Raw genomic sequence first — 55,393 nt, forward strand, 5'->3', positions numbered from 1 at the left:
CCAGCAGGAGAACACCGGAGTCCTGCACTTCGCCGGCAGCGACTACGCGAACATCTGGGCCGGTTTCATCGACGGCGCCATCGAAAGCGGCACCCGAGTGGCCCGCGAGGTCCATCTGGACCTCCATCAGGACCTCCAGCGGCCCTCCGGCGGCTGATCGCGTCCAGGCCAGGAGGTCGACAACCCCCGTGAAGGCCGACCGCCACGACCACCGCGCCGCCACCGCCCCGTCCGCCCCGTCGGCCCTGTCCCGGTGAACCGCTCCGCGACAATGGAACGGCAATGGTGTGCGGCGGAGTACGCCGCGGACGCTGGAGGAATCCTGTGCCGCTGAGCTCGAAACCCCTTCGTAAGCTGGGCTTCCTGACCATTGGGCTGTTCGACGCGGCCGACCCCCGGCGGGGCCATGAGTCGACACTCGAGATCATCGAACTGGGTGAACGGCTGGGTTTCGACAGCGCATGGGTGCGCCACCGCCATCTGCAATACGGCATCTCGTCTCCCGTGGCCGTTCTGGCGGCGGTCTCGCAGCGCACCAGCCGCATCGAACTGGGCACGGCCGTCATCCCCATGGGATGGGAGAACCCGCTGCGGCTGGCCGAGGACCTGGCGACGGTCGACATCCTGTCCGGGGGCCGTCTCAACCCGGGCGTCAGCGCCGGTCCGCCACACCACTACGATCGGGTCAAGCGGGCGCTCCACCCGGACACCGCCGACGCGGAGGACTTCGGGCACGAGCGTGTGCGACGGCTGCTGGACTGCGTACGCGGCGAACGGGTCACCGACTTCAGCGGTGTCGAGGGCTTCGAGGTGTTCTCCGACCGCGTCCAGCCGCACGCCCCGGGGCTCGGCCGCCGCATGTGGTACGGCGGTGGCAGCCTGCGGTCGGCCCAGTGGGCCGGTGAGCACGGAATGAACCTGCTCACCAGCAGCGTGGTGAAGGCGGAGGAGTCCGAGGACTTCGCCGAGGTCCAGCTCTCGCACATCCGGACCTTCCGCGCCCACCACCCCGACGGCGACCGAGCCCGTGTCTCCCAGGGGCTCGTCGTCATCCCCACCGACACCGCCTCACCCGAGCAGCGCGCGAAGTACGAGCGGTACGCCCGGCAGCGGCTGCCGCGCACCGCCACGCCCCAGGGCCCGGCGCGCATGATGTTCGCGCCCGATCTCGTCGGCACCTCCGGGGACATCGCCGAACGGCTCACCTCGCACGCCGCGTTCCGGGAGGTCGAGGAGGTGGCGTTCGCGCTGCCCTTCACCTTCGACCACGAGGACTACGTACAGATCCTCACCGACATCGCCACCAGGCTCGCCCCGGCGCTGGGCTGGCGACCGGCCGCCCCGTAGGGCTTCACGAAGGCTTCGCGGGCTTCGTCGGCTTCGGCTCGTGCCCGTGTCCTTGCCCGTGTCCATGCGTGTGCGAGTGCCCGTGTCCGTGTCCGTGCGTGTGCCCGTGTGCGTGGCCGTGCCCGGTTCCCTCGGGCGGCGCGGGCAGCGCGTCCCCGGCGCGCAGCGGGGCCGCCTCGTATCTGCCCTCGTGGGCGACGATCGGCCGCCGGTCGCCCGCGAGTTCGGGGTACCTCTCCTCCAGCTTCTGCCGGGACTCGGCGGTGCGCCGCATGGCGGTGACGTACTCGCGGTCGCCCCGGTAGGTCCCCTTCCAGGTCTGTGGCATCCGCTCCGGCGGCGGTGGCACGGCGGCGGTGCCGCCGAGGGCGAAGCTGCTGGGGATCTTGCGGGTCGCGGTCCCGCAGTCCGGGCAACTCGGCAGCGGGGCCGTGAACGACTGGATCACCTCGAAGCGGTGCCCGGTCTCACAGGCGAGTTCGTAGATGGCCATCGGTCCTCCTCACCAGAGCGACAGCGAGCGGTCGAAGATCCCGGCGAGGTCGTCCTCGGTGACCTCGCGCGGGGCGGTGGCCAGCAGCCGCTGCTGCTTCATGGCGCCGTCCACCAGGGCGGGGATGTCGCCCTTGTCGTAGCCGACACCGCCGATGCCGTCGGGCATCCCGATGTCGCGCATCAACCGCTGGATCGCGGTGGGCAGGTACTCGGCCGCGTCGGCGGGGCGTTCCATCCCCGGGGCGAGCAGCTCCGCGGCCCGCAGATGCCGTTCCGGCTGGGCGCTGAAGGTGAAGCGGAACGCCTCAGGCGCGGTGAGCGAGACGGCCATCCCGTGCGGCACCATCGGCTCGTCCGCGGGGTAGCCGACGGGGTGGAAGTCCTTCACCCGCCCGGCGATCGGGTAGGCGTTGGCGTGCGGGATGTGCACACCCGCGTTGCCGAAGCCGAGACCGGCGAAGGTGGCCGCCAGGGCCATGTCGGAGCGCGCCCCGGGGTCGTCGCCGTCGCGGACCGCGGTACGGAAGGACCGCGCCAGCAGGTGCAGCGCCCGTTCCGACCACGCGTCGGAGATGGGATTGGCGCCGCAGTACGGCACCCGCTGCTCGGGGTGTTTGCGCGGATAGGTGTCGTACGGGCGGGCCGTGTAGCTCTCCAGCGCGTGGCACAGGATGTCCATGCCGCTGGCGGCGGTCACCCCGGCGGGCAGGGTGAGGGTCAGGTCGGGGTCGATGACCGCGAGCGTGGGCCGCAGCCGGGCGTGGCTGATGCCGGTCTTCACCTTCAGCTCCAGCACGTCGAGCACGCAGATGGTGGTGGACTCGGAGCCGGTTCCGGTGGTGGTGGGGACCGCGACCAGCGGTTTGAGCGGGTTCTCGGGCACCAGCGCCCGGCCCACCGGCGCGTTGATGTAGTCCATCAGCGTGCCGGGGTTGGTGCTGAGCAGGTTGACGGCCTTGGCGGTGTCGATGCTGGAGCCGCCGCCCACCGCGACGAAGGCGTCCCACGGGCCCGACGCCCGCGCGTGGTCGACCGCCTCTCGCAGGCTGACGTCGGTGGGTTCCACGTGTACGCCGACGAACACATGGGCCTCGATGCCGAACGCGGTCATCCGTTCGGCGATGCGGTGTGGCGCGCCGGTGGCGGCCACCCCGGCGTCGGTGATCACGAGGACCCGGCGGACCCCGTGCTGGGAGAGGTCGAAGCCGATCTCGTCGGATGCCCCCGGCCCGAATTTCAGCGCCGGGGCGCCGTAGGTGAACACGGACTCGGGTCGGGCCGGAACGGTGCTGCTCATACGCGTCCCTCCTGGGGATCGGGGTAGGTCCCGGCGGCGCGGCGAGCCGGGCTCGGAGCGCCGGCCGGGTCCGGACGATCAAGCGTAGAAGCCATCGGGGGCGAGCCGCATCGAGCGCAACTGCTCGGCGTCGTGGCCGAAGACGACGGTGGCGTCCGACCGCTCGGCGATGCCGCGGATCTTCTCCACCGAGGCGTACCAGGCGGTCAGGTCGTTGACGATGGCGGCGGGGGTGGCCGGCGGACCGTAGGAGTCACCCATGTAGACGGCGTCCGAGGTGAACAGCATCGTCCCGGTCTCCGGCAGGTCCACCTTCATCGACATGGTGCCGGGGGTGTGCCCGGGGGCCTCGATGAGGGTGACACCGGGCAGGATCTCGGTGTCACCGCTGACGGTGTCGAAGTCGGCCGCCGCGTAGTCCGTCTTGAGGTGGGCACCGTTGAAGGCGCCGTCGAAGCCGAAGGCGAATTCCTTCTCCTTCTCATGGCACACCAGCCGGGCGCCGGTGCCGGTGAACATGCCGATGTTCCCGGCGTGGTCGAAGTGCAGATGGGACAGGACCAGATAGTCGATGTCCTGAGGCTGGACACCGAGTTGGCCGAGCCGCGCGTCGAGGTACTCCTCGTCGCTCACCTGGTCGTAGGGGAAGTACTCCTGGAGGCCGGTCGGGGCCCAGCGGGTCTCCCAGTCGCGGGGACAGCTGGTGTCCCACAGCAGCGTCCCCTCGGGGGTCTCCACCAGTACGCAGTGGGTGGTGCAGGAGTACCACTCCGGGGGCCGCTCGTGATCGGTGCGCGTGCGCATCGTACGGCCCGCCTTGAGCAGCAGCCACGTCAGATCGCAGCTCATCGCTCCGCAGCTCAGGACGTGGACCTTGTTCGCGGTCTTCGCGGTCATGGAGCTTCACCTCCGGTCGGGACGGCCGCCGCCCGAGGGCCGGGCGGCGGTCATGGATGAAATGGATGCAGGGGTTCAGTGGGACGTCGTGTGATCGGGCAGGAGGTCACACCCCCGGGATTCGTGGACGACGAGCGCGCACACCAGCCCGGTGAGTGCCGCGCCCGCCCAGATGGCGGCGATCGGCCACGAGGCGCCGTCCGCCGCGCTGACCAGGGCGCCCGCCACGAGCGGCACGAACCCCGCCACTACACCGCCGAGTTGGTAGCCGATCGAGGTACCCGTGTAGCGGACGTCCGCGGGGAACAGCTCCGCGTACATCGCCGCCGTGGGCGCGTACATCCCCGCGTGTGCCGCGGCGAGCGCGAGCAGCATGGCCAGCCAGGTGAGCCCGGTCTGCCCGGTGGCCAGCAGCCAGAAGAACGGGAAGGCGAGCACGGCCGCGAAACCGGCGGCGCCGACGAACACGGGGCGCCGGCCCCAGCGGTCCGACAGCGCGCCGAAACCGGGCACCGCCAGCCCCTCGGCCACCGCCGCGATGAGCATCCCGGTCAGCAGCACACCCCGCGACAGATCGAGATGGGAGGAGCCGTAGGACAGCACGAAGACCGAGACGATGTAGAAGGGGACACCGGCCGAGATGTACATGCCGACCGTGAGGGCGATCGCCTTCCAGTGGTGGCGGAACGCCTCCATGGCCGGCATCTTGCGCGCCTGCCCCGACGCCTTCACCCGGGCGAACGTCTGAGTTTCGGTGATGCGCGAGCGGAGGAAGAGACCGACCGCGATCAGTACGACGCTGAGCAGGAACGGGATGCGCCAGCCCCAGGCGAGGAGGTCGTCGTCGGGCAGCGTGGAGACCGCGGCGAACACGGTCGACGACAGCACCAGCCCCAGCGGCACCCCCATCTGCGGCAGGCTCCCGTAGAACCCCCGCCGGTCGCGTGGCGAGGACTCCACGACCATCGTCACCGCGCCGCCCCACTCGCCACCGACGGCGAAGCCCTGGAGGAAGCGCAGCGTGACCAGCAGGACGGGCGCCCAGAGGCCGATGGTCCGGTAGCCCGGCAGCAGGCCGACGACGACGGTCGCCGCGCCCATCAGGAACAGCGTGAGCATGAGGGCGTTTTTGCGCCCCACGCGGTCCCCGAAGTGACCGAAGATCACTCCGCCGAGCGGGCGGGCGACGAAGCCGACCGCGAAGGTGCCGAACGCGGCCAGGGTGCCGGCCGTCGGTGAGAAGTCGGGGAAGAACTCCGTGCCGAAGACCAGCGCCGCGGCGAGGCCGTAGATGTAGAAGTCGTACCACTCGATGGTGGTGCCGATCATTCCGGCCAGCGCCGTTCTGCGGATGGCCGCCTGGGATGGCTGGTGGTGTCCTCCGGCTCTGGCGTCGGGCGTCGCGTCGGTGACGGGGGTATGGCTCATGAGGGTGCGCTGCTCTCGTCTTGGGGAGTCGGGTGAACCCATCGACGGGGTCAGAGGGTTGGCACCAGGCCGCCGTCACACCGGAGGGCGGTGCCCGTGATGTACGCGGCCGGGGTGCTGCACAGAAACGCGGCGGCGGCGCCGAACTCATCGGGTTCGCCGTAGCGCCCGGCCGGGATGGTGGCCCTGGACGCGGCCTCGATCTCGTCCAGCGGTCGGCCGGTGCGCTGGGCGGCGGCCTCGTCGATCTGCCGGGCGCGCGGGGTGGCGATGCGCCCCGGCAGCAGGGAGTTGACCGTCACGCCCTGTGCGGCCACCTCGGCGGCGAGGGTTTTGAGGTACCCGGCGAGCGCCGCCCGCCCGAGGTTGGACAGCGAGAGGTTCGGCAGGGGCGCCTGCACACTCGTCGAGCTGATGCTCAGGATGCGGCCCCAGCCCTTCTCGACCATGGGCGGCAGGGTGCCCCGCACCAGGATCTCCTGGGGGGTGACCAGTGTGGCGATGGCCTGCGCGACCCCGGCGGTGTCGGTGGCGCGGGCCGGTCCCGGGGCGGGGCCCGGCCCGTTCAGTACGAGGATGTCGAGATCGCCGACGGCCTCGCGGGCGGCCGCGAGGAGCCGCTCGGCGCCGCCGTCCGCGACCAGGTCACAGCCCACGCCGACCGCGCCCGGGAGCTCGTCCGCCACCTCCTTGGCGCGCTCGGCCGACCGGCCGGTGACCACGACGTTGACCCCTTCCTCCGCCAGGGCCCGGGCGGTCGCCCGGCCGAGACCGGACGTGGATGCGCAGATGAGAGCGGTTTTGCCTGCCAGACCGAGTCGCATGGCACCTTTCCTTTTCGGCTTGTGCCGTCTGAAATCTAAGACGCTGTCTTATATGCAAACCAGATGGTGCCCACGGGGGAGTGATGCGTCAAGGCTTGACGCACGCCGAAGTCGAGAGTCAGACTCCGATTTCTCGGACAGCGTCCAATATCTCGTCACTGGTCGAACGGCCATTGACACCCGCACATCGAGAGGCAAGACCGTGACCGTCACCCAGCCCCCAGTGCCGTCCGCAGCCCAGAAGCGGCCTCGCGCGGCGCGGCAGCGACCCCGGTGGTCCGAGCTCCGCGAGGTTCTGCAAGTACGCCGGCCGACCCTCAACCCGGTCGAGCGGCGGCTCGGGGCCGCGCTGAGCATCCGCGATCTCCGCAAGGTGGCGGTGCGTACGACACCGCGCGCGGTCTTCGACTACGTGGACGGCGCGGCCGACGCGGAGCTGACCGCGCGGCGGAACAGGGCGGCCTTCGCGGCGGTCGAACTCGTGCCGGAGTATCTGTCGCCGGTCGACCATCCGGACCTGTCCACGAAGGTGTTCGACCGGGAGATCGCGATGCCGCTGATCTTCGCGCCGACCGGATACACCCGGATGATGCACCACGAGGGCGAGGCGGCGGTCGCGCGCGTGGCCGCCCGCCACGGCCTGCCGTACACGCTGTCCACCGTGGGCACCTCGACCGTCGAGGACGTCGCCGCGGCGGCACCCGGCGGCGAGCACTGGTTCCAGCTCTATCTGACCCGCGATGAGCGCCTCAACGCGGAACTCCTCGACCGTGCGCTCGCGGCCGGATTCACCACCGTGGTCCTCACCGTGGACACACCCGTGGCGGGCCGCCACCCCAAGGACATGCGCAACGGCCTCACCATCCCGCCGTCGCTCACCCTGCGCACGCTGTTCGACATGGCCCGCTACCCGTTCTGGGTGCTCAACAAGCTGACCACCGCCCCGATCGCGTTCGCGTCGCTGCGCAGCATGACCGGCGAGACGGATGTGATCGACGCCGTACGGGTGGCCGACGTCGTCTTCGAACCGACGCTGAACTACGACCATCTGGCGTGGCTGCGCGCCAACTGGCCGCACCGGCTGCTGGTCAAGGGAATCCTCAGCCCGCGCGGCGCACGCCGTGCCGTCGAGACGGGCGCGGACGGTGTGGTCGTGTCCAACCACGGCGGACGGCAGCTCGACCGCACCCCGGCCACCCTCACGGTGCTGCCCGGGATACGCGAGGAGCTCGGCCCCGACGCCACGGTGATCCTCGACAGCGGCGTCACCCATGGCCAGGACATCCTCGCCGCGCGTGCGCTCGGGGCGGACGCGGTCATGATCGGCCGTGCGTATCTGTACGGCCTGATGGCCGGTGGTGAGCGGGGCGTGGAGCGCGCCGTCACGATCCTGCGCGAGGAGTACTCACGCAGCCTCCAGCTGCTCGGGCTGAAGGCGAGCGACGCCATCGAGCGGCATCACGTACGGACGCCGTGAGCGGCCGTACGCCGTGAGGGTTCCGGGAACGGGAGGGGGCCGGAGGCGGGCCCTCTCCCGTTCCCGGGCTCGGGAGACCTGGGCCGGTCCCGGGCTCAGGAGACCCGCTGGGGAACGCCCAGCGGGTTCGCGTCGCGCAGTGCGGGCGGCAGCAGGTGCTGCGGCACGCCCTGATACGCGACCGGCCGCAGGAACCGGTGGATGGCCTCCGTCCCCACCGAGGTCGTGGCCGGTGCCGTGGTGGCCGGGTAGGGGCCGCCGTGCTGCTGGGCGTAGGTGACCGACACGCCCGTGGGCCACTGGTTCCACAGCACACGTCCGGCCTTGGCGGCCAGCAGCCTGATCAGCTCCGCGGCGATGGTGTCGTCGTCCTCGCCCTGGACGGACGCGGTGAGCTGACCGTCGATGGCCTTCGCCACCTCGAGCAGTTCGCTCTCCTCCGGGTACTCCACGACCAGCGCGGTCGGCCCGAACACCTCCCGGATGAGCGCCTCCGGGTCGCGCAGCAGCTCGGCCGAGGTCGTGCACAGCACCGTCGGGGACGGGTCGGCGCCGTCGTCGCCACTCACCACGACGCGCACCCCGGCCGTGTCGCGCAACGCCCGCAGCGCACTCGCGTAGGAGGTCCGGATGCGCTCGTTGAGCAAGGTGAGCGGCGTGCCCGGGACCGCGCCTGGCACCTCGTCCACCAGCTTGGCCGAGGCCGGGACCAGCAGGATGCCGGGCTTGGTGCAGAACTGCCCGGCGCCGAGGGTGAACGACCCGACGAACTCCGAGACGATCGCCGCGCCGCGCCGCTCGGCGGCGGCCTCCGTCACGAACACCGGGTTGACGCTGCCGAGTTCACCGAAGAACGGGATGGGCTCCGGACGGCCGCCCGCGAGGTCGAAGAGCGCCCGGCCCGCCTCGGTCGATCCGGTGAACGCGCCCGCCCTCACCCGCGGATCCACGATCGCGGCCCGGCCCGCCTCCGTCCCGAAGATCACGTCGAAGAGCCCCTCGGGCGCGCCGGTGGACCGTAGCGCCTGGTGCACCACCTCCGCCGTGGCGGCCGAGAGCCGGGGGTGGCCGGAGTGGGCCTTGACCACGACCGGGCAGCCCGCCGCGAGCGCCGAGGCGGTGTCCCCGCCCGCCACGCTGAACGCGAACGGGAAGTTGCTCGCGGAGAAGACGAGGACCGGGCCGAGCGGTTCGAGCACCCGGCGCAGATCGGGCCGCGGACCCATCGGCCAGGCGGGGTCGGCACGGTCGATCGTCGCCCCGAGGTACTCGCCCCGCGTCACCGTCTCGGCGAAGAGCCGGAGCTGGAACACCGTACGGACCATCTCGTTGCGCAGCCGGGTCTCCCCGAGGGACGTCTCCTCGTCCGCGATGGCCACGAGCTTCGGCGCGGCCTCCTCGAGCGCGGACGCGATGGCCTCGAGATACGGGGCGCGGTCGGCCGGCTTGAGGCGGCTCCACCGCTCGAACGCGCCCGTGGCGGCATCGAGCTTCCGCGCCAGCGCCTGCGCGTTTGTCGCATCGGTCATCAGACGTGCTCCCTTATGATGTCTTAAATATGAGACGCAATCTCACTCTCAAGACACGCTCGCATGCGTCGGCGCCTCCGTCAATGTGCTTGACGGCCGTCGAGACGGGCTCACATACTCAACCCGTAAGACAACGTCTGAAGTTTCGAACACGGTGGACAGAGTGAGGCGTGGCTCCATGAAGGCAGCAGTACTGCACCGACCCGGTGCGCCGTTGACCGTCGAGGACGTCGAACTCGACGCCCCCGGACCGGGCGAGGTCACCCTTCGCGTGCTCGCCGCCGGGGTGTGCCACAGCGATCTGCACTACATGAACGGCGACCTCAACGTCCGCCTGCCCGCGGTGCTCGGGCACGAGGGGACGGGCGTCGTGGAACAGGTGGGGGAGGGGGTCACCCGGGTCCGCCCCGGCGACACCGTCATCACGTTGTGGCGCCCGCGGTGCGGCGACTGCGAGTTCTGCACCACCGGCCGCCCCGCCCTGTGCTCGCTCGGCCGGGTGCAGGCGGCCTCCGGCGGTCTGCTCGACGGGACGTCACGGCTGAATCTGAACGGCGAGAAGCTGCACCACCTCATGGGGGTCTCCTGCTTCGCCGAGCAGTGCGTCGTCTCCGAGCGGTCGGTCCTCACGATCGATCCGGACGTTCCGCCGGAGATCGCGGCGATCACCGGATGTGCCGTGGTGACCGGGGCCGGTGCCGCGCTGAACGTCATGAGGGACGCCACCGGAGAGGGCGTCGTGGTCATCGGCGCCGGTGGTGTCGGGCTGAGCGCGGTGATGGGGCTGCGCCTCGTCGGCGCCGATCCGATCGTCGCCGTCGACACGGTGGACGCCAAGCTGGAGAAGGCACGTGAGCTGGGCGCCACCCATGCGGTCAACGCCCGCACCCACAGCCTCGTCGATGAGCTCACCAGGATCTCGCCACGTCCGATGGCCTGGTCGCTGGACGCGGTCGGCGCGCCCCAGACCCTGGCCCAGGCGGTCGAGGTCGTGGGCACCGGCGGGACCGCCGTCGCCGTCGGCCTCGGCAAGGTGGGCGCCACCGCGGCCGTACCCGTCAACCCGCTGGTGCAGCAGGAGAAGCGGCTGGTCGGCAGTCTCTACGGCTCGGCCAACACACCGGTCGACATCCCCAAGCTGGTCGAGCTGTTCAAGAGCGGCCGGCTCCCGCTCGACAAGCTGCTCGGCAAACGGTACGAGTTGTCGGAGGTCAACGAGGCGTACGCGGCGCTGGCGCAGGGGGCCACCGGCCGTGCGGTGATCGTCCCCGGTCCTGAGCTGTGAGCGCGGATCGGCTCATGAACGGACCCGGTGGCATGAACGGACCCGGTGGTAGGGGAGAACGATGAACAAGGAACTGGTCGCGGAACTGGGCCGAAGGCTGTGGCAGGCGGGCGACTCGGCAACCGCGGTCGACCCGGCCCTGGCCGATCGGCTCGATGGCCTCGAGATGGCCTACGCCGTCCAGCGCGCCACCCATGACCTGGCGATCGAGGCCGGTGAGCGGGCGATCGGCTACAAGGTCGGCCTCACGGCACGGCCCGCGCGGGAGACCTTCGGCGCCGATGAGCCCGCCGCCGGCCACCTGCTCGCGAGCAGGCTGCTCGAGGACGGCGAGCCCCTCGCCACAGCCGGTCTGTTCGCCCCGCTGGCGGAAGTGGAGGTCGCGTTCACCCTCGGCGAGGCGCTGCCCGGCCCGAGGGTGACCGCTCGGGACGTCCGCGCCGCCACCGCCGCCGTGGCACCGGCCTTCGAGATCGTGGACAGCCGTTGGCGCGGCGGTGCCCGCACGCTCCCCATGCTGGTCGCCGACAACACCAACGCCGCTCGCGCGATGGTGGGGCCCTCGGTCGCGCCCGGGTCCGTGGAGCTGTCGAAGATCGCCGCCACGCTGACGATCGGCTCCCGTACGGTGCCGGGGAGCGCGGCCGCCGTCATGGGCGACCCCGCCGAGGCGGTGGCCTGGCTCGCCCGGCATCTGCTGCGCGGTGGAAGGCGACTGGAGGCCGGGGACGTCGTCCTGAGCGGCACTCTGTGCGCCCCGACGGCGATCAGCGCGGGCGACCGCCTGGTGGCCGACCTCGGTGAGCTGGGCCGGATCGCCCTCGACGTCACCTGAACGCGAGGGGCTGGGGCCAGGACGTGGGTGGCCCCAGCCCCTGGGTCCGGGGCGTCAGCGCATCACCCGGTCCGCGGGGAGGACGCGGGGCGTCTCGGCCAGCAGGGCGCGCAGCCGGTCCGCGGACAGCGGGGCGCCAGGGTCCGCGGGCGGCCGGGTCTGGAACGGGCGGCCGGACCTGATCTCCTCGGCCATCTTGGCCATGGCGGCCCTCAGCCCTTCGGTGTCGGCGAAGTAGGGCACCACATAGGCGGCGGTCTCCGGCTCGAAGCGCCAGCTCTCGGCCAGGGGGCCCGCGTCGACGGTGTCGAAGCCCAGCCGGTCGATCAGGGCGGCGGCGCTCGCCTTCGCCTCCGGGTCGTCACCGGCGATCGGCAGGGCGCTGCGGTCGGCGGCGTCCGTGGGACGGGCGAGCGCCGGGATGTGGCCGTCGTTGATGTTGTTGAACGCCTTGATGAGCTTCGCGCCGACAAGGTGCCGTTGAACGAGTTCGCTCGTGGTGATCTTGCCCGAGTCGAGCTCCGCGAAGTCCCCGTCGCGGAACGGGTAGTAGTTGATCGTGTCGAGCACGACCTTGCCCGCCAACGCGGCGGCCGGGAGCTGGCGGTAGGGCGCCAGCGGGATGCTCACCACCACCCAGTCGCCCGCCCGGGCCGCCTCCTCGGGCGTCGCGGCCCGGGCGCGCTCCCCGAGTTCGGCGACCGTGTCGGCCAGGGTCTCGGGCCCGCGGGAATTGGACAGGACGACGTCGATGCCCGCCGCGATCGCGCGCCGGGCCAGTTTCGTGCCGATGTTGCCGCTGCCGATGAAGCCGAGCGTTGCCATGGAAGAGGTCTCCTCATCTGACGGACCTGTGGTCCGCGGGCGCTTCAGCCCGCACCACCGAACCGGAGCGGGTGCTCCTTTTGAAGGTAACACAACCGGAGCGCTTGCTCCGCAACATCCGGAGCAAGCGCTCCGTAAAGCCGCCTGTACGCTGAATGCCGTGACCAGCGCCGACCAGTCCACGCCCACGCGGCCCCCCGCCCGGCGCGCCCGCCGTGCGGACGCCGAGCGCAACCGCGCCGCGATCATCGAGGCGGCCGGTGTGGTCTTCGCCGAGCAGGGCTGCGCCGTCGACGTCCGCGAGATCGCCCGGCGCAGCGGCGTCGGCATGGGCACGCTCTACCGCCACTTCCCGACCAAGGACGATCTGCTCGCCACCGTCATGGAGCGGGAGTTCACCTCCTGGCTCACCGCCGCCCATGAGGCGGCGGCCGCGACCGAGGACCCCTGGGAGGCCCTGACCGGCTTCTTCGAGCAGACCCTCACCAACCAGGCGCACAACCGCGCCCTGGTCGAGACCTACACCGCCACCGGCGCCCCCGCGCGCGAGTGCGCCCGGCACCGTGACGCCTTCATCGACGAACTGCGCATCCGCTGCGTGGACGCCGGACTTCTGCGCCACGGGGTCACCACCGCCGACCTCGTCCTGCTCAGCACCTCCCTGAGCCAGGCCGTCCAGGCCGCCGACGACGGCCACCCCGGCCAGTGGCGACGCCTCCTGCGCATCTCCCTCGACGGCCTCGGCAGCCGCAACACCGAACCGCTGCCCGAACCGGGACCGCGCGCGGATCCCTCCGTGAACGACTGACCCGCCGACCGGAGACCGGGCCCGCGGCGTCTGATATTTTGGACATTGTCCGCGGAAACGTGTTCCGCTGAAACGTGTGCTGGGAGGCCATCGTGGCGCGTCTCACCGCTCCGGCCCTTCGCCGGGGCCTGGACATCCTGGAACTGCTCATCGACCAGGATGAGGGGCTACGGGTTCCGGAGATCACCCAACACCTCGGCCTGCCCCGTGCCACCACGCACGAACTCGTCAACACACTGGCCGACCGCGGCTATGTGACGATCTCCAAGGAGACCGGACGCGTCGTGATGGGGCTCAGCGCCCTGCGTCTCGGTGCCGGCTACGAGCGCGGGCTCGACCTCGCCACCGTGGGCCGGGAGTGCGCCGGCGAGGTGGCGCGGGCATGCGGCGAAACGGTCCAGGTCGTCGTGCGCGACGGCGCTTTCGCGGTGTTCATCGTGCGGATCGACAGCAAGTACTCGGTCCGGCTGGTGTCCCAGGTGGGAAGCCGCCTGCCCGCCTCCTGCACCGCGGGCGGAAAGGCCCTGCTGAGCGCGCTCCCGGCCCGGGAGCTCGATGAGCTGTTCCCGAACGACAAGTCGCTGAAGCAGATGACCTCCCACAGCATCTCCACCCGCAAGCGGCTGCTGTCCGAAGTCCAGACGGCCCGCGAGCGAGGCTGGACCGAGGAGTTCTGCGAGTCCAACGACCACGCCGCCTGCGTCGCCGCCCCCGTGTACGACCGCCTGGGCAACTGCGTGGCGGCCATGAGCATCTCGGTACCCACCCCGCGCTGGGGCGACACGGAGAAGGAACGCTACGTCGAGCTGGTCCTGGGCGGCGCGAAGGCGATGGCGCGACGGCTGGGAGCGAGCGTGCCGTCGTAACCACGCACCAGCACGCCTGCCCAGTGGAACCCTGGAGCCTGTTCCACGACCTCGTGGAGGCCGAGCCGGGGCGGGGGCCGGGGTCATGTCCGGGGCCGGGTCCGGACCTGGCGGCCGATGAGCCCCGTCGCGGCGGGGCGTCCTCCCGTCGTACGGGCCCGTCCCGGGACGGGTCCCGGAGGAGGGCGCGGACCCTGGTGGGCGTGCGTGTCCGCGCGCGTGTCGAGAACCGCCCGAACCGAGGAGACCGCCGATGCCCCTCTCCGCCAGCCTCGCGCGCGGAGTCGCGCCCAGCACCCCCGGCATGCTGCACGCGCGCACCGTGACCGGCGACCTCGCCGCACCACCCCGGCCGGGGCTGACGGTCCGCTTCGGGCGGGGCGAGAAGCCGGACGTGGATCTGGGCGTCGGCGTGGACGACCTCCGGGTGAGCCGGCGCCACGGCGAGCTGACGTACCGCCAGGGGCAGTGGTGGCTGCGGAACACCGGGCGGCAGCTCGTCCGGCTGCCACGCGGCACGATGATGCACCTCAGCACCGAGCCGATCCCGCTCGACACCGGTTACACCCCGCTGTTCGTCAAGGGCTCCGGCTACCGTGAGCACCTGGTCGAGCTCTATGTGGCGGGCCATGACGACCAGGGGCCGGTGTCGCGGCGGCGCGCCGAGACCCTTCGGCCGGAGATCTGGCCGCTCGACGACGACGAACGGCTGCTGCTCGTCGTCCTCGGCCAGCGGTATCTGCTGTACGAGGAGGATCCGCGCCCCCTGACGTACGCCACGGCGGCCAAGCAGCTCGGCTATCTCCGCCCGGGCGCGGGCTGGAACGAGCGAAAGATCGAGTACCGGGTCGAGGCCGTACGCCGCCGTCTGCACAGCACCGGTTTCAGGTACCCGGTGATGCACGACAAGTCGCAGGGCCGCCCCGCCGACAACGGGCTGCTGCACAACCTGCTCAAGGGGCTGGTGGAGTCCACGACGCTGGTACCGCCCGATCTGGACCTCATCGAGGACGACGCCGGCTGGCCCGATCCCGCGCCGGAGGGGTAGCCCGAGCCGCTCCGGCGCGGTGACTGCCCGGTTCCGGGACCCGTCCCGGAAGCGGTGGCGAATGATGCCCGTCGCCAAGCGAACAGGAAGGAACACCCCATGAGGTGCATGCGCATCATCGTCCTCGCGGGCCTCACCGTGGCCGCCACGACGGCCGCCCTCGCGCTCCCGGCGCAGGCCGGCGTTCCCGCCCGCCACCACACCCCGGCCGCCCCGTGCGAGTACCCCGCCGACGTCCTCGACCTGACCAACTGGAAGCTGACGCTGCCCACCGGCGAGGACGAGGATCCGACCGACATCACACAGCCCGATCTCGCCACCTTCTCCGCCAAGCCCTGGTTCCAGGTCACCGGGGACTGCGACGCGGTCCAGTTCCGGTCCGCCGTCAACGGCGTGACGACGGGCGGCTCCAACTACCCGCGCGCCGAACTGCGCGAGATGACCGACGACGGGGAGGAGGCGGCCAGTTGGTCGACCACCGAGGGCACCCACACCCTCGTGGTCAAGGAGGCGTTCACCGCGCTCCCCAAGGAGAAGCCGCACCTGGTCGGCGCCCAGATCCACGGCGGGGACGACGACGTCACGGTCTTCCGCCTCGAAGGCCGCAAGCTCTACATCACCGACGGCGACGACGCCCACCACCACCTCGTCACCGACGACTACGAGCTGGGCACGGAGTTCGAGGCCAAGTTCGTGGCACGGAACGGGAAGATCGACGCCTATTACAACGGGGAGCGTGAGACCACGATCTCCTCCGACGACGACAGCAACTACTTCAAGGCGGGGGCATACACGCAGGCCAACTGCGGCAACTCGGACCCCTGCGACGATGACAACTACGGCGAGGTCCACATATCCGGCCTCAAGGTCACCCACTCCTGAGGCATGTGACGCTGGCGCCTGCCCCCGTCGCATGTGCTTCCGCAACACCGCAACCTCCACAAAGGTGAAGATTTCTGGAGTGGTGGGTGAATTCCCTTCTCAACCGGCCAGGTCCCACGCGCCTCTGGCGCACGCCGAGCCCCGCACCGTCCTTACGAGCACCGCAAACGGTGCGTGTCTTTCCGCGTACGCAGTAAGTTCGATGCGCGTGCGCTAACGGCAGACAGCAGCGGTTCTGGTCTCGCAGGAGGGGAGTGTCGTCGTGCGGCGGGGGGAGAAGATCGGCAAGTACCGGCTCACCAAGGGGCCCGTCGAGGGAGGGAGAGGCGCGGTCTGGTTCGCCGTCGACACGGAGCTGGGCCGGTCCGTCGTCCTCAAGCGGGCCCTGCTCGAGGACAACAGCCAGGCCGACTTCGACGAGTTGCTGGCCGAAGCCCGCGCGCTGGCGAAGTTCAGCCATCCGAACGTGGTCACCCTCTACGACGCCGTCCGCGCGGGCAAGGGCAGGAACGCCACGTTCTGGCTGGTGATGGAGCATGTGACCGGCGGCAGCCTGGACGTCCCGGTGAAGCTGGCCCCCGAACTCGCGGCGCACATCGGGGCGCAGATCGCGGCCGCGCTGGCGGCCCTGCACGACAAAGGCATCGTGCACTGCGACGTCAAGCCCGGCAATATCGTGATCACCCCCGACCGGGTCGCCAAGCTGACCGACTTCGGCGCCGCGTACCGGGTGGACGGCAGCGAGACGATCACGCCCAACGGGCCGGTCAGCCTCACCCCGTTCTTCGCCGCCCCCGAGGCGTTCCGGGGAGCGCCCGAGCGCGCGTCCGACGTGTTCTCGCTCGGCGCCACCATGTACTGGCTGGTGACGGGGACCCCGCCGATGCGCGGCGCCGGGCGGGCGGTCCGGATGGAGGCCATCAGCCCCCAGGTCGGACCGCTCGGATCCATCCTCACCGCGATGCTCCAGCGCGACCCCGGGGCCCGGCCCACGGCCGCCCAGGCGCTCGCCGCCCTCACGGACGTCGCGGGCCCCCCGGACCGGTTCCCGACCCTCCCGATGGCCCCGTCGACCACGCCGTACACGGACGTCCTGACGCGCGGCGAGGCCCCGACGGCGACGGCAGGGCTGCCGCGCCGCACGGCGACGCTGGTCCGCCGCCGTCCCTTACTCCTGACCGGCGCCGCCGCCGTCACGGCACTGGCCATCGCCGTTCCGTTCATCGTGATGAACCTGGGGGACGAAACCGGGGACAAGGCCACCCCGGCACCGGGCAGAACGGCCGCCGCGGGCTTCATCGGCGACCCCCGCACGGCCGACCCGTGCGCCCTGCTGAACGCCACCGTGTTCCATCGGTACGACGAGGCCCGACTCGACCGTGACTACGGCAACTTCAACCGTTGCGACGTCCTCCTGAAGGAGCGGAGCGAGGAGGTCGTGGACGTCAGGGTGGAGCTCGACGCCGATTCGCTGCCGGAGGGCGTGGCGAGGAAGACCGAGGGTAGGGTCACCGTCGTGGAGCGCACCGCCGAGGACGACGAGTGCGAGCGCGCCGTGGCGGTGAAAGGCGCCCGCGACAACAGCCTCCGGGTCACCGCGGCCGCGAGACAGCCCAAGGAGGTCAAGGAGCCGCTGTGCGACACCGCCGACCGCGCCGCGGGAGTCGCGGTCAAGGTGCTCAACCGCGGTGAGATCCCCCGGCGTTCCCCGGACTTCCCGTCCACTTCGCTGGCGCACCTGGACGCGTGTACGTTGCTCGACGTCAAGGCGCTGGAGAAGGTGCCCGGCATCGACGCCGGGGACCCGGACGTCGGGTTCGGCCGCTGGCAGTGCCAGTGGAAGTCCACCACCAGCGAGTTCGAGGTGGATTTGCGCTTCGACCAGGGCGATCTGCCGCGCGAGAAGGGTGCCCGGTCCACCAAGCTCAGCGATCACCAGGCCATCGTGCTACCGGAGGACGAGGGCCCGGGAAGCTGCCGTGTCGAGGTGGTCCACCGTCACTACACCGGGCTGGACCGGGTGAAGGGCACCGAGCGGGTGGCCCTCGTCCTCAAGGGGGCGGGCCGCAAGGGCCGTCCCTGCGAACTGGCCACCGACCTCGCCGGATCGGCCGCCGCCGCGTTGCCACCCGCCTGACCGCCGAAGTGGCGGGGAAGGCGGGCGCGGTGAAGGTGTGAAGTCCCGATCAGTCCGTGGCGCCGGGCTCGTCCCGCTCGGCCGCGAGCAGGTGAATGAGCAGCAGCACGATCCCGGAGATCAGGAAGACGCGGGTGGCGGCCTCCAGCCCGTTCCACGCCTTGGACTGCCACATGGCGAACCATTCGCCGCCGATGGCGATGAACCCGGCGCCGAACAGCAGCATGAGCATCACCAGCCCCACGGTGCTGGCCTGACGGGCGCGGCGGACGCTGCCTCCGCGCAGTCCCGCGCCCCACATGGCCGTCGCGGCGATGAGCACGAGGGCGGCGACGCTCTCCCAGACGATGATGGCGACGTAGGCCGTGTCCTGGAGCGCGGTGGACTTGATGGCCCGCCACATCAGGTCGTCGTCCTTGAACGTGGTGTCCATCGCCAGGACGTGGCGGACGAATTGCTGATTGGTGTCGAAGTCGGTGATGTTGCCGAAGGCCACCAGCGCGATGTACAGCGCGATCGTCCCGGTGAGCACCCCCGAGACGGCGGAGTAGGCACGAGGGGAACGTATTCTGCCGGTTCGCTCGCTCACGATGACTCTGTCTCCCCGTTGTATTCGGTTGATCGGATCGAGCCGTAGCGTACAACTGTTTGGCTCAGCGGGTCCGGTGGCGGGGAGACGCAGGTCACATCTGTCCATGTCACAGGGGATCGGGCCATCTCGTCTCAGGGGTGTAGCCACTGACGACCACCGAGGAGCACACCATGGACGCGCGACTGAACTACTCCGCCAGCCCGACCGCGGGCAAGGTCCTGGGGCCCGTCATGGCGGCGGGCAAGGCGGTCAAGGACTCGCCGCTGCCGCCCCCCACGCAGGAGCTGGTGGCGCTGCGGGTGAGCCAGATCAACGGCTGCGCCGTCTGCCTCGACATGCACACCAAGGAGGCCGCCGCGGCCGGTGAGACCGCGGTGCGGCTGAACCTGGTGGCGGTATGGCGGGAGGCCACGGTCTTCACCGACGCCGAGCGTGCCGCGCTGGAGCTGGCGGAGGCGGGGACCCGGGTCGCGGACGCGGCCGGTGGCGTCAGCGACGAGGTGTGGGCGAACGCCGCCCGGCACTACGACGAGGAGCAGCTCACCGCCCTGGTGATCCTGGTCTCGTTCATGAACATGGTGAACCGGCTGAATGCCATCACCCGGCAGCCGGCGGGCGACTACCAGGTCGGGCAGTTCCACTGACCGGCGCCGGTCCGTCCGGCCGGTCGTTCTTCCAGGAGGGAATCGGCGTGAGCGAGGTCGAGGAGTTCGAGGAGCTGCGGCCACTGCTGTTCTCGATCGCCTACCGGATCCTGGGCAGTGTGAGCGAGGCCGAGGACGCGGTGCAGGAGACATGGCTGCGCTTCGACGGCTCGGCCACCCGGCCCACGTCGACCAAGGCGTATCTGTCGGCCACGGTGACACGCGTCTCGATCGATGTGCTGCGCTCCGCGCGGGTGCGACGGGAGGAGTACGTGGGCCCGTGGTTCCCCGAGCCGCTGCTCAGCGATCCGTACCAGGATCCGGCCCGGGCGGTGGAGCTGGCCGACTCGGTGTCGATGGCGGCGCTGCTGCTCCTGGAGCGGCTCAGCCCGCTGGAGCGGGCGGTGTTCGTGCTGCGGGAGGTGTTCGCCTTCGGGTTCGACGAGATCGCCACGGCGGTGGGGCGGTCCGAGGCGGCCTGCCGGCAGCTGCTGGTACGGGCGCGGCGCCATATGGCGGCCGGGCGGCCGCGGTTCGCGGCGGACCGGCGGGAGCGGCAGGAGCTGGCCACGCGGTTCTTCGAGGCGCTGAAGGACGGCGATGTGGGCGGGCTGCGGAAGCTGCTGGCCGCCGATGTGCGACTGGTCGGGGACGGTGGCGGCAAGGCCCCGCAGCTGGCCAGGGCCGTCATGGGCGCGGAGAAGGTGGCGCGGCTGCTGGGCGGTGTCTTCCCCTGGCTGCTGCGGATCGATGTGTCGTTGGAGCCGCGCGAGGTCAACGGCCAGCCCGGCGCGATCTTCCGCGACCGGGACGGCAGGGTGCTCCACACCCTGGTCCTCGATGTGCTCGACGGGCAGATCCAGACCATCCGCACGGTGGTCAACCCCGACAAGCTCGGCCACCTCGGGCCGGTCGGCGACGCCTGGGCGGTGGACCGCGAGGTGAGGCGGGCCCGCCGGCGGCCTGGCCGAGCATGAGACCGGCCGGGCGACGGCCTTGGTAGTCTCGGGGGGCCAGTCGTGCCACATCCGAGGCCAGGGAATCCGGTGTGAATCCGGAGCTGACGCGCAGCGGTGAGGGGGACGGGCGGGGCAGATGACACCACTGGGAGGAGTCCGTGACGGCCGCGGGGCCGTCGCGAACGAGCACCGGGAAGGGGCCCCGTCCGGACGAGCCCGAGTCCGAAGACCTGCTGGCACCTCCGCGCCCGGTGCGCGGAGGACGACCGTAGGCCAGGCTCCGCGTACGAGCCCCGACCACCGAGGCTGCCCGTGCTCCGCTCCGCCCGCCGTACCGCGGCGTTCCTGCTCGCCCCCGCCCTCCTCCTCACCGCGTGCGGTGGCTCCGGCCATGACGACGCGGACGCCGGGAAGCCCGCCGGTTCGGGCTTTCCGCGCACGATCGACAACTGCGGCCACAAGGTCACCTTGAAGTCCGCCCCGAAACGGGCCCTCTCGCTCAACCAGGGCACCACGGAGATCCTGCTCTCACTCGGCCTCGCCGACCGCATGGCTGCCACCGCCACCTGGACCGACCCGGTGATGAAGGGCCTGGAGAAGACCAACGCCACGGTGGAGCGCCTCGCGGACAACGCGCCGTCCTTCGAGAAGTCCCTGGACGCCGAACCCGACTTCGTCACCGCCTCGTTCGTCTCCACCCTCGGCAAGGGCGGCGTGGCCACCCGCGAGCAGTTCGAGAAGCTGGGCGTGCCCACCTATGTCTCGCCGTCCGACTGCGCGGCGGGCAGGGACACCGCCAGCGGTGGCGACGGCTCCCGCGACAAGCCCCTCACCCTCGATGTCGTCTACGGCGAGATACGCGATCTGGCCCATGCGTTCGGTGTCGACGAGCGCGGAGAGAAGCTCGTCGCCCGGCTGAAGGAGCGCGTACGCAAGGCCACGGACGGACTGGATGCCTCCGGAGCCTCCCTCATGTACTGGTTCGCCAACTCCCAGTCGCCCTACCTCGCCGGCTGCTGTGGCGCGCCGGGCGCCATCACCCGGGCCGTCGGGGCGAAGAACGCCTTCTCCGATACCCACGACGAGTGGCCGCAGATCAACTGGGAGACCGTGGCCGACCGCGACCCGGACGTCATCGTCCTCGGCGACCTCACGCGCAAGCAGCAGACCGCGGAGACCGCCAAGGCGAAGGTGCGTTTCCTCGAGACCAACGCCGCCACCCGCAACCTCACGGCGGTGAAGAGGAAGCGGTACATCCTGCTGAGCGGGCAGGCCATGAACCCGTCCATCCGCACGGTCGAAGGGGTGGAACAGGTCGCCGCCGGGCTGCGCGACCTCGGGCTCGCCAAGTGAGTCCCGGCCACCTGAGCACCCGCCTCCTGTCGCTGTGCGCGGGAGGGCTGGCCGCGCTGCTCGTGTCGGTGGCCTTCGCCGTGACCATCGGCCCGGCCGACATCTCCACGGCCGACGTATGGGCGGCGGTCACCGCCCATCTCGGTCTGGGGGACAGCACCTTGCCACCGCTTCGGGACGGCATCGTGTGGAACCTGCGCATGCCGCGCACGCTGCTGGCCGCGGTGTGCGGGGCGGGTCTGGCCCTCTGCGGGGCCGTGATGCAGTCCCTGCTGCGCAATCCGCTGGCCGATCCCTTCGTGCTCGGGGTGTCCTCGGGCGCTTCCACGGGCGCCGTCACCGTGGTCGTGCTCGGCGTGGGCGGCGGGGCCGTGTCCCTGTCGGCGGGCGCGTTCACCGGTGCGCTGCTGTCGTTCGGCCTGGTCCTGGTGCTCAGCCACAGCCTCGGCGGCAGCACCGACCGCGTGGTGCTGTCCGGAGTGGCCGCCATGCAGCTGTTCTCCGCGCTGACCTCGTTCATCGTCCTCACCTCCGCGGACGCCGACACCACCCGGGCCGTGCTGTTCTGGCTCCTCGGCTCGCTCACCGGCGCCGGATGGGGCGATGTGCTGCTGTGTTCCGCCGTCCTGGCCGCCGTGCTCGTGGTCTGTCTCGGCTACGCCCGCACCCTGGACGCGTTCGCCTTCGGGGAGGAGGCCGCGGCGGCGCTCGGTGTCCGGGTGGCCCGCACCCGTCTCGTCCTGCTGTGCGCGACCGCGCTGCTCACCGCGACCCTGGTCAGCTCCGCCGGGGCCATCGGCTTCGTCGGCCTGGTCCTCCCGCACGCCACCCGCGCCCTCACCGGCTCCGGCCACGCCCGCCTGCTGCCGGTGACCGCACTGGCCGGGGCGATCTTCCTGGTGTGGGTGGACACCGCCGCCCGCACCGTCATCGACCCCCAGGAGGTCCCGGTGGGCGTGGTGACGTCCCTCATCGGCGTACCGGCCTTCGTCGCCGTGCTCTACCGCGGCCGGAGGAAGACATGACCGACTCCACCGCGGAAACCCCGGACATGGGGTTCCTCGCCACCGGAGAAGCGGCGTCCGGGCTCCGCGCGGACCGCGTCAGCCGCCGCACCGACGGCCGGCTGATCGTCGACGGCATCACCCTCACCCTGCGCCCCGGCGAGACGGTGGGTCTGCTCGGCCCCAACGGCTCGGGGAAGTCAACCCTGTTGCGGCTGCTCGCCGGGGTCCTCGCCCCCTCCGCCGGAGTGGTCACCATGGACGGCCGCGCCCTGCCGCAGGTCGGCCGCCGCGCCACGGCCCGCCGTATCGCCACCGTCGAACAGCACGCCCACACCCAGACCGAGCTGACCGTCCGCGAGGTGGTGGCCCTCGGCCGTATCCCGCACCGGCGCGCCTGGGCGTCGGCCTCCGCGGCGGACGCCCGGGCCGTCGACGCGGCCCTGGAGCGCAGCGGACTGGCCGACCGGGCCGGTCAGTCGTGGCACACCCTCTCCGGTGGCGAACGCCAGCGCACCCAGATCGCCCGGGCCCTCGCCCAGGAACCGCGCGAGCTCCTGCTCGACGAGCCGACCAACCACCTCGACATCCAGCACCAGCTCGATCTGCTCGACCTCGTCGTCAGCCTGCCGATCGCCACCGTGATCGCCCTCCACGACCTCAACCTCGCCGCGATGTACTGCGACCGGCTGCTCGTCCTCCGCGAGGGACGGGTGGTGGCCGAAGGCACTCCCGGCGATGTGCTGACCCCGGCCCTGATCAAGCGGGTCTACGGCGTCGAGGCCGATGTCACCCACGATCCGGGCCACCCGGTCATCCGCTTCCTGCGCCGGACACCGGAGCCGTGAGATCCCGGACCCCCTGATCGCGGACGACCAGGCGATGGTGCGCACCGGGTTCCGGCTGATCCTCGACTCCCAGCCCGGGATCGAGGTGGCGGGCGAAGCCGCCGATGGCTCCGAGTGCGTGGAACTGGCCCGGCGGCTCCGCCCCGAGGTGCCGGGCCCGGCGAGCAGCCGGCCTGTGGCTTTCTGCTCAAGGACGCCGGTCCCGAACTCCTGGTGGAGGCGGTGCGGTCGGCCGTGCGCGGTGGCGCGATGGTGTCCCCGGCGGTCACCGTGCGTCTGCTCCGGCAATGGGCGAGCCGCCCCCGCCGGGTCACCCGGGCGAATCCCCTGACCGGCCGGGAGCTGGACATCGCCCGGCTGGTGGCGGTGGGCCGGACCAACCAGGAGATCTGCGCGACCTGACCTTTGGGCAGCGCGTAACGCAGCTTGATGCCGTCCGGGCCCGGCCGCTTGACCACGGTGAACGGGCCGACACCGCCCTCCACCGAGAATCCCCGGCCGCTGGGCACCGGGTCCGTGGGAGCCACCCGCAGCTCCTGACCGGAGCGGGTCCAGACGTCGCGTCGGGGGTGCGGCCGGCCGCACCCGAAAGGGCGGTGGCCGGCGCCGTGACGATCCACGGCGTGAGGGTTGAGTTTCGTGTGTGACGAGCCATGAGCCCGGGGTTGCCCGGACGGCGGCGGCCGTGGATCACCCGGTCAGCGGGTTCATGGCCGTCGGCATCGGCCGAAAGGACGACCGGACCGGCCTCGGCGCCCGGTTCTGCCGCCATGTGTTGCGCAGGAGTAGCGACACCTGCTAATCATTTAACACGTGTCGTCGCGGAGAAGGGTGGGTCATGAGCGCGCAACAGGGACCGGTCGTCCTCCGGCAGCCGCATCGCCCCCGGGCCATCGGCTTCCTGGGCCTGGAGACGGTCGGTGGCTGGGCCGTGAAGGTGTACGGCATCAGCGCGTCGGCCGATGTGCCGCGCCCCGCGCTGGTGGCCGCGACCGTGGAGGCCGCGACCTCGGCGCTGCCCAGCCCCGCTCGGACGGACAGCCGCTATGGCATCGGGTTCGCCATCGCGCATGACGCGGCCGACCGCTGTTTCGCGCTGGTGGACTGGTGGCACGGGGAGAACGAGATCCATCAGCGGCTGTTCTCGGCGCCCCTGGAGCGGTCGGACGCGCTGACGCCGCACCCCGGCGAGGCCATCGGCTGCGTCTGGGAGCTGGCCGTCACCGACTTCGAACGCCGGGCATGGCTGCGCCATGTGCTCGCCAACCCGGAGGGCCCGGATCCGGATGGCTATCTCGCCGCACACTTCACAGGAAGGGTCTAGTCATGGGGATGACACCGGAACGGCTGGCGGACTTCGGCGAGGCGTGGCGGCGGAAGGACCTCGATCTGCTGATGGAGTTCATGACGGACGACTGCGTGTTCCGCGCGTCCGTCGGCCCGGAGCCGGGCATGACCTTCCGCGGACGGGCCGAAGTGCGCAAAGGCTTTGAGCTGATGCTCGCCTATGACGCGGGGCTCGAGTCGAGGCCCGGCGGGGTGGCGTTCATCGCCGGGGACCGGGGCGCTTCCCAGTGGTCCTACGCCGGTACGGACGCCGGTGGCCAGGTCCATGAGGTGCACGGGTGTGACATGTTCGAGTTCGACGGCGATCGGATCCGGGTGAAGGATGCCTACCGGCGCGTTCACGGAGACATCGGTCATGCTGCCGCCGACTAGGGCCGAGGATGTCGAGGGCCTCCCGGCGGGTATCGCCCTGCTCCACCACTTCGCCAACACCGAGGACCGCCGGGGGTTCGTCGCGCACGGGCGGCGCCTTACGGGACACGACGCACTCACCACGCCCGGCGATCTGGAGCGCTGGCTGCGGGAGCATGACCTGCTCATGGGCGACGCCCCCGACACCAGGGCCCATCAGGACCACCTGACCAGAGCCCATGAGCTGCGCACCACGCTGCGGGCCGCGCTGCGCCAGGACGCGGAGGGTGCCGACCAGGGGGGCGATGTCGCGGTCGGCTACTCCTTTCACGTCACACTGGCCGCCGGCCACGGCGCCCATCTGACCGTCGCGGCAGACCCCGTGGACACCGCCCTCGCGCACATCGTCATGGCCGCGCTGACCGCCACCGTGAACGGGACCTGGCACCGGCTCAGGATGTGCCCGGCCCCCGACTGCCAGTGGGTCTTCTACGACAACTCCCGCCCGGGCAGGGCCAGATGGTGCTCGCCACAGCTGTGCGGCAACCGCACGAAGACACAGGCCTATCGCCGCCGCCGTTCGGGCTGAACCGAGCCGTTGCCACGCTGGGCCGGTGTGCCGGGAGGGCGCTACGCGCGTCCGGTGGATGCCTCGGCAACATCACCGCGTGCTGGGGCATGCTGGTACAGCTGGCCCGTCAGCAGGACGCGGGGATCTTCCGCGATGAACACTCCGCGCTCGCGACGGCGTTCGTCACCTCACGGATGCGCGAGGTCGTGGCCTGGTGCCGAGAGATCTTCGGTGGCAACGGCATCGTGCTGGACTACGACATCGCGCGGTTCTTCGCCGATGCCGAGGCGATCTACTCCTGCGAGGGCACCCGCGAGATGAACACCCTCATCGTGGGCAAGGCCATCACCGGGCAGAGCGCCTTCGTATGATCCGGGCCCGAGCCCGGGACGAGCCACCGCACGCGCCGGACCCCTCGCCGGGGGCCCGGCGCGGACCGCTCCCCGTGCGAGCCCCTGCCGTCGCCCCGGCCTCGTGTGCTCCGCATCACAGCAACACCTTCTGCGCTGCGGACAGTTCACGGTATGACGCACACCCCCACCGCCTCCCGCCCGCAGCGGGACACGGCGCCAGGCCAACGGGCCACCGGGCTGCCGCGGCGCCTGCGCGGCCACCGCGTATCCCGGTCCGGCCGTACGCCGAAGGCGGCGCTCCGGCGCGACATCCAGGGGCTGCGCGGGCTGGCCGTCGTGATCTCCGGATACCTCATCACATCGGGCCTGCTCAATGGTGGGCTGCCGGCTCTTCGCCTCGAAGATCCGCTACCCCGAGTTCATGCACGACGCGCTGGCCGGCGCTCTGTACGTCATGAACATCGACCTGGCCTCGCAAGAGTTGCGGAAACTGGGGGTGACCGGCGACTGAGCGCTCCGCGGGAAGTGCCGCGAGATGCGGGCGTTCATCCGCGGCCGTGCCGTGGCTGGTCGCGCCGACGCGGCGGAGCCGCATGTCGACACGGCCCCGCGCCCTTCGGGGCGCACCCCAACCGCACCGGACGTCATCGAGGCCGCTTGGGCGCTCGGCGTGTCGGCGGAGGGGCGTGGCGCGGCTTGTAGGGTACGTGCCATGCCGGATGCCACGCCCCGCCCCGAGCCGTTCGCCCCGCGGACCGCACCCGCGGAGCTCGAGGACCTCCGCGCGCGGCTGCGCGCGACCCGCTGGCCGGACGCGCCCGAGGACGCCGGGTGGGCGCTCGGGACCGACCTCGCCTATCTCCGCGAGCTCGTCGCCTACTGGGCGGACGGGTTCGACTGGGCGGCGCAGGAGGCGGCGCTCGCCCGGCTGCCCCGGTTCCGGGTCCGGCTCGGCGGCCTCGGAATCCACTTCGCACACGTCAAGGCCGCCGCCCCGGCCGGGCCCGCCCTGCCGCTGGTGCTCAGCCACGGCTGGCCGGACTCGTTCTGGCGCTACACGAAGGTCATCCCGCTGCTCACCGACCCCGGTGCGCACGGCGCCGACCCCGCCGACGCGTTCGACGTGGTCGTGCCCGACGTGCCGGGCTTCGGCTACTCCGACCGGCCCACCGGCCCGCCGCTGGACTCCATCGCCGTCGCCGGGCTGTGGGCCGAGCTCATGGACGTCCTCGGCTATCAGCGGTTCGGCGCGGCGGGCGGGGACATCGGCAGCCATGTGAGCCGCTACCTGGCGCTCGACCACCCCGACCGGGTGGTGGCCGTGCACCGCATGGACGGCGGCCTCCCCCGCTTCACCGGCGACCCGGCGGACCTCACGGCCGAGGAGCGCGCCTGGTTCGAGAGCGTCGCGGCCTGGAGCGCGGCCGAGGGCGCCTACGCCGCCATGCACAGTACGAAGCCCCAGACCGCCGCGTTCGGACTGACCGACTCGCCCGCCGGGCTCGCCGCGTGGATCGTCGAGAAGCTCCGTTCGTGGAGCGACTGCGGTGGTGACATCGAGCGAAGCTTCACCAAGGACGAGATCCTCACGAACGTCATGCTGTACTGGCTCACGGGCACGATCGGCTCGTCCATGCGCATGTATCACGCCAACGCCGCGATCCCGCCCGCGCAGCACGCCCGCCGGGTCGAGGTGCCGTCCGGCTTCTCGCTCTTCCGCGGCGACATCGTGCGCCCGCCGCGGGCGTGGCTGGAGCGCATGACCAACGCCGTGCGGGTGACCGAGCCCCCGCGCGGCGGACACTTCGCGCCGTTCGAGGAGCCCGAGATCTACGCCGAGGAACTGCGTGCCTTCTTCCGCCCCTACCGGGCGGCGGCGACGGGCTGACACCTCGTTCCGGCACCGCCGCCACACCCTCAGGGCACGGGGGCCGGTTCGCGCGTCGGCGTCCAGCGCAGATGAACGGGCTGGTCGGCGGGGTCGGGGTGGAGCAGTGACAGCCGGGGCCGTACGGCGTCGGTGCGCGCGGCCGGGGGCTTGCGGCGGCCCGCGCCGAACTGCGCCGGCCACTCGGCGCCCGGCCCCCGGTACTCCTGCTCGGCCGCCGCGTGCAGGGTCCAGTGCGGGTCGTACAGATGGGTGCGGCCCACGGCGCACAGATCGGCGCGGCCCGCCAGTAGCAGCGAGTTGACGTCGTCGTAGGAGGCGATCGCGCCCACCGCGATGACCGCGGCTCCGGTGGCGGCGGCCACCTCGTGGCGGATGCGGTCGGCGAACGGGGTCTGGTAGGAGCGTCCGAAGGCGGGGCGTTCGTCCTTGGTGACCTGGCCGGAGGAGACGTCGATGGCGTCCGCGCCGTGGGCGATGAACGCGCGGAAGACCTCCAGCGGGAGTCGCAGCCGGTTCTCCAGCGGGCCGCCGTACGCGTCGGTGCGGTGGTTGGCGGTCGGGGAGAGGAACGAGGACAGCAAGTAGCCGTGCGCGCAGTGCAGTTCGAGCAGGTCGAACCCGGCGCCGGCGCCCCGGCGGGCGGCGGCCACGAAGTCCTCGGCGATCCGGTCCATATCGGCGCGGGTGAGCTCGCGCGGCACGGCCGAGCCGGGGCCGTACGGCAGCGGGGACGGGCCGACCACCTCCCAGTTGCCTTGCGGCAGCGGGTCGTCCATGCCCTCCCACATCAGCCGGGTGGAGCCCTTGCGGCCCGAGTGGCCGAGCTGGAGGCCGATACGGGCGGTGCTCCGCTCATGGACGAAGGAGACGATCCGCTGCCAGGAATCGCGCTGCTCGTCGTTCCACAGGCCGGTGCAGCCGGGGGTGATGCGGCCGACCCGCGGCAGAAGGTCCGCTCCTGGTGGGACCTCGATGAACTCACCGCCATGTACGCGGACTTCCTGCACCGGTACGGGCCCGTGCTGGACGCGGTGACGCACCGCGAGCCGCGGCCGCTGGAGGCGTTCCGGACGTACGTACCGATGCTGACCCAGTGGCGGCGCATGCCGCGGGGATCTTCCATGGGGGCTAGGTCATCGGATCTATTGCTGCCTTGATGTGGACTCGTCACCCTCTGGACGGTAGCTTCTGGGGAAAGTTCAGACCTGAGCCAGGGCTCTCCGAGAGGATTGATCGGATGTTAACGAAGCGGGTCTGCAAACGGATCCAGCTGCTCTGCGTCGCCGGCGCACTGGTCGGCGGCCTCGCCCTCAGCGGTGGCACCGCGGAGGCCGGACCCCGGACGGACGCGGGTGCCCAGGCGCTGCCCGCCGGGGTCTACTTCCGGGACGAGGGCACCGTCCAGGGGTGGTCCAACTACCCGCAGAAGCCACAGAAGCAAGGCGTCATCCGCAATGTCACCACCCCCGCCTACAAGGGTGGCAATGCCATCGAGGCCAAGCAGACGTACATCAACGAGGGCGGTGGCTACCACTCCGAGACCATTCAGGCGTCCACCCAGGCCGTCGGCCAGGACCGCTACTACGGCCAGGCCGTCTACATCGCCCCCAACTGGCGGTTCCACAACCAGAACGTCACCTTCCAGCAGTGGTCGCCCGAGGATCCCGAGGGCCCCTGGGAGCTGATGTTCATCCAGAACGACGAACTGCGCATCGGCGGATCCGGCGGTATCAGCGCGAACGTCGCCAAGGTGACCGATCTGCGCGGCACGTGGATCCGGATCGTCACCCGCCTCAAGTTCCACGCGACCGACGGTGCCTTCGAGATCTGGGTCAACGGTGTGAAGAAGTACAGCAGGACCGGCGTCACCGTGCTGCCCAAGACGTCGAACACGGTCCGCTGGTCGTCCGGGATCTACTGCACCGGCTGGCGCGAGAACCCGCCCGCAGGCCCCTCGGAGCTCTCCGTCTTCCACGACCAGGCGCGCATCGCCGACTCCTACCGCCTCGCCGAGCCCGCCAACTGGTGACACGGCAGGCAGGGGGCTTCCCGCCCGCCCGGCGGGAAGCCCGTCCTGACCGCGCGGAGGACCGTCAGGAGCGCTTCTCGATGGTGATGAACGGGTCCCACTGGAAGTACCCGACCAGCTGCTGATCGCTGTCCAGGACCTGGAAGTAGAAGTGGTAGGTGACCTCGCCGATCTTCTTGACGTCCGCCTCCCAGAAGTGATCCTCGTAGTCCTGGGTCTCGAAGTCGGGCCGGTCGGTGGCCCCCTCCTTCGGCATCGGATAGGTGCCGTCGCCGACCACGACCTGCGGTGTGCTGATGAGCGGATCGCCGCTCACATACCGGTACAGCAAGGCGCAGTACTCGCTGTTGAGCGACAGCGTCGTCTCACGCCACCTGATGATGTCCCTGGGGTTGGCCCGGAAGTTCAGCTCGGCCCCCGAGGTGCCGACGACACGATCCTGACGCGTCGTCATATAGATAAGGCTCTGGTCGACATACGTCGGCGCGTTGTAGTCCTTTGACGCGTCGGGATACTGCTTGGCGATCGAGTACGCGTCGAACGCGATCAGCACGTTGATGATCTCCGACATGTTCCTACTCCCCTTTCACTTTGTACGCCATCGCCCGCGGATAGTCGTGCCGGTGCAGGCGGACCCGGACCAGCAGTGGTCCGGAGTTGACCGGGTCGGTCGGGTCGGTGAGGCGGGCCAGCAGCTCGTCCAGCTCGGAGGTGTGCGCCACGCTGACCCCGTGCGCCGGGGTCTTCTTGTCCGAGAAGACATCCGCCAGCCGTTCGTAGTGCCACGGGTGGAGGACGTTGTAGAAGTCCGCGCCCTCCGTGTCATCGGCGCCATGGGCGTCCCGGTCCGCGTAGTAGGACGGGTGCACCAGCATCTGCTCGATGCCGTAGAAGTGCCCGTTGTCCATCACGAACACCACCGACCGCAGCCCGAGCCGGGTGTGGGTGGAGATCTCCTGGCAGGTCTCCTGGAAGGCGCCGTCGCCGACGAACACCATCGGGCGGGCGTGGCCGCGCTCGGGGGCGAGCGCCGCACCGGTGGCCGCGCCGACGGACCAGCCGATGGACAGCCAGCTGACCTGCGACAGGAAGCCGCCCGCCGGCAGGGTCAGGTTCATCGAGCCGATGAGGGAGAACGCGGCGTCGGAGACCACCGTCCAGCTCTCCCGGGTCTCCTTGGCCAGGAAGTGGTTGATCCGGTCGAACACCCCGTCGTATGTGAGCCGTTCGCCGGACCCGGACGAGGAGCCGGCGGCGCGGAGCGTCGTGGCGCGGTGCTCCTCGAGGGAGGCGGGACGGTCCTCGGACGCGCCGTGGTGGGCGTGGGCCTCGGCGAAGTAGTCGGCGGTCAGGCCGCCGGAGCCGAAGCGCGCCACCAGCGCGTCCTGGAGGGCGGGGATCAGCCGGGCGAGCTGGACGTCGGGGAAGTACTGGGTGCCGACGCCGACACCGCCCCGGGCCGCCACCACCCAGTCCGTGCCGACCGACAGTTCACCGCCGAGGTTCTTCGAGGTGGACCAGGTGCCGAGGCCGATCCGGCAGGTGGCCCAGTCCTTGAAGATCGAGTGCACATCCGGATGGCTGGCCTTGCCGTTGTAGACGCCGTGGAACTGCGGCAGCCGCTCGTCGAGGACGGCCTTGGCGCCGACGGTGGTGCAGAACGGCACGCCGGTGGCCTGGGTCAGATCGCTGAGCTGCCGGTCGAGCCGGAACCGCTCGACCTCCTCGCCCGCCCACACGATCGGGCGGGGCCTGCCGTCCGGCCCCGGGTGCTCCTCGACCAGCGCGAGGATCGCGGCGACGGCGCCCGCCAGCATGGTCTGGTTGCGCGCGCTGAACGGCCGCTCGCGGCGCAGCAGCGGCTCCTCCGCGACGGCACACGGCTCGTCCCACAGGTCCTCCATCACCTCCAGATAGACGGGCCTGCGCGTCGACAGACAGGCGGTGAGCGCGGCGTCGATCTGGCCCGGGGCGAGGCCCGGGTTGGAGATGACCTGTGCCTCCACGGTGACCTGCCGGTAGGCGTCCAGATTGCTCTCCCGGCGCGGGCTCATATGGGAGGTGAGCAGGCCGAGGGCGCGGTAGTTCTGCCACTGCTCGTACGGCGGGCAGGCGTTGATGGCGATGAGCGGGACATGTTCCACATACGCCCCGCCGCACGCGTTGAGCAGGTTGAACGCACCGACGCTGTAGGTGACCGCCGCCGCGCCGATGCCGTGGAGACGGGCGTAGGAGTCGGCGGCCTGGCCCGCGCCGCCCTCGGTGGGGGTGCCGACCCACTCGACGTCGCCCTCGGCCCGCAGGGCGGTGAGGAACGGGCCGAGGTGGTTGCCGGGCACCCCGAACAGATGGGTGATGCCCAGCTCGGCCAGGCGGCGGGCCAGATGGCGGGCGACCGTGCACTCGGGGGTGATGGCGGTCATGAACTGCCCTCCTGGTCCGGGGCCGGTGTGGTGAGGGGTGGTGCCTGGTGGACGGCGGTGGCGGCGCGGACGGCGCTCTCCAGGGCGCCCTCGATCCAGGCGTGTTTCAGCGAGGTGTGCTCCCCGGCGAAGTGCACCGGGCCCTCGGGGCGGGAGGCGTCCAGATGGAAGCTGGTCATCTGGTGCGGGGTGTACGTGGCGGCCTCGCCGAAGGCGTACGGGTCGCGGGCCCAGCTCTTGGTGGCGCCCAGGCCGGTGAAGAACACCTCGATGCGGCGCCCGTGCAGGGCCTGGAGGTTGCGCAGGGCGTAGACATAGCGCTCCACCTCGCGCATGGAGTCCCAGCGCGCGGCGTCGTCGGACCAGGAGTACGAGGCGAGCACCACACCGCCGGTGCTGCCCTCGACCGGGTGCGAGGGGTAGTAGATGAACCGGTTGGGGTTGTCGGTGGCGGAGCCGCCACCGAAGCAGTGGGTGGCGGGTCGCACGGCCGGGCCGCGCAGTGGCATGACGCTGTTGACCTGGCGTAACTCCTCGGTGACACCGCTGTCCTTGACCGCTGCGCCGAGCAGGCCGCGGCCCGCCTCGGCGAGCGCGGGCACGGGATCGGCGCCGGTCCCGCCGCCGCGCTGGTAGTACTCGTAGAGGCCCGGTGTGATGCTGTCGAGCTCCTCGCGCCAGTCGTCCTCGGTGAACTCCCACCACCGGTGGCTGAACTCCAGCAGCACCTTGGTGGCCGAGTCGTAGTGGGTCTCGATGATGGCGCGGCGCTTCTTGTACGACATCGAGGGGACGATCTCCACGAAGCGCAGGGTGGAGAACGGGATGGCGACGATGGCCAGGTCGGCGGTCCACAGCCGGGTGGGGCCCGCCGGGTTGTCCTCGGCCACGGTCTGCACGGCCACGCCCCATCCGTCGGGTCCGACGGCGCCGGTGCCCTCGGGGGCGGAGTCGCGGCTGGGGTCGAAGTACTCCAGGCGGATCATGCGGTGACCGAACCGCACCTCGTCGCGCAGGCCCCGGTGGAGGGCGTCCGGGAGTCGCCAGCTGCCGCCGGGTATCTCCCAGTAGCGCACACCGGGGTTGATGTCGGTGTGGCTCAGGAAGCTGTGGAAGAAGGAGAGATGGAGCCGCGAGGACATGTTCTCCAGCGTTCCGACCGCCTCGATGGCCTCGTCGCTGAGCCCGGCGCAGTCGCGCAGGAAGCCACCCATCGAATAGCCGTCGAAGTCATGGATCACCCGGGCCCAGCCCTCGATCCACTCATCGAGCGGCTTGTTGACCCGCTTCCCGTCCACGACGTCGGAGTAGTAGTCCCGCACGCTCTCCAGCGCGTCGTCGACCATCTGCACGGCGGGGGCGCGGACCTCGTCGTCGGTGAGGTGGAAACCCTCGTTGATCTTCTCCGGGGCGGCGCTGTAGTCGGCGCGCCGCACCTGGACGCGGTTGGTGCGGATCCAGGTGTTGCCGCGCTTGTCGGGCGCGCGGAAGTCGGGGCTGTCGTCGCCGTAGGTCCAGGTCCGGCCGGTGAAGGAGGTGTACGTCACCGGGGGGACGGGGATGTCGGGGCCACTGCCGGTGGCGGGGTCGACGTCCACGTTGTAGAACAGGCGGCGGCCGAGCCCGAGTTTGTCGACGAGGGCGAGGACGAGCGGGTGGAAGTCGGGCAGCCGCATGGCGCCGGCCTCGGCGTACTGGGCGGCGTCGTCGAACGGCTGGTGGCGCTTGGTGGTGCGGAAGGTCTTGATGCGCCCGCCGACACGCCCGGTGTTGGCCTCCAGGATGGTGACGTCGTGGCCCGCGTCCTTCAGCAGCCGGCCGGCCACCAGCCCGGTGATACCGGCGCCGATGATGAGGATCTTCTTGCGGGGGTGGCGGGTGACGCCGAGGCTGCCCGTGTCGATGAGGGTGTGGAGATAGCCGAGTTTGAGGTCGGTGTTGTCCGGTCCGATGAGGAGGAGTTCGCGGGCCAGCTTGAGACAGGTCTGCCAGCGCGCACGGGTGGCGGAGTTATCGCGTGGAGCATCGGTCATAGCTTGCGATCGTAGATTTGCAGAAACGATTTCCCGTTTCTATCGCAAGGTAATGTATGGGTAAAGTCCTAAAAGGGCGGACCGTGCGGCTGACGGAATTTCGACTTGCTGGATTTTCCCTGGCGGGAGCCCGAGGTCCGGCTGGGGCGAGTGCTTCACCAGGGGCCGAAGGGGAAGGGGGCGTGGCGGCGTCGGGGCTTCGGTGAGCTCGGTGGCTATCGCGGCGACGGGCGCAACGGGGCCGGGTCGGCCATGCTCGCGATATGGGCGGACGTCGAACTCCTGCCCGATGGTGAAGAAAGGCGCGTCGCAGCAATACCTGTGGCCGCTCGGGTGCCGTTCAGAAACCCATTCCGGCGGGTCCGGCCGTCCATTTGAATTGGTTTCAGGCCGTCAAGGACGTGGCGTACGGGAAATGAGACGAGCGGGTTTCCGGGCGCGCCGGAAACCCGCTCATCCGCTGTGTGCGGATCAGTACGGAGCCCGTGCGGGGATCAGTGCGGAGCCCGTGCCCGCGGCCACCAGGGCCATCAGGCTCCAGGACGCCCCGCCGCTCCACAGGACCGCGGACGTGGCCAGCATCGGGGTGAAGCCGCCGAGCACCACACTGCCCGCCTGGTAGCCGACCGACACTCTCGCTGTAGCGGACCCGGGCGGGGAACGGCTCGGCGTAGAACGCGGCCAGCGGGCCGAACACCGCGCCATGCCCCAGGGCCATCATCACGACCAGGGCCAGACAGATCAGCACCGGCGACCGGGTGTCGACCATCAGGAAGAACGGTCCCGCGAAGGCAAGACGGTGAAGATGTAGTAGTTGCCGCCCTCCGCGAACCAAGCCGCTCGAAGAGGCGCTGCACCGCAACGAGCCCGTGGTGCTGCTCCACCTCACCGCCTTCGGCGCCGTGGACGGCGCGATCTCACTGGGCGTGCGGATCCCCGAGGACGTCTGGGTGGTCGGGTACGACGACATCGCCATGGCCGCGTGGGAGGCGTACGGCCTGACCACGGTGCGGCGGCCGATCACGGACATGGCGCGGATGGCGGTGCGCATGCTGATCGAGCGGATCGAGGACCGCACGCTGCCCGCCCGGCGCCGCGAGTTCCCGGCCGAGCTGGTGATCCGCCGGTCCACCGCGCATACGCCCGCTTCCTGACGGCGTTTCGCGGGCGCTGCTCGGGGACGGTGTTCCGGGCCGCCGCCGCCCGGGTGCGGGTGCTCCCGGGCCGGCGGCTCGTCGGATGCCCGGCGTGCGGGCCGTCAGGCGGCCCGGCCCGCCAGGGTGTTGCGCAGGGCGGCGAGCCCGTCGGCGTAGATGCCGTGGAAGAGCGCGACGGCTTCGTCGTCGCTGACGCCGGTGGGGGTGAACGTCCCGGACCACTCGACGCGTGACGCGTCGGACCGGCCGGGGACCTCGCGCACGCGCAGCGTGGAGAGGTAGTCGGTCACCGGGAACGGCGCCTCCAGGATGGCGTAGCTGTACGAGCGCGCCGCGTCGTCGAAGGCCACGAGCCGCTCGACGATCACGCCGCCCTCCTCGTTGCGCAGCCTGCGGACGCGGCCGCCCTCGGCGGCGACGCTCTCGGAGATGTACGGCAGCCAGTCGGGCAGCGCGTCGAAGCCGCCGATGAGTTGCCACACCCGCTCCGGTGGTACGGGCAGGTCGAGGGTGGCGGTGGTGGAGGCCATGGAGATGCTCCTGTCGCGGGGGTGGGGGAACGTCAGGCGGTGGGCAGGGGCGCGAGGGGGGAGACCAGCCCGGCCTCGCGGAGCTCGGTCCAGAACGCCGCGGGGACGGCCTCGGCCAGGGCCGCGACATCCTCGGCGATACGGCTGGGCCGGGTGGCGCCCGGGATCACGGCGGCCGCCGCCGGGTGGGCCAACGAGAACTGGAGGGCGGCGGCCTTGACGCTGACGCCGTGCCGCTCCGCGAGCTCCTTGATGCGCGCCACCTTCTCGATGATGTGCGCGGGCGCGTCCTGGTATTCGAAGTGGGTGCCGCCCGCGAGGATGCCGGAGCTGTAGGGGCCGCCGACGACGAGGCTGACGTCCTGGTCGGCCGCCGTGGGGAGCAGCCGCTGCAAGGCCCGGTCGTGGTCCAGCAGCGTGTAGCGCCCGGCGAGCAGGAAGGCGTCCGGCTTCGGCTCGTCCAGGTCGAGGGTGAGCTCGATCGGTTCGACGCGGTTGACGCCGAGCCCCCACGCCTTGATCACGCCCTCGTCGCGCAGCTGCTGGAGGACGCGGAAGGCGCCGGTGCGGGCACTCTCGTAGACGGCGAGCCACTCGTCGCCGTGGAAGTCCTGGGCCACGTCATGCACCCAGACGATGTCGAGCCGGTCGGTGCGCAGACGCCGCAGGCTGTCCTCGATGGACCGCTTGGTGGCGTCGGCCGTCCAGTCGTGTACGAGCTTGTTGGGACGGCCGTGCTCGAACAGGCCGCCCTTCTCGCCGAGTTCACGGGCGGCGGGGTCCTCGACCTCGTCGAGGATGACGCGGCCCACCTTGGTGCTGAGCACGTAGCTGTCGCGGGGGCGCCCGGCGAGCGCGTCGCCGAGGCGTATCTCCGCCAGGCCCGCGCCGTAGAACGGGGCGGTGTCGTAGTAGCGGATGCCGTGGTCCCAGGCGGCGTCGACGGTCGCGGCGGCCTCCTCGTCGGAGACGTCGCGGAACATGCTGCCCAGCGGGGCCGTGCCCAGTCCGAGGCGGCCCGGGAGCAGAGACGTGATGGTCATGAAGTGTCCTCGCGGAGTGAGGGGGAAGGGGCGGACTCATGGCTCTCGGCCGGTCCGCCGTTCGTTCGCCTCCGACGTTAGGATCGAGACTTCAGACTGTCCAAGACTCTCTTGGATACACTTGAGTCCTCAGAGGTCTTACATGCTTGACCTGCGACAACTGCGCTACTTCAGCGTCGTGGCCGAGACCGAACACGTCGGCCGCGCCGCCGAGCAACTCCACATCTCCCAGTCTCCGCTCAGCCGGCAGATCGCTCAGCTGGAGAAGAACCTCGGCCTGACCCTGTTCGAGCGCAGCCAGCAGCGCATCCGCCTCACCCGCGATGGCGCGATCTTCCTCAGCGAGGCCCGGGCGCTGCTGCGCCACGCCGACCGGCTGGAGAACCTCGGCCGCCGGCTGGGCAGGGGCGAGGAGGGCGGGCTGTGCATCGGCTACGTTGCCGACGCCATGCACACCGGTGTGCTCCCCGGCGCGCTGCGCCGGCTCCAGGAGGAGAGCCCCGGCATCCATGTCGCGCTGTACAGCATGGCCGCGGCCGAGCAGTTCGAGGGGCTGCGCCAGCGCAGCCTCGACATCGCCCTGGTGCGGGAGCCGCCGGACCGCGACGACCCCGTGCTGCGGGCCGCGCCGCTGCTGGAGGACCCGTTGCTGCTGGTCCTTCCGGCGGGCCACCCGCTGGCCGGGCGCGAGGCGATCTCGGCGAAGGACCTGGACGGGCAGCCGTGGATCGCGGTCGAGGAGCCGGGCGACCCGGCGTGGCGGGACGCGTTCGTCGCCTCGTGTGTGGCCTCGGGCTTCACTCCCGACATCCGGCTCGACGCCGCGGATCCCCTGACCGCGCTCGGCCTGGTGGCCTCCGGCCTCGGGCTGGCGCTGGTGCAGCGGAGCATGGTGCGCGGCGCCACGGAGGCCGTGGCCGTGCGCACACTGTCCTGGCACGAGGCGTCCGTCCGGCTGTGGGCCGTCTGGCACCACATCGATCTGCGGCCGGTCGTCGCCTCGTTCCGCGAGACGGTGCTGTCGGACGAGCGGGAGCTGGGCGCGGCGCCGCCGGCCGGTGGCCTCGCCTCCGGGGTGTGAGCTCAGCCGGGGAGCCCACACCCCGGAATGCGGAGTGACGAGGCGTCAAGGGGGGACGCCTCCAAGGAGGCCACGGCCGCGACCAGGGTGGTGAGCCTCGGGTCCCGCGCCGCCAGGTCGAGCGCCTCGCGCAGGGCGCCTTCGTAGGTCGGACGGGCCTGGCCGAGCAGGAGCAGCCCGGCCTCGGTGACATTGGTGTAGATCCCGCGCCGGTCGGTGGGGCACAGGTAGCGGGAGAGGAGTCCGCGGTCCTCGAGCCGGGCGACCAGCCGGGTGGTGGCGCTCTGGCTGAGGGCGACCGCGTCGGCCACCTGCTTCATCTGGAGATGGCCGTTGTCCCCGTCGTGCTGTCGGCTCAGGACGTCCAGCACCGCGTACTCGCGGGCACTGAGCTCATGGCGGGTGTGGAGAGCCCCCTCGAGATGCGTCTCGATCCTGCTGTGCAGCAGTGACAGGGCGCACCAGCTCTGGGCGAGGGGAGTGGCGACGAGGTCCGGTGCGGTCACGGGGGGTGTGGTCATGGCTGCCTCCTGATGCGGGGTGGGGCGGGCTCGTACGGGGGTGGGGCGGGGCCCGGTCGGGGGTCCGCGGCGGTGACGGTGACGTGATACACAGCACGAGCAATATAGCGCGCTTGCAATTAGTGCGTCTGCAAGTATTGTGGGTGCTCGTAAAGGGCGGTAGCAATCTCTTGGAGTGAACTTTCATGCCCATCGCACTGCTGGCCCTCGCCATCGGGGCCTTTGGGATCGGAACCACCGAGTTCGTGATCATGGGGCTGCTGCCCGAGGTCGCCGGGGACTTCGATGTGTCCATCCCCACCGCCGGATTCCTGGTGACCGGCTACGCGCTCGGCGTCATGGTCGGCGCGCCGCTGATGACCGCGCTCGGTACGAAGATCTCCCGCAAGCGCATGCTGATGCTGCTGATGGGGCTGTTCGTGGTGGGCAACCTGCTCTCCGCGGTCGCCCCCGTCTTCGGCGTGATGGCCGCGGGGCGGATCGTCGCGTCCTTCGCGCACGGCGCCTTCTTCGGCATCGGATCGGTCGTCGCGGCCGACCTGGTCGCACCCGAGAAGAAGGCCGGAGCCATCTCGATGATGTTCACCGGCCTGACCATCGCCAACGTCGTCGGCGTGCCGCTCGGCACCTCGATCGGTCAGTCGCTGGGGTGGCGGACCACCTTCTTCCTCGTCGCGGCGCTCGGCGTGATCGGCCTGGCGGGCATCGCCAAGCTCGTTCCCGACATCCCCAAGCCGGAGGGTGTGCATCTGATCCATGAGCTGGCGGCCTTCCGCAACGCGCAGGTGCTGCTGGCCATGGCGATGACCGTGCTCGGCTTCGGCGGTGTCTTCGCCGCCATCACCTACATCGCGCCGATGATGACCGAGGTCGCGGGCTTCGCGGACTCCTCCGTCACCTGGCTGCTGGTCCTCTTCGGCCTCGGCATGGTCGGCGGCAACCTCCTCGGCGGCCGGTTCGCCGACCGGGCCCTGATGCCGATGCTGTACGTGTCGCTGGGCGCCCTCGCGCTGGTCCTGGCCGCATTCACCTTCACCGCCCACAACAAGATCGCCGCCGCCGTCTCCATCGCCCTCGTCGGCGCCCTGGGCTTCGCCACCGTGCCCCCGTTGCAGAAGCGGGTGCTGGACCACGCGGCGGGTGCCCCCACCCTCGCCTCCGCCGTCAACATCGGCGCCTTCAACCTGGGCAACGCGCTCTCGGCCTGGCTCGGCGGCCTGGTGATCTCGGCCGGACTCGGCTACACCGCGCCCAACTGGGTCGGCGCCATCCTCGCCGGATCCGCCCTGGTCCTCGCCGTGCTCTCGGCCGCCCTGGAGCGCCGCGACGCCCGCCGCGGCCACGACGCCGGTACCGAACCGGCCCCCGCGTTCACCGGCCGGCACTGAGCCACCCCGTACCGAACACCGAACTCCACCACCACCATCAAGGAGGCCGACCCGCCATGAGCACCCCCGAGACCGCCGTCGCCCCGCTGACCACCAAGGACGCCGAGGCCCTCGTCCAGGCCGCCCGCGCCGCCGCCGAGGCGGCCGGGGTGGCGGCCGCCATCAGCGTCCTCGACGCCGGTGGCCATCCGCTGGCCTTCCGGCGCGACGACCGGGCCGTACTGATCGCCGGGGAGACCAGCACCCGCAAGGCGTTCACCGCGCTCCAGCTGGACGCCCCCACCGCGGGCCTGGTCGACGCGGTCCAGCCCGGAGGCGCCTTCCACACCCTGCCCACCGCCCTCGACCGCCCGCTGCTGTTCATCGCCGGTGGCGTCCCGGTCCACCGCGACGGCCGGCTGATCGGCGCGCTCGGCGTGGGCGGCGGCGCCCCCGAGCAGGACCACGAGATCGCCACCACGGCGGTCGCGACGCTCGGCTGAGACCCCCGGGCCACAGAACCGCACGGCACACCCACGACCCGACGAAGGACACCATGACCTCCGTACCCAACGTCACCCTCCACACCGGCCTCGAGATCCCGCAGCTGGGCTTCGGCGTCTTCCAGGTGGAGGACGCGCAGACCACCGGCGCGGTGCGCTCCGCCATCGAGGCCGGCTACCGCTCCATCGACACCGCGGCCATCTACGGCAACGAGGCCGGTGTCGGCCGTGCCCTGGCCGAGTCCGGCGTCCCCCGCGAGGAGCTGTTCCTCACCACCAAGCTGTGGAACGCGGACCAGGGGTACGACTCCACCCTCGCGGCCTTCGACGCCAGCCTGGCCAAGCTGGGCACCGACTACGTGGACCTCTACCTGATCCACTGGCCCACCCCGGCTCGTGACCTCTACCTGGACACCTGGCGCGCCCTGGAGAAGCTGCTGGCCGACGGCCGCGCCCGCGCCATCGGCGTGTCCAACTTCCAGCCCGCCCATCTGGGGCGGCTGCTGGACCACAGCGGTGTGGTCCCGGTCCTCAACCAGGTCGAGCTGCACCCCTACCTCCAGCAGGGGGAGCTGCGGGCCTTCCACGCCCAGCACAACATCGCCACCGAGGCGTGGAGCCCGCTGGCCCAGGGCGCCCTTCTCCAGGACCCCGCGCTCACCGCGATAGCGCGGCGGCACGGCAAGACGCCCGCACAGGTGGTCCTGCGCTGGCACCTCCAGCTGGGGAACGTCGTGATCCCCAAGTCCGTGACCCCCGCCCGCATCCGGGAGAACATCGACGTCTTCGACTTCACCCTCACCCCTGAGGACATCGAGGCGATCGGCGCCCTCGACCGCGGTCAGCGCACCGGGCCGGACCCCGACACCCTCAACTGACCCGGGCCACCGCGCCACTGGACCACCCCACTCGACCGTTCCACTCGACCGCGCCGCCGCGGCCGTGCTCATCAGCCGGCCGGGGCGGCGCGGCCGTTCCCGCCCCCGTTCCCCCTCTCCCGGAAGCCGTCCTCGCATCATGTCCACTGCCCTGAACCGTCTGACCCACCCCGGTGGCCGCCTCACCCTCGGCCTGGAACTCCCCCTGGACAACGACTGGGGGCAGTCCCGGCTGGCCGCCGACCGGAGGGCGGGCCGCCCCTTCGGTGTGCCGTCCCTCGACGCACACGCCCGGCTGGCCCGCCTCGCCGACCGGTCCGGATTCGCCGCCCTGTGGGTCCGTGACGTCCCGCTGTACGACCCGGTGCACTTCGGCGACGCGGGGTCGGTGTTCGAGACCTTCACCCACCTGGGACATCTCGCGGCGGTCACCGAACGCGCGGTCCTCGGCACCGCGGCCGTCGTGCTGCCGCTGCGGCGGCCGCTTCTGGTCGCCAAGGCCGCCGCGACCGTTGACGCCCTGTCCGGCGGGCGCTTCGTCCTCGGACTGGCCAGTGGTGACCGTCCCGTCGAATACCCGCTCTTCGGCGTCGAGTTCACCACCCGCGCCGAGACCTTCCGCACCGGCGTCGAGGTGCTGCGCTCCGCCTGGGCCACCCCGCCCACCGGCCAGGGGCTGGATCTGCCCCGGCTCGGCCTCACCCCCGACCGGCGACTCGACGTCCTGCCCAAGCCCATCGGCGGGACCATCCCGATCGCGGTCGCGGGCAACGCCCAGCAGAGCCCGGAGTGGATCGCGGAACATGTCGACGCGAGCCTCAACTACCCCCGCGACCTGGGAGCGCTCCGGCTGAAGACGGAGCAGTGGCGGCGGCTGACGGCCGACCGTCCCAAGCCCTATCTGACCCCGATGATGCTCGACCTGCTGCCCGACCCCGCAGCCCCCGCCACCACCATCCGGCTCGGCCTCCGCACCGGCCGGGAGGGGCTCGTGGAGCACCTGGAGAAGATGTCCGCGCTCGGTGTCGCGCATGTCGCGTTCAACCTGCGGCCGAACGACCGCCCCGTCGAGGACGTCCTGGCCGAACTCGCCGACCACGTACTGCCGCGCTTCCCCTCGCCCACCGCCGCCGAGGGGCCCGCGGAAAGGTAGATCGCGGCATTCGTTTGTCCCATGCAGTAGACACAGCGTTCATCTCATGAGAAAAAAGGTCCCAGTCCGGGCCCCTACGGAGCCATGGGCAGCAGTGATCGGCCTTCTCGACGAGCAGTGACGTGCCTAGCGCAAGGGAGCAGTCGAAGTGAGCAGGATGGGCGCGGCCGCGTCCTCGGCATCCGCGTCACCGCCGCCGAGGACGGTCACCTTCACTCTGGACGGGGTCGGCAAGGTCTACCCGGGTGTCGTCGCCGTCTCCGATGTCACCCTGAGCGGCTACGCGGGCGAGGTGCTCGCGATCTGCGGTGCGAACGGCGCCGGGAAGTCGACGCTGACCAAGCTGCTCGCCGGTCAGGAGCGCCCCACCAGCGGGCGGGTGATCGTGGACGGATACGACGGGGAGATCACCACACCCTCCGCGGCCCTGGACGCCGGAGTGCTCCTCATGCATCAGGAGCCGGTCATCGTCGACACCTTCAGCGTCCAGGAGAACGTCTGGCTGACCGGGCTCAGCGCGGCGGGCCGCCGCAGGCCGTGGCAGCTCGTCGGGGGGCGCGACCGCGCGGACCGCACCCGCGCCGCCCTCGGCGTGGTCGGGATGCGCGAGGTGGACCTCGGCATGCGGGCAGGACGGCTCGGCCCCGGCCCCCGCCAGATGGTGGCGCTCAGCCGCTCCCAGGTGAACGAGCACCGGGTGCTGCTGCTGGACGAGACCACCGCCTCCACCACCGAGGAGCACTTCAAGGACGTCGAGGCACTGGTGCGCAAGGAGCGCGAGGCCGGTGCCACCGTCGTCTTCGTCTCGCACCGCATGCCGGAGGTGTTCGCGCTCGCCGACCGCATCGCGGTCATGCGCAACGGCTCGCTCGTCGATGTGGTCGACACCGCGGACACCACACCCGACGAGATCATGACGCTCATGATCGGCGAGGCCGTCATGGCCCTCGAACCACCCGAGCCGGTGGCCGAGGCGGACGCCCCCACCCTGCTGGAGGTGCGGGACGTGTCCTCGGGATCGGCGTCCGGTATCTCCTTCTCGGTGCGGGAGGGTGAGATCGTCGGCGTGTACGGACTGGTCGGCAGCGGGCGCAGCTCCCTGGCCCGGTCCATCTCGGGCCACCAGCACCGCGACACCGGCACCGTACGGGTGCGCGGCCACGAGGTGAACCCGCGCTCACCGCGGGCCGCCCTGCGCCAGGGGATCGCGTACCTCAGCGAGGACCGCAGGCGCGAGGGGTTCGTCAAGGACTTCGACAACGCCACCAACCTCACGCTGAGCACGCTGGGCGCGTACTCCACCCACGGGGTGATGCACACCCGCCGGGAGCGCCGCCGGGTGGCGCGGCTGGTCTCCGACTTCGGGATCAAGGGCGGCGCCGACCAGCTGACCAGTTCGCTCTCCGGCGGCAACCAGCAGAAGGTGTGCATCGCCAAGGCGCTCGAGAGCGAGCCCGACGTCGTCGTGCTGGACGAACCGACCAAGGGCATCGACGTCGGTGCCCGGCTGAACATCTATCAGATCGTGCGGGGCCTCGTCGAACGGCGCAAGGCGGTCGTGGTCGTCACCAGCGAGGCCGAAGAGGCCCTGGCCCTGTGCAACCGGGTGATCGTGCTGCGCGACGGCGTCATCGCCGGCGAGTTCGTCTCGAAGACCAGCACCACCGACGACCTGACCCGTACCGCCCTCGGAGGAGAAGTCCAGTGACCCACGACACCGCAACCAGGACGGCCGCCGCACCAGCCGCGGAAGACGGGGGAACGGCGCCCGTCCACGGTCTGACGCCGCGCCGGGCCGGGCAGTGGGCGAAGGAGCAGTACCCGCTCTACATCCTCATCGCGCTGCTGGTCTTCGCGGGCCTCACCTCCGACGCCTTCTTCTCCTCGTACAACGTGTCCAATCTGCTGTTGCAGGTCTCGGTGATCGGCATCGTGACCCTCGCACAGTTCCTCATCGTGCTCACCGGTGGCATCGACATCTCCGTCGGCGCGGTCGCCGGGCTCGCCGGTGTGCTCTCCGCCGGTCTCTTCGGCGGCCAGAACACCTTGCTCGCCGTGGCGGTGGCGATCGTGCTGGGCGGCGCCGTCGGTGTCTTCAACGGCTATCTCATCGCCTACCGCGGGCTGGAGGCGTTCATCGTGACCCTCGGCATGCTCGCGCTGGGCCGCGGACTCGTCTACGCCTACACCGAGGGCCAGCCGATCAGCCCCCACGCCGCGGACTTCCGCACCATCGCCACGACGGCGATCGGCGGCGTCCCCGTGCTCGGCGTCGTGTGGATCGTGCTCGCGATGGCCATGGCCTTCCTGACCCGCCGCACCGTGTTCGGACGCCGGGTGTACGCGCTCGGCAGCAGCAAAGAGGCCGCCCACGCGGCCGGTGTGCCGGTGAGGGCCACCATGATCACGGTGTATGTGATCGCCGGTGTGCTGGTCGGGTTCGCGGGCTTCCTGCTCGCCGCCCGTATCGGCGCGGCCACTCCGACCGGAGGGGACAACTACGAGATCGACTCGATCGCGGCGGTGGTCATCGGCGGTGCCAGCCTCGTGGGCGGCCGCGGCCGGGTGCTCGGCGCGTTCCTGGGCACGCTCATCTTCGGCGTGATCTCCAACCTGCTGGTGCTGCTGAACGTCTCCACCTTTCTCCAGGACGCCTTCCGCGGGGCCCTGATCATCTTCGCGATGGTCCTCACCACCGTCCAGTTCACCCGGCGCCGTCGGCAGCGGACCGCACACTCCTGAGCCCGGCGCCCGACCAGACACGACACGGAGACCTGCATGACAACCATGCGACGGGGCCCGCTCGCCGCGCTGTCCGCGGCGGCGCTGGTCCTGACCGGCTGTACGACCATCGGTGGCAAGGCGTCCGCGGGCGGCCCCAGGGAGGCCAAGAAGCCCACCGATGTCACGATCGGATTCTCCCAGCGGCAGCTGGACGCGCCCTACTTCGCGGCGATGGTCGACGCGGCCAGGAAGAAGGCCGGGGAGCGGGGGTTCCACCTGGAGGTGCAGAACGCCGACGGGGACGCCGTCACCCAGCTGAACCAGGCCCAGACCCTGGTGGCGCAGGGCATCGACGTCCTCGTGGTCGACGCGATGAGCCCGAAGACGCAGAAGGTACAGCTGAGGGACGTGGCGGGGGAGGTGCCGCTGGTCTTCGTCGACACCGGTATCGAGGGGGTCGGGGTCACCTCCGTCTCCTCCGACAACTACGCGATCGGCAAGCTCTCGGGCCGGCTCGCGGCCAAGCGGTTCCACCGCGGCTCGACGATCAGCCTGGCCGTCCTCAACGGCGGGCCGGACGACGAGATCGTCGGCCCCGACCGCCAGCGGGGATTCCTCGACGGTCTGCGCGCCGGTGGCGTCAGGTACCACATCGTGGCCAGGACTCCCGCGAACTACTCCCAGGACGCAGCCGTCCCGGCCACCGAGTCGATCCTCGCCGCACACCGGAACGTGGATCTGATCGTGGGTCTCAACGACTCGATGACGCTCGGAGCCCTCAGCACCCTGCGCGACAAGGGCAACAAGAAGACGCTGGTCGCCGCGGCGGCGGACGGGCAGAAGCAGGCGCTCCAGGAGATCAGCTCGGGCGGGTGCGACGGCCGCTACATCTCCACGGGCCTGAACTCGCCGAAGCTGGCCGCCGACCTCGCCTTCGACCTCGCGCTGCGGATCGGCACCGGCGACGTGGCGCCCAAGGACATCGCGAAGCAGCGGTACACCGAGGCCGCGGGCATCAACTGCGAGAACGTGGACGACTTCCTCGACCCGCGCTCCGTGTTCTGAACCGGGGCCGCGCGCATACGGCAGGGGCCGGAATCCCGGGATTCCGGCCCCTGCCGTATGCGCCGCGACGGGTCAATCGCGTTCGTAGACCGCGTCCGGCATATCGCCGTTGATGGTGTAGCCGCCGTCGACCGAGAGCGTCGCCCCGGTCGAGTACGAGGCCTCCTCGGAGGCCAGATAGGCGATCGCCGCGGCCACCTGCTCGGCGCGGGCCACCGCGCCGAGCGGGATGCGCCGGTTCAGCGAGGCCACGACGTCGTCCGTGTAGATGGGTGTGGTGAGCGCGGACCAAGTGGCCCCGGGACGCACCGCGTTGACCGTGATGCCGTGCTCGGCCCACTCTCCCGCGAGGGTGAAGGTGAGCGCCTCGATCCCGCCCTTGGAGGCGGCGTAGGCGGCCGCCTCGCGCAGCGAGATCACCGAGTGGATCGACGAGACGTTGACGATACGGCCCGGACGCTTCGCCGCCACCATGTGCCGCGCGACCGCGGTGGCCATGAGGAACACCCCGCGCAGATTGACGCCGAGCACCGTGTCGAAGTCGTCCGCGCTCATCTCCAGGGCGGGCGAGATGCGCAGGATGCCCGCGCTGTTCACCAGCGAGAACGGAACGCCGAGCGTGGCCACCACCTCGTCCACGGCCTTGCGCACCTGGTCGGGGTCGGAGACGTCCACCGCGAAGGGGGTGGCGGAGCCACCGGCACCGGCGATGGCGCGCGCGGACTCCCCGGCGCGCTCGGCCGAGATGTCGAAGACGGCCACGGAGCCGCCCTCTCCCGCGATGCGCTCGGCCGCGGCCCGGCCGATGCCCGCCCCCGCCCCGGTGACGATCGCGACGCGATCGGTGAATCGGCTCATGCCACGCCCTCTCCCTCGTCCGGGACGGTGATCAGCACCGGTACGCCCCGTTCGTCGACATCGACCGGCACCTCGTCGTCGGCGATGGCGTGGACGCCGAGGGTGAACTCGGCGCTCAGCGTGGATCCTCCGGCGACGACGGGCACGCCGGGGCGCTCCAGCCGCTCGGCGAGCGGCATGAACGGCGAGGTGGTGTGCGGTTCGACCGCCACGATGTGCTCGGCGCCCCACCAGGGGTAGTCGTCGGGCGCGTGGCACTCCTGCCACACCCAGATCTCCGGGAACAGCTCGGACTGCCAGCTCATCGTCGCCACCAGCCCGCAGCCCGGTGAGCGCAGCCCGAACCAGCCGCCCGTGACGGTGGCGTAGCCGAGGTCGGCCGTCGGGCCCTCGCCCGGGGCCAGTTCGAGGGCTCCCACGCCCGGGGCCACGGCGGGCACCCGGCGCTTCTCACCGGGTGTCATCCACTGCCGGGCGCCGAAGTCCTCCGGGTGCGCGGTGAGCTCCTCGAACGGGCCGTACACGGTGGCCGCGCGGGCCACGGTCGCGGTGTTGAAGGCGGGATGCAGGCCCCAGTTCGAGGGGAGGGCACGGGTGGAGAGGTTCTCCACCTCGCTCCGGAAACGCAGTACGGAGCCGTCGAGCCAGAAGGTCTTGGTCATGCGGAACGGGTAGCGGGCGAGCCGGGTGACACACCGCAGCGCGGTCCCGCCCGCCGTCTCCACGGCCTCGGCCGCCCACGAGCGGCGGGCCGCCTCACCGTGGAACGGCAGCGGAGCGCCGCGCACGGTGGTCGGCGGCCCCGCGTTCGGGAACAACTCCTGTATGCCGCCCGCGTAGTTGTCGAAGAACGACACATCGCTCGCGTCCGCCGTGTCGGCGGCCGGTACCCGGTCCACCCAGTGCGGGCTGCGCCACAGGATCTCCTCGCCGGTGGCCTTCCAGACCAGCGAGAGGATGTCGGTGCCCCGGGCCGGGTTCACCACCACCCCGACCGCGTCGTTCTCCAGGGTCCACGCGCCGCCGTCGACGGGCCGGACCGAGGTCGCGCTCGCCATGCTCACTCCCATCCGATGACGGACTTGCCGACGCTGCCCGCGGCGAAGTCCGCGAAGGCGTCGGGGCCCTCCTCGATCGAGGAGACGCTGGTGATGATCGGAGCGAGGTCCACACCGAGCCGGGCGGCCTCCGCCACGGCCTCCATCATCAGCGGCACGCTGAAGACGAACATCCCGCGCAGGGTCACCTGACGCATGATCAGGTCCGGTACCGGGTCGATGGTGAAATCGGGGCCGAGCCCGACGAACACCACCGTGCCCCAGGTCTTCACCACCTCGACGGCGGTACGGCGGCCGTGGACGTTCCCGGAGGTGTCGATGACGGCGTTCGCGCCACCGGGCACCACGGCCCCGATGTCGAAGCCCGCGGAATCGTGGACGTCGGAGTAGCCGAGGCGCTCGGCGAAGGCACGGCGCTCGGGGCTCGGGTCGGTGCCGATGGCGCGCAGCCCGAACGCCTTCGCCCAGGCGAGCACGGCGAGGCCGACCGGGCCCACACCGATGACGACCACGGTCTCGCCCGGCTTCACCTCCGAACGGAGCAGCGCCTGGTAGGCGGTCGTGGCACCGCAGGCGAGGAACGCGCCGACGGGGAAGCTCACCTCGTCCGGCAGCACCACGCAGTCCCTGGCCGTGACGACCAGCTCGTCCTGGCAGCCACCTGGCCGGTTGAGCGAGTACACCCGCGCCCCGCGCTCGCAGTGCACATCCCAGCCGCGCCGACAGCTCTCGCACTGGCCGCAGCCGGAGTAGTGCTGCACCGCGACCCGGTCGCCCACCCGTGGGTGGTTCACACCGGGGCCGACCGCCTTGACCACACCGGCGATCTCATGGCCGGGCGTCATCTCGGGCGAGCGCGGCTGAGTGGCGTGCCGCATCTCCTCGTGTGTCATATGGAAGTAGTGCAGATCGCTTCCGCACAGCCCCGCCGCCTTCATGTCGAGGATCAGCTCGCCCGGTCCGGGCTCGGGGAGCGGTGCGTCGACGACGGCGACCTTCTCCTTCGCGGCGAACCGCAGCGCACGGACCGTGGTGGCCGGCGCGGTGGTGGTCGTCATGGTGTCTCCTTTCCTGGGGCGCGTCAGGCGCGGGGTGCGGGTCGGCGGAGTGGTGAGATGTCCGCCGCGTACAGCACCGACTCGGTGGTGGCGGCGGGGTCGACGGTGCCGAGCGGCGGTGAGCAGCAGAGGTGGAGAACGGACTGGTCGGCGCCGCCGACGGCGACCGCGTAGGGGCTGAGGCCGCCGGTCTCGACGCGGGCGAGGAGGGTGCCGTCCGGCGCGAGCAGCCGCGCGCCGTGGCCGATCGAGGAGGCGACCCAGACCCGGTCGTGGGCGTCGATGGCCAGGCCGTCGGGCAGTACGGGGAGCTCGCGGGTGGCACGTTCGACGTCGAGGTGGCCGGGCGGACCGCCGAACTGCTTCCACACCCGCCCCTCCCCGAGCGTGGGCGCCCCGTCGCCGCTCCAGGCCACCGGCCATGACGAGACGCGTCCGGCGAAGGTCTCCGCCACCAGCAGCCGACGGCGGTCGGCGGTGAGCACCATGCCGTTGGGGAAGACGAGCCCATGGCCCTGGAGATCGGCTCGGCCGTCGGGGGAGACCCGCACCAGGGCGGTCTCGCGCAGGGCGTCGGGCTCGGCGTCCGTATTGCCGAAGTTGCCGATGAGGGCCCAGCCGGACTCGGTGACGAGCATGTCGTTGGCCACGCCCTCGATGAGGTGGCCGAAGCGCGCCACGGTGGTGAGCGCCCGGCCGTCCCACCGCAGCAGGGCGCGCTCCAGCATCGAGACGACCAGCAGCGATCCGTCGGGCGCGAATCCGAGCCCGGACGGCCGGCCGGGCACCTCGCACACCGTGCGCACCTCATGGCCGGTCTCCGGTGTGCGGCCCGGGCGGAAGGCCAGGACGCGACCGCTGTAGAAGTCGGACGCGAACAGTTCGCCGTCGCGCCATCGGGGGCCCTCGAGAAAGGTGAACCCGCTCGCGACGGGGGTGGCGTGGACGGTCGTCACCGGTGGGTGCATGAGGCTCCTGTTCGTCGTGGCACCGCGAGGCGGTCACGGAGGTGGCCACGGCACATTCTCATGGTGCGGACTAGTTGTCTAGTGGATGAGAATTTGCGAACCAGGGCTCCAGGCTGCGATAGGCGTCCAGGAACTCCCGGTGGCGCGCGGCGTAGTCGCGGTGCCGGTCCGCGGCCGGGGTGAACTCCGCCTGGACCTCGGAGAGTTCGCGGGCCACCTCGAAACCGTCGACCAGGCCGCTGCCCACGGCGGCGGTGACGGCCGCGCCGAGGCTGTTGGCCTCCTCGACGATGCTGCGGCGGCGTATCCGGGCGCCCCAGACGTCGGCGAGGACACGCAGCCAGAGGTCGCTCGCCGCGCCCCCGCCGATGGCGTCGACGCGGTCGACCGGATGTCCTGCCTCGCGGAAGGCGCCGACACAGGTCGCCAGGTTGAAGGCGACCCCCTCCAGGACGGCCTTCGCCAGATGCGCCGGGCCATGGTGCCGGGAGAGCCCGACGAAGGCGCCCCGGGCGTCGGCGTTCCAGTACGGGGATCGCTCGCCGAGCAGATGGGGCAGGAAGTAGAGCCCCGTGGTGTCGGCGTCCTCGATGTCCGCCAGCGTGCGGGCGATGCGCTCCGGCCCGCCCTCCGGGCGCAGCACCTGCGCGATCCACTCCAGCGAGGCGCCGCCCGCCTGCATCGTGGCCGTCGGAACGTAGTGTCCGGGCAGGACGTGGTTGAACGTCATGGTGCGCCGCGCCGGGTCGTACAGCGGCCGCCGGGCCGACATCGAGATCCACGAGGAGGAGCCGAGGTAGGTGTAGGCGCCGTCCTCGGGGGTCAGCACCCCGGCGCCGAGCGCGGCGAGGGGACCGTCCCCGCCACCGATGACCACGGGAACCCCGGCGGGCACCCCGGCCTCCTCCGCGGCCCGCGCACGGACCCGGCCGACGACCGAGGTGGACTCCGCGATGTCGGGCAGCAGACCCGGATCGATGGCCGCCGCGTCGAGCACGGCCCGCGACCAGGTGCCCGCCCGCTGGTCGAAGGCGTTGGTGCTGGAGGCGTCGGAGGGATCGGTGACGAGCGTGCCGGTCAGACGCTGGACGACGTAGTCCTTGGCCAGGCACATATGGGCCACCCGGCGGAAGGTCCGCGGTTCGTGGTCGCGCACCCACATCACCTTGGCCAGCGAGTACGTGGGGTGGATCCGGTGCCCGAGCAGCCGGTAGGCGCGCTCCTCGCCGAGTTCGGCGGCCAGCGTCCCGGCCTGCTCGGCGCTGCGGTGGTCGGCCCAGATCATCGCGGGCCGCACCGGCCGGTGCGCGCTGTCGAGCAGCACGGCCCCCATCATCTGGCCGCTGAATCCGATGGCGCCGATCCGCTCCGGGGGCGTCCCGCTCCGGGCGAGCAGTTCGCGGCCGGCTCGGCAGACGGCCCGCCACCAGGACTCGGGGTCCTGTTCCGCGATGCCGCCGGCCCGGAAGTCGGTGTCGTAGCGCACGGTCACCGCCGTCACCAGCCGGCCGTCGTCGGTGTGCAGGGATGCCTTGTTCCCGGTGGTGCCGAGGTCATGGGCGATGATCACGGATGGTTCTCCAGCTTCCTGGTGTCCGGGCCTGGCCTGGGACGTTGCGCAGGTCACTGTCATCCTGTACGTACAGGATGTCAAGGCGTTGGGCATGGGTGCGACGGGGTCGCGGGGCCACGAAAAGGGCGGCGGACCCGATGCCGCATCGGGTCCGCCGCCCAGGTGGGAGCGTGTTTCAGCCGGTGCTGTCGTGCACCAGCATCGACGGCGGCGCTCCGGCCCGGCGCCGCCTGCGGACATGCACCTGGAAACGGCTGCGGTCCGCGCGGTGGTAGGCCGTGAAGTACTCCACCGGCCTGCCCTCCTGGTCCCAGGCGGTGCTGCGCAGGAGCAGCACCGGGTCGTGGGCGTCCACGCCCAGCGCCTCGGCCACCGAAGGGGCGGCGGGTACGGCTTCCACCTCACGCCTGCCGTGGTCCAGGACGACGCCGTACTTGCCCTCCAGCAGGGCGTACAGCGACTGGTGGGTCAGGTCCTCGTCCAGCAGTCCTGGCGCCACCCGGTGCGGCAGCCAGGTGCTGGTCAGCGCCCATGGCTCGGCGTTGACGTAGCGCAGCCGTTCCAGATGGATCAGCGGCGCGCCCTCCTCGACCTCCAGCTCACGGGCGGCGTCCGCCGTCGCCGGGGCGAACTCCAGCCGGCGCACCGCGCTGACCAGCGCGCCACCGCGCGCGGCCACATCCTCGTACAGGCCCGTCATCGACTGGAAGAGCGACTCGTCGACCTTGCGGGCGGCCACGAAGGTGCCCTGCCCCTTGCGCCGCACGATGCGGCCCTCGCCCTCGAGTTCGTCGAGGGCCTGGCGCACGACGGTCCGGGAGACGCCGTACCGCTCGCACAGGGTCACCTCGCCGGGCAGCCGCTCGCCCACCTTCCAGACGCTGCCGAGCTGTGGCAGCAGCAACTCCTTGAGCTGGGCGTAGAAGGGCAGTGCGGCATCGCGGTCAATCCGTCCGGGTTCCACGGGGCAAGCGTAGCGCCTGGCGGCGAAGACAACAGCCCGTCCTCTTGACATCCTGTACGTACAGGCCGTCTTATCGCTGCCGGAGAGTCCACCCAAGGAGACATCATGTCCTGGTATCAGGGTGCCCGGATCGCGGTCACCGGAGCCGCCGGGGGCATCGGACGGGCCACCTGCGCGTATCTGGCCGGTATCGGCGCCGAGGTGTACGCCCTCGATCTCACCGCGTCCCCCGTCGGACGGTCCATCCGCTGCGATGTCACCGACGAGGACAGCGTGGCGGCCGCGATCGGCACGGTCGTCACGGAGGGCGGCCGGATCGACGGCCTGGTCGCGGCCGCCGGGGTCGTCGAGGACGACGTGCCGGCGGAGCGGATGAGCGCCGCCGAGTTCGACCGGGTGCTCGGCGTCAATCTGAAGGGCACGTTCCTCAGTTGCGCCGCGGCCGCCCGGCGGATGCTCGACGGGGCGGGCGGCCGGATCGTCACGGTCTCCTCGATGTCCGGCACACATATCGTCAACCACCCGCAGAAGCAGTCCGCGTACAACGCCTCCAAGGCCGCCGTGAGCGCGCTGACCCGTTCCCTGGCCGTCGAGTGGGGCCCGCGCGGGGTGCGGATCAACAGCGTCGCGCCCGGCTATGTCGCCACACCGCTCAACGACCTCAAGCGCCATATGCACCCGCGCTGGAAGGAGGGCACGGTCGCCGGACGGTTCGCGGAACCCGAGGAGATCGCCGCCGCCATCGGCTGGCTGCTCGGCGACCAGGCCGCCTACTGCGTGGGCACGGAACTGCTGATGGACGGGGGGTTCGCACTCCGATGAGCGGTACATCGAGGACACCGGACGGAGCGGCGGAAGGGGACGCGATGGACCGGCGGGTGACCGTGACCGCGGACGGCGACATCGTCGTGGAGGAGGTGGCACGGGTACGGCCCGCGGCCGGCGAGGCGCGGGTGCGCACCCTGCTGACCGGGATCTGCGGCTCGGACGTCCACGCCCTCCGCGGTGAACACCCCTTCATCCCCCGGCCGTACCACCCGGGACACGAGGCCGTCGGCGTGGTCGCCGAAACCGGCCCCGGCGTCACCTCCGTGGCCGAGGGGGACCGGGTGCTGCTCGAACCCAACCTGGTGTGCGGCACCTGCCGCCACTGCCGCTCCGGCCGCTACAACATCTGCGGGGAACTGCGGGTCATCGGCTGCCAGACGGCCGGGGCGATGGCGGACGGCTTCACCGTGCGCGCCGACCGGCTGCACCGGGTGCCCGACCGGCTCACCGATGTGCAGGCCGTGCTCGTCGAGCCGCTGGCCACCCCCGTGCACGCGGTGCGCCGGGCCGGGGACCTCGCCGGCGCCGGGGTGCTGGTCCTCGGCGCCGGACCGATCGGGCTGCTCACCGCCCTGGCCGCGCGGGCGGCGGGCGCGCGGACCGTCATCGTCACCGATCCGGTGGCGGCGAAGCGGGACCGGGCGGTGCGGCTCGGTGCGGACGCGGCACTCGCGTCCGGTACCCCCGGCCTGCCGGAGCTGGTCAGGGAGCGGCTCGGCGGCGGCGCGGACGTGGTGTTCGACTGCGTGGCGGTGTCCGCCTCCATCACCCAGGCCGTGCGGTCCGTCGAGAAGGGCGGCACGGTCATGGTGGTCGGGGTGCCCCAGGGTCCGTTGGATGTCCCGCTGGACCTGGTCCAGGACCGCGAGATCGCCGTGCGGGGCTCCCTGATGTACGTCGGGGAGGACATGCGCGCCGCGATGACGCTGCTCGGGACCGGTGTCGTACCGGCCGACGAGCTCGTCACCGCCACCTTCCCGCTGGACCGGGCGGATGAGGCGTTCCGGGCCGCCGGTGGCCCGGACCAGATGAAGGTGCTGGTGAGCGTCGGCTGACCGGCCCGCGAGCACACGCAAGACGGCCGAACGAAACCGCGTGGAAGCGGCCCCAGCGAAACCGTGTCGAAGCGGCCCCAGCGAAACCGTGCCGAAGCGGCCCCAACGAAGGAGACGGCGTGAAAGCCATCGTCTACGAGCGACCCTACGCGTACCGCTACACCGACCTGCCGGATCCGGAGCCGGGCCCGGACGAGGTGCGTCTGCGGGTGCGGTCCGCGGGAGTCTGCGGCACGGATGCCCATCTCCACCGCGGCGAGTTCTCCCCCCGCTATCCGCTCACCCCCGGCCACGAGGTGGTGGGCGAGGTGGAGTCGCTGGGGGAGGAGGTGACGACGCTCGCCGTCGGACAGCGCGTCGCCCTCAACAACCGTGTCTCCTGCGGTTCGTGCGCCAACTGCCGCCGCGCCAGACCGGCCTTCTGCACCCGGCTGCGGGACCACGGTGTCACCCGGCCGGGCGGCTTCGCCGAGATGATCGTGGTGCCCGCGTCCCACTGCCACCCCGCCGATGACATCCCGCTGGACGTGGTGGCCTTCGCCGAGCCCGTCGCGTGTGCCGTGCACGGCATGGACATACTCGCCCCACAGCCCGGCAGCGATGTCCTCCTCTTCGGCGCCGGGACCACGGG

General features: G+C 71.3%; 55 protein-coding genes, 3 pseudogenes and 1 riboswitch (2 of these 59 only partly in view). Of the genes and pseudogenes, 36 read left to right on the forward strand and 22 right to left on the reverse strand.

Features of this window, described 5'->3' with window-relative positions; genetic code table 11:
• A protein-coding gene (locus tag ABD329_RS07090) for a flavin monoamine oxidase family protein (protein ID WP_281404630.1) crosses the window boundary here: on the forward strand, window positions 1-157 show its 3' end. It extends 1,163 nt beyond the left edge of the window; 157 of the gene's 1,320 nt are visible here — the last part of the coding sequence; the start codon falls outside the window, past its left edge; its stop codon occupies window positions 155-157.
• Window positions 158-324: 167 nt separating this feature from the next.
• Window positions 325-1,347 (forward strand): LLM class flavin-dependent oxidoreductase, encoded by a 1,023-nt coding sequence (locus tag ABD329_RS07095; RefSeq protein ID WP_198276590.1) that lies wholly within the window; start codon window positions 325-327, stop codon window positions 1,345-1,347.
• 4 nt (window positions 1,348-1,351) lie between these two features.
• Here ABD329_RS07095 and ABD329_RS07100 read toward each other — a convergent pair whose 3' ends face one another.
• From ABD329_RS07100 to ABD329_RS07120, 5 genes are all read right to left on the reverse strand, one after another.
• Window positions 1,352-1,840, reverse strand: a complete 489-nt coding sequence (locus tag ABD329_RS07100) for an FmdB family zinc ribbon protein (protein WP_198276591.1) — start codon at window positions 1,838-1,840, stop codon at window positions 1,352-1,354.
• A gap of 9 nt (window positions 1,841-1,849) precedes the next feature.
• Complete coding sequence (locus ABD329_RS07105; RefSeq protein WP_198276592.1) at window positions 1,850-3,139, reverse strand: hydroxyacid-oxoacid transhydrogenase; 1,290 nt, start codon at window positions 3,137-3,139, stop codon at window positions 1,850-1,852.
• 78 nt (window positions 3,140-3,217) lie between these two features.
• Window positions 3,218-4,036 carry an N-acyl homoserine lactonase family protein gene (locus tag ABD329_RS07110; RefSeq protein WP_198276593.1) on the reverse strand — a complete coding sequence of 273 codons (819 nt, stop codon included), beginning with the start codon at window positions 4,034-4,036 and terminating at the stop codon, window positions 3,218-3,220.
• A 75-nt stretch (window positions 4,037-4,111) separates the two neighbouring features.
• Entirely contained in the window at window positions 4,112-5,464 is a 1,353-nt protein-coding gene (locus tag ABD329_RS07115) for an MFS transporter (RefSeq protein WP_198276594.1), read from the reverse strand.
• A 50-nt stretch (window positions 5,465-5,514) separates the two neighbouring features.
• Window positions 5,515-6,288: an SDR family oxidoreductase gene (locus ABD329_RS07120; RefSeq protein ID WP_198276595.1), complete on the reverse strand. Its 774-nt coding sequence runs from the start codon at window positions 6,286-6,288 to the stop codon at window positions 5,515-5,517.
• Between the two features lie 223 nt (window positions 6,289-6,511).
• On the opposite strand from ABD329_RS07120, the gene ABD329_RS07125 reads away from it, so the two are divergent.
• Window positions 6,512-7,765 (forward strand): alpha-hydroxy acid oxidase, encoded by a 1,254-nt coding sequence (locus tag ABD329_RS07125; RefSeq protein WP_309142690.1) that lies wholly within the window; start codon window positions 6,512-6,514, stop codon window positions 7,763-7,765.
• Window positions 7,766-7,860: 95 nt separating this feature from the next.
• Here the strand turns inward: ABD329_RS07125 and ABD329_RS07130 are convergent, their stop codons facing one another.
• A complete protein-coding gene (locus ABD329_RS07130) occupies window positions 7,861-9,294 on the reverse strand; it encodes an aldehyde dehydrogenase (NADP(+)) (RefSeq protein ID WP_198276597.1) in 1,434 nt (477 codons plus the stop codon).
• 178 nt (window positions 9,295-9,472) lie between these two features.
• Between ABD329_RS07130 and ABD329_RS07135 the strand changes: the two genes are divergently transcribed.
• Together ABD329_RS07135 and ABD329_RS07140 are read left to right on the forward strand one after the other, a co-directional pair.
• Complete coding sequence (locus tag ABD329_RS07135; protein ID WP_198276598.1) at window positions 9,473-10,579, forward strand: zinc-binding dehydrogenase; 1,107 nt, start codon at window positions 9,473-9,475, stop codon at window positions 10,577-10,579.
• Window positions 10,580-10,640: 61 nt separating this feature from the next.
• Complete coding sequence (locus ABD329_RS07140) at window positions 10,641-11,414, forward strand: 2-keto-4-pentenoate hydratase (RefSeq protein WP_198276599.1); 774 nt, start codon at window positions 10,641-10,643, stop codon at window positions 11,412-11,414.
• Between the two features lie 54 nt (window positions 11,415-11,468).
• Here the strand turns inward: ABD329_RS07140 and ABD329_RS07145 are convergent, their stop codons facing one another.
• The gene (locus tag ABD329_RS07145; protein WP_198276600.1) at window positions 11,469-12,239 is read right to left on the reverse strand and encodes an NADPH-dependent F420 reductase; all 771 of its coding nucleotides are present in this window, start codon (window positions 12,237-12,239) and stop codon (window positions 11,469-11,471) included.
• A gap of 160 nt (window positions 12,240-12,399) precedes the next feature.
• On the opposite strand from ABD329_RS07145, the gene ABD329_RS07150 reads away from it, so the two are divergent.
• From ABD329_RS07150 to ABD329_RS07170, 5 genes are all read left to right on the forward strand, one after another.
• Window positions 12,400-13,047, forward strand: coding sequence for a TetR/AcrR family transcriptional regulator (locus ABD329_RS07150; protein ID WP_198276601.1), 648 nt, complete (start codon window positions 12,400-12,402; stop codon window positions 13,045-13,047).
• Window positions 13,048-13,139: 92 nt separating this feature from the next.
• Entirely contained in the window at window positions 13,140-13,913 is a 774-nt protein-coding gene (locus ABD329_RS07155) for an IclR family transcriptional regulator (RefSeq protein WP_198276602.1), read from the forward strand.
• A gap of 253 nt (window positions 13,914-14,166) precedes the next feature.
• Window positions 14,167-14,961, forward strand: a complete 795-nt coding sequence (locus ABD329_RS07160) for an FHA domain-containing protein (protein WP_198276603.1) — start codon at window positions 14,167-14,169, stop codon at window positions 14,959-14,961.
• Between the two features lie 99 nt (window positions 14,962-15,060).
• The gene (locus ABD329_RS07165) at window positions 15,061-15,843 is read left to right on the forward strand and encodes a polysaccharide lyase family 7 protein (RefSeq protein ID WP_344316112.1); all 783 of its coding nucleotides are present in this window, start codon (window positions 15,061-15,063) and stop codon (window positions 15,841-15,843) included.
• A 262-nt stretch (window positions 15,844-16,105) separates the two neighbouring features.
• Complete coding sequence (locus ABD329_RS07170) at window positions 16,106-17,980, forward strand: serine/threonine-protein kinase (protein WP_198277164.1); 1,875 nt, start codon at window positions 16,106-16,108, stop codon at window positions 17,978-17,980.
• Window positions 17,981-18,029: 49 nt separating this feature from the next.
• Here the strand turns inward: ABD329_RS07170 and ABD329_RS07175 are convergent, their stop codons facing one another.
• A complete protein-coding gene (locus tag ABD329_RS07175; RefSeq protein WP_309142720.1) occupies window positions 18,030-18,569 on the reverse strand; it encodes a DUF2165 domain-containing protein in 540 nt (179 codons plus the stop codon).
• A 173-nt stretch (window positions 18,570-18,742) separates the two neighbouring features.
• Between ABD329_RS07175 and ABD329_RS07180 the strand changes: the two genes are divergently transcribed.
• The 12 genes and pseudogenes from ABD329_RS07180 to ABD329_RS07235 all read left to right on the forward strand — a co-directional run bounded on the left by ABD329_RS07180 (window position 18,743) and on the right by ABD329_RS07235 (window position 27,890).
• Complete coding sequence (locus ABD329_RS07180; protein ID WP_198277166.1) at window positions 18,743-19,216, forward strand: carboxymuconolactone decarboxylase family protein; 474 nt, start codon at window positions 18,743-18,745, stop codon at window positions 19,214-19,216.
• A gap of 47 nt (window positions 19,217-19,263) precedes the next feature.
• Entirely contained in the window at window positions 19,264-20,193 is a 930-nt protein-coding gene (locus tag ABD329_RS07185; protein ID WP_198277167.1) for an RNA polymerase sigma-70 factor, read from the forward strand.
• Window positions 20,194-20,213: 20 nt separating this feature from the next.
• A riboswitch (cobalamin riboswitch) is annotated at window positions 20,214-20,427 on the forward strand.
• 60 nt (window positions 20,428-20,487) lie between these two features.
• Window positions 20,488-21,528, forward strand: a complete 1,041-nt coding sequence (locus ABD329_RS07190; RefSeq protein ID WP_425574292.1) for an ABC transporter substrate-binding protein — start codon at window positions 20,488-20,490, stop codon at window positions 21,526-21,528.
• Window positions 21,529-21,539: 11 nt separating this feature from the next.
• Window positions 21,540-22,553, forward strand: a complete 1,014-nt coding sequence (locus ABD329_RS07195) for a FecCD family ABC transporter permease (RefSeq protein ID WP_198277180.1) — start codon at window positions 21,540-21,542, stop codon at window positions 22,551-22,553.
• Window positions 22,550-23,380, forward strand: coding sequence for an ABC transporter ATP-binding protein (locus ABD329_RS07200; RefSeq protein WP_425574293.1), 831 nt, complete (start codon window positions 22,550-22,552; stop codon window positions 23,378-23,380). Before ABD329_RS07195 ends, ABD329_RS07200 begins: the two co-directional genes overlap by 4 nt.
• Window positions 23,381-23,414: 34 nt before the next feature.
• Window positions 23,415-23,773: pseudogene (locus tag ABD329_RS07205) on the forward strand (transcriptional regulator); the annotation flags it as partial.
• 445 nt (window positions 23,774-24,218) lie between these two features.
• On the forward strand, window positions 24,219-24,704 hold the full coding sequence (locus tag ABD329_RS07210; protein WP_198277168.1) for a hypothetical protein: 486 nt from the start codon (window positions 24,219-24,221) through the stop codon (window positions 24,702-24,704).
• Between the two features lie 2 nt (window positions 24,705-24,706).
• Window positions 24,707-25,099 carry a nuclear transport factor 2 family protein gene (locus ABD329_RS07215; protein ID WP_198277169.1) on the forward strand — a complete coding sequence of 131 codons (393 nt, stop codon included), beginning with the start codon at window positions 24,707-24,709 and terminating at the stop codon, window positions 25,097-25,099.
• On the forward strand, window positions 25,083-25,667 hold the full coding sequence (locus tag ABD329_RS07220; protein WP_198277170.1) for a CGNR zinc finger domain-containing protein: 585 nt from the start codon (window positions 25,083-25,085) through the stop codon (window positions 25,665-25,667). Before ABD329_RS07215 ends, ABD329_RS07220 begins: the two co-directional genes overlap by 17 nt.
• Window positions 25,668-25,729: 62 nt before the next feature.
• Window positions 25,730-26,020, forward strand: a pseudogene (locus ABD329_RS07225) (acyl-CoA dehydrogenase family protein); the annotation flags it as partial.
• A 355-nt stretch (window positions 26,021-26,375) separates the two neighbouring features.
• Complete coding sequence (locus tag ABD329_RS07230; protein ID WP_198277171.1) at window positions 26,376-26,513, forward strand: hypothetical protein; 138 nt, start codon at window positions 26,376-26,378, stop codon at window positions 26,511-26,513.
• A gap of 201 nt (window positions 26,514-26,714) precedes the next feature.
• A complete protein-coding gene (locus tag ABD329_RS07235) occupies window positions 26,715-27,890 on the forward strand; it encodes an epoxide hydrolase family protein (protein WP_198277172.1) in 1,176 nt (391 codons plus the stop codon).
• 29 nt (window positions 27,891-27,919) lie between these two features.
• Here the strand turns inward: ABD329_RS07235 and ABD329_RS07240 are convergent.
• Window positions 27,920-28,828: pseudogene (locus tag ABD329_RS07240) on the reverse strand (oxidoreductase); the annotation flags it as partial.
• A gap of 51 nt (window positions 28,829-28,879) precedes the next feature.
• Here ABD329_RS07240 and ABD329_RS07245 point away from each other — a divergent pair.
• Both ABD329_RS07245 and ABD329_RS07250 read left to right on the forward strand, forming a co-directional pair.
• Entirely contained in the window at window positions 28,880-29,050 is a 171-nt protein-coding gene (locus ABD329_RS07245) for a PaaX family transcriptional regulator C-terminal domain-containing protein (protein ID WP_246618451.1), read from the forward strand.
• A gap of 80 nt (window positions 29,051-29,130) precedes the next feature.
• A complete protein-coding gene (locus tag ABD329_RS07250; RefSeq protein WP_198277173.1) occupies window positions 29,131-29,922 on the forward strand; it encodes a heparin lyase I family protein in 792 nt (263 codons plus the stop codon).
• A gap of 64 nt (window positions 29,923-29,986) precedes the next feature.
• Here ABD329_RS07250 and ABD329_RS07255 read toward each other — a convergent pair whose 3' ends face one another.
• The 4 genes from ABD329_RS07255 to ABD329_RS07270 form a co-directional block, all read right to left on the reverse strand.
• Window positions 29,987-30,493 (reverse strand): inclusion body family protein, encoded by a 507-nt coding sequence (locus ABD329_RS07255; protein ID WP_198277174.1) that lies wholly within the window; start codon window positions 30,491-30,493, stop codon window positions 29,987-29,989.
• Window positions 30,494-30,497: 4 nt separating this feature from the next.
• Window positions 30,498-32,345, reverse strand: a complete 1,848-nt coding sequence (locus tag ABD329_RS07260) for a thiamine pyrophosphate-binding protein (protein ID WP_198277175.1) — start codon at window positions 32,343-32,345, stop codon at window positions 30,498-30,500.
• Window positions 32,342-34,378 (reverse strand): flavin monoamine oxidase family protein, encoded by a 2,037-nt coding sequence (locus ABD329_RS07265; protein ID WP_198277176.1) that lies wholly within the window; start codon window positions 34,376-34,378, stop codon window positions 32,342-32,344. The genes ABD329_RS07260 and ABD329_RS07265 overlap by 4 nt, the downstream gene beginning before the upstream one ends.
• 471 nt (window positions 34,379-34,849) lie before the next feature.
• Window positions 34,850-35,011 (reverse strand): hypothetical protein, encoded by a 162-nt coding sequence (locus tag ABD329_RS07270; protein ID WP_198277177.1) that lies wholly within the window; start codon window positions 35,009-35,011, stop codon window positions 34,850-34,852.
• Between the two features lie 239 nt (window positions 35,012-35,250).
• Here ABD329_RS07270 and ABD329_RS07275 point away from each other — a divergent pair, with 239 nt between their 5' ends.
• Window positions 35,251-35,532 (forward strand): substrate-binding domain-containing protein, encoded by a 282-nt coding sequence (locus ABD329_RS07275; protein WP_214664851.1) that lies wholly within the window; start codon window positions 35,251-35,253, stop codon window positions 35,530-35,532.
• Between the two features lie 104 nt (window positions 35,533-35,636).
• On the opposite strand, the gene ABD329_RS07280 is transcribed toward ABD329_RS07275, so the two are convergent.
• Both ABD329_RS07280 and ABD329_RS07285 read right to left on the reverse strand, forming a co-directional pair.
• The gene (locus tag ABD329_RS07280) at window positions 35,637-36,065 is read right to left on the reverse strand and encodes an SRPBCC family protein (protein ID WP_198277179.1); all 429 of its coding nucleotides are present in this window, start codon (window positions 36,063-36,065) and stop codon (window positions 35,637-35,639) included.
• A 32-nt stretch (window positions 36,066-36,097) separates the two neighbouring features.
• Complete coding sequence (locus ABD329_RS07285; RefSeq protein ID WP_198282097.1) at window positions 36,098-37,108, reverse strand: aldo/keto reductase; 1,011 nt, start codon at window positions 37,106-37,108, stop codon at window positions 36,098-36,100.
• Between the two features lie 142 nt (window positions 37,109-37,250).
• On the opposite strand from ABD329_RS07285, the gene ABD329_RS07290 reads away from it, so the two are divergent.
• Window positions 37,251-38,189, forward strand: a complete 939-nt coding sequence (locus ABD329_RS07290; RefSeq protein WP_198282098.1) for a LysR substrate-binding domain-containing protein — start codon at window positions 37,251-37,253, stop codon at window positions 38,187-38,189.
• 2 nt (window positions 38,190-38,191) lie between these two features.
• Here the strand turns inward: ABD329_RS07290 and ABD329_RS07295 are convergent, their stop codons facing one another.
• Window positions 38,192-38,695 (reverse strand): MarR family transcriptional regulator, encoded by a 504-nt coding sequence (locus tag ABD329_RS07295; protein WP_198282099.1) that lies wholly within the window; start codon window positions 38,693-38,695, stop codon window positions 38,192-38,194.
• 200 nt (window positions 38,696-38,895) lie between these two features.
• On the opposite strand from ABD329_RS07295, the gene ABD329_RS07300 reads away from it, so the two are divergent.
• From ABD329_RS07300 to ABD329_RS07330, 7 genes are all read left to right on the forward strand, one after another.
• Window positions 38,896-40,098, forward strand: a complete 1,203-nt coding sequence (locus ABD329_RS07300; RefSeq protein WP_198276995.1) for an MFS transporter — start codon at window positions 38,896-38,898, stop codon at window positions 40,096-40,098.
• Between the two features lie 56 nt (window positions 40,099-40,154).
• A complete protein-coding gene (locus tag ABD329_RS07305) occupies window positions 40,155-40,580 on the forward strand; it encodes a GlcG/HbpS family heme-binding protein (protein WP_044578887.1) in 426 nt (141 codons plus the stop codon).
• Between the two features lie 53 nt (window positions 40,581-40,633).
• A complete protein-coding gene (locus ABD329_RS07310; RefSeq protein ID WP_198276996.1) occupies window positions 40,634-41,458 on the forward strand; it encodes an aldo/keto reductase in 825 nt (274 codons plus the stop codon).
• Between the two features lie 139 nt (window positions 41,459-41,597).
• Window positions 41,598-42,611: a TIGR03571 family LLM class oxidoreductase gene (locus ABD329_RS07315; protein ID WP_198276997.1), complete on the forward strand. Its 1,014-nt coding sequence runs from the start codon at window positions 41,598-41,600 to the stop codon at window positions 42,609-42,611.
• A 157-nt stretch (window positions 42,612-42,768) separates the two neighbouring features.
• Window positions 42,769-44,319: a sugar ABC transporter ATP-binding protein gene (locus tag ABD329_RS07320; RefSeq protein ID WP_246618427.1), complete on the forward strand. Its 1,551-nt coding sequence runs from the start codon at window positions 42,769-42,771 to the stop codon at window positions 44,317-44,319.
• On the forward strand, window positions 44,316-45,353 hold the full coding sequence (locus tag ABD329_RS07325; protein WP_198276999.1) for an ABC transporter permease: 1,038 nt from the start codon (window positions 44,316-44,318) through the stop codon (window positions 45,351-45,353). Before ABD329_RS07320 ends, ABD329_RS07325 begins: the two co-directional genes overlap by 4 nt.
• Before the next feature lie 36 nt (window positions 45,354-45,389).
• Window positions 45,390-46,400, forward strand: a complete 1,011-nt coding sequence (locus ABD329_RS07330; protein ID WP_198277000.1) for a substrate-binding domain-containing protein — start codon at window positions 45,390-45,392, stop codon at window positions 46,398-46,400.
• Window positions 46,401-46,472: 72 nt separating this feature from the next.
• Here ABD329_RS07330 and ABD329_RS07335 read toward each other — a convergent pair whose 3' ends face one another.
• The 6 genes from ABD329_RS07335 to ABD329_RS07360 form a co-directional block, all read right to left on the reverse strand.
• On the reverse strand, window positions 46,473-47,258 hold the full coding sequence (locus ABD329_RS07335) for an SDR family NAD(P)-dependent oxidoreductase (protein WP_198277001.1): 786 nt from the start codon (window positions 47,256-47,258) through the stop codon (window positions 46,473-46,475).
• Entirely contained in the window at window positions 47,255-48,316 is a 1,062-nt protein-coding gene (locus tag ABD329_RS07340) for an aldose epimerase family protein (protein ID WP_344316115.1), read from the reverse strand. Before ABD329_RS07340 ends, ABD329_RS07335 begins: the two co-directional genes overlap by 4 nt.
• 2 nt (window positions 48,317-48,318) lie before the next feature.
• Window positions 48,319-49,374, reverse strand: coding sequence for an alcohol dehydrogenase catalytic domain-containing protein (locus ABD329_RS07345; RefSeq protein ID WP_198277003.1), 1,056 nt, complete (start codon window positions 49,372-49,374; stop codon window positions 48,319-48,321).
• Between the two features lie 23 nt (window positions 49,375-49,397).
• The gene (locus ABD329_RS07350; protein ID WP_198277004.1) at window positions 49,398-50,342 is read right to left on the reverse strand and encodes an SMP-30/gluconolactonase/LRE family protein; all 945 of its coding nucleotides are present in this window, start codon (window positions 50,340-50,342) and stop codon (window positions 49,398-49,400) included.
• 70 nt (window positions 50,343-50,412) lie between these two features.
• Window positions 50,413-51,912 carry a xylulokinase gene (gene xylB / locus ABD329_RS07355; RefSeq protein WP_198277005.1) on the reverse strand — a complete coding sequence of 500 codons (1,500 nt, stop codon included), beginning with the start codon at window positions 51,910-51,912 and terminating at the stop codon, window positions 50,413-50,415.
• A 178-nt stretch (window positions 51,913-52,090) separates the two neighbouring features.
• Window positions 52,091-52,879 carry a GntR family transcriptional regulator gene (locus tag ABD329_RS07360; RefSeq protein ID WP_309142706.1) on the reverse strand — a complete coding sequence of 263 codons (789 nt, stop codon included), beginning with the start codon at window positions 52,877-52,879 and terminating at the stop codon, window positions 52,091-52,093.
• A 105-nt stretch (window positions 52,880-52,984) separates the two neighbouring features.
• Between ABD329_RS07360 and ABD329_RS07365 the strand changes: the two genes are divergently transcribed.
• From ABD329_RS07365 to ABD329_RS07375, 3 genes are all read left to right on the forward strand, one after another.
• Window positions 52,985-53,701: an SDR family NAD(P)-dependent oxidoreductase gene (locus ABD329_RS07365; protein ID WP_198277007.1), complete on the forward strand. Its 717-nt coding sequence runs from the start codon at window positions 52,985-52,987 to the stop codon at window positions 53,699-53,701.
• Window positions 53,698-54,762 carry a zinc-dependent alcohol dehydrogenase gene (locus ABD329_RS07370; protein WP_246618426.1) on the forward strand — a complete coding sequence of 355 codons (1,065 nt, stop codon included), beginning with the start codon at window positions 53,698-53,700 and terminating at the stop codon, window positions 54,760-54,762. The genes ABD329_RS07365 and ABD329_RS07370 overlap by 4 nt, the downstream gene beginning before the upstream one ends.
• A gap of 119 nt (window positions 54,763-54,881) precedes the next feature.
• On the forward strand, window positions 54,882-55,393 hold the 5' portion of the coding sequence (locus tag ABD329_RS07375) for a zinc-dependent alcohol dehydrogenase family protein (RefSeq protein WP_198277008.1). 508 nt of this gene lie beyond the right edge of the window; only the first 512 of its 1,020 coding nucleotides appear in the window; its start codon is at window positions 54,882-54,884; its stop codon lies beyond the right edge, outside the window.

The organism is Streptomyces javensis (genome assembly GCF_039525925.1).
GTDB classification, from domain to species: Bacteria; Actinomycetota; Actinomycetes; order Streptomycetales; family Streptomycetaceae; genus Streptomyces; species Streptomyces asiaticus.

Coding starts and splice junctions, on each gene's coding strand:
- ABD329_RS07100 (WP_198276591.1), bottom strand. CDS start 1,840: ATGGCCATCTACGAACTCGCCTGTGAGACCGGGCACCGCTTCGAGGTG.
- ABD329_RS07105 (WP_198276592.1), bottom strand. CDS start 3,139: ATGAGCAGCACCGTTCCGGCCCGACCCGAGTCCGTGTTCACCTACGGC.
- ABD329_RS07110 (WP_198276593.1), bottom strand. CDS start 4,036: ATGACCGCGAAGACCGCGAACAAGGTCCACGTCCTGAGCTGCGGAGCG.
- ABD329_RS07115 (WP_198276594.1), bottom strand. CDS start 5,464: ATGAGCCATACCCCCGTCACCGACGCGACGCCCGACGCCAGAGCCGGA.
- ABD329_RS07120 (WP_198276595.1), bottom strand. CDS start 6,288: ATGCGACTCGGTCTGGCAGGCAAAACCGCTCTCATCTGCGCATCCACG.
- ABD329_RS07130 (WP_198276597.1), bottom strand. CDS start 9,294: ATGACCGATGCGACAAACGCGCAGGCGCTGGCGCGGAAGCTCGATGCC.
- ABD329_RS07135 (WP_198276598.1), top strand. CDS start 9,473: ATGAAGGCAGCAGTACTGCACCGACCCGGTGCGCCGTTGACCGTCGAG.
- ABD329_RS07140 (WP_198276599.1), top strand. CDS start 10,641: ATGAACAAGGAACTGGTCGCGGAACTGGGCCGAAGGCTGTGGCAGGCG.
- ABD329_RS07145 (WP_198276600.1), bottom strand. CDS start 12,239: ATGGCAACGCTCGGCTTCATCGGCAGCGGCAACATCGGCACGAAACTG.
- ABD329_RS07160 (WP_198276603.1), top strand. CDS start 14,167: ATGCCCCTCTCCGCCAGCCTCGCGCGCGGAGTCGCGCCCAGCACCCCC.
- ABD329_RS07165 (WP_344316112.1), top strand. CDS start 15,061: ATGAGGTGCATGCGCATCATCGTCCTCGCGGGCCTCACCGTGGCCGCC.
- ABD329_RS07180 (WP_198277166.1), top strand. CDS start 18,743: ATGGACGCGCGACTGAACTACTCCGCCAGCCCGACCGCGGGCAAGGTC.
- ABD329_RS07200 (WP_425574293.1), top strand. CDS start 22,550: ATGACCGACTCCACCGCGGAAACCCCGGACATGGGGTTCCTCGCCACC.
- ABD329_RS07210 (WP_198277168.1), top strand. CDS start 24,219: ATGAGCGCGCAACAGGGACCGGTCGTCCTCCGGCAGCCGCATCGCCCC.
- ABD329_RS07215 (WP_198277169.1), top strand. CDS start 24,707: ATGGGGATGACACCGGAACGGCTGGCGGACTTCGGCGAGGCGTGGCGG.
- ABD329_RS07220 (WP_198277170.1), top strand. CDS start 25,083: ATGCTGCCGCCGACTAGGGCCGAGGATGTCGAGGGCCTCCCGGCGGGT.
- ABD329_RS07230 (WP_198277171.1), top strand. CDS start 26,376: ATGGTGGGCTGCCGGCTCTTCGCCTCGAAGATCCGCTACCCCGAGTTC.
- ABD329_RS07235 (WP_198277172.1), top strand. CDS start 26,715: ATGCCGGATGCCACGCCCCGCCCCGAGCCGTTCGCCCCGCGGACCGCA.
- ABD329_RS07245 (WP_246618451.1), top strand. CDS start 28,880: ATGTACGCGGACTTCCTGCACCGGTACGGGCCCGTGCTGGACGCGGTG.
- ABD329_RS07250 (WP_198277173.1), top strand. CDS start 29,131: ATGTTAACGAAGCGGGTCTGCAAACGGATCCAGCTGCTCTGCGTCGCC.
- ABD329_RS07255 (WP_198277174.1), bottom strand. CDS start 30,493: ATGTCGGAGATCATCAACGTGCTGATCGCGTTCGACGCGTACTCGATC.
- ABD329_RS07260 (WP_198277175.1), bottom strand. CDS start 32,345: ATGACCGCCATCACCCCCGAGTGCACGGTCGCCCGCCATCTGGCCCGC.
- ABD329_RS07265 (WP_198277176.1), bottom strand. CDS start 34,378: ATGACCGATGCTCCACGCGATAACTCCGCCACCCGTGCGCGCTGGCAG.
- ABD329_RS07280 (WP_198277179.1), bottom strand. CDS start 36,065: ATGGCCTCCACCACCGCCACCCTCGACCTGCCCGTACCACCGGAGCGG.
- ABD329_RS07285 (WP_198282097.1), bottom strand. CDS start 37,108: ATGACCATCACGTCTCTGCTCCCGGGCCGCCTCGGACTGGGCACGGCC.
- ABD329_RS07290 (WP_198282098.1), top strand. CDS start 37,251: ATGCTTGACCTGCGACAACTGCGCTACTTCAGCGTCGTGGCCGAGACC.
- ABD329_RS07300 (WP_198276995.1), top strand. CDS start 38,896: ATGCCCATCGCACTGCTGGCCCTCGCCATCGGGGCCTTTGGGATCGGA.
- ABD329_RS07305 (WP_044578887.1), top strand. CDS start 40,155: ATGAGCACCCCCGAGACCGCCGTCGCCCCGCTGACCACCAAGGACGCC.
- ABD329_RS07310 (WP_198276996.1), top strand. CDS start 40,634: ATGACCTCCGTACCCAACGTCACCCTCCACACCGGCCTCGAGATCCCG.
- ABD329_RS07315 (WP_198276997.1), top strand. CDS start 41,598: ATGTCCACTGCCCTGAACCGTCTGACCCACCCCGGTGGCCGCCTCACC.
- ABD329_RS07320 (WP_246618427.1), top strand. CDS start 42,769: ATGGGCGCGGCCGCGTCCTCGGCATCCGCGTCACCGCCGCCGAGGACG.
- ABD329_RS07330 (WP_198277000.1), top strand. CDS start 45,390: ATGACAACCATGCGACGGGGCCCGCTCGCCGCGCTGTCCGCGGCGGCG.
- ABD329_RS07335 (WP_198277001.1), bottom strand. CDS start 47,258: ATGAGCCGATTCACCGATCGCGTCGCGATCGTCACCGGGGCGGGGGCG.
- ABD329_RS07340 (WP_344316115.1), bottom strand. CDS start 48,316: ATGGCGAGCGCGACCTCGGTCCGGCCCGTCGACGGCGGCGCGTGGACC.
- ABD329_RS07345 (WP_198277003.1), bottom strand. CDS start 49,374: ATGACGACCACCACCGCGCCGGCCACCACGGTCCGTGCGCTGCGGTTC.
- ABD329_RS07350 (WP_198277004.1), bottom strand. CDS start 50,342: ATGCACCCACCGGTGACGACCGTCCACGCCACCCCCGTCGCGAGCGGG.
- ABD329_RS07365 (WP_198277007.1), top strand. CDS start 52,985: ATGTCCTGGTATCAGGGTGCCCGGATCGCGGTCACCGGAGCCGCCGGG.
- ABD329_RS07370 (WP_246618426.1), top strand. CDS start 53,698: ATGAGCGGTACATCGAGGACACCGGACGGAGCGGCGGAAGGGGACGCG.